Origin of the sequence: Aliivibrio finisterrensis, assembly GCF_008933155.1 — a bacterium.
In the GTDB taxonomy this organism is placed as follows: Bacteria; Pseudomonadota; Gammaproteobacteria; order Enterobacterales; family Vibrionaceae; genus Aliivibrio; species Aliivibrio finisterrensis.
Genome location: NZ_WBVP01000004.1, coordinates 1 through 57,671, shown reverse-complemented (window position 1 = coordinate 57,671; position 57,671 = coordinate 1). Strand labels below are relative to the sequence as shown.

At 39.0% G+C, this 57,671-nt stretch carries 53 protein-coding genes and 1 tRNA gene (1 of these 54 running past the window's edge); 23 read left to right on the top strand and 31 right to left on the bottom strand.

Going from position 1 to position 57,671, the window contains the following annotated elements:
* Nucleotides 1-2,103 carry the 3' portion of a LuxQ periplasmic sensor domain-containing protein gene (locus F8B77_RS04805; RefSeq protein ID WP_151654220.1) on the top strand. The gene continues 126 nt to the left of window position 1, outside the view, so the window shows 2,103 of its 2,229 coding nt (coding positions 127-2,229); its start codon lies off the left edge, out of view; it ends in the stop codon at nt 2,101-2,103.
* Here F8B77_RS04805 and F8B77_RS04800 read toward each other — a convergent pair.
* From F8B77_RS04800 to xseB, 4 genes are all read right to left on the bottom strand, one after another.
* Nucleotides 2,100-2,375: a hypothetical protein gene (locus F8B77_RS04800; protein WP_167512764.1), complete on the bottom strand. Its 276-nt coding sequence runs from the start codon at nt 2,373-2,375 to the stop codon at nt 2,100-2,102. The genes F8B77_RS04805 and F8B77_RS04800 overlap by 4 nt on opposite strands.
* Before the next feature lie 245 nt (nt 2,376-2,620).
* Nucleotides 2,621-4,504: a 1-deoxy-D-xylulose-5-phosphate synthase gene (gene dxs / locus F8B77_RS04790; protein ID WP_151654219.1), complete on the bottom strand. Its 1,884-nt coding sequence runs from the start codon at nt 4,502-4,504 to the stop codon at nt 2,621-2,623.
* Nucleotides 4,505-4,524: 20 nt separating this feature from the next.
* Nucleotides 4,525-5,421, bottom strand: a complete 897-nt coding sequence (gene ispA, locus F8B77_RS04785) for a (2E,6E)-farnesyl diphosphate synthase (RefSeq protein WP_167512763.1) — start codon at nt 5,419-5,421, stop codon at nt 4,525-4,527.
* Nucleotides 5,414-5,656 carry an exodeoxyribonuclease VII small subunit gene (gene xseB, locus F8B77_RS04780; RefSeq protein ID WP_151654217.1) on the bottom strand — a complete coding sequence of 81 codons (243 nt, stop codon included), beginning with the start codon at nt 5,654-5,656 and terminating at the stop codon, nt 5,414-5,416. The genes ispA and xseB overlap by 8 nt, the downstream gene beginning before the upstream one ends.
* Before the next feature lie 278 nt (nt 5,657-5,934).
* On the opposite strand from xseB, the gene pomA reads away from it, so the two are divergent.
* The 3 genes from pomA to thiI all read left to right on the top strand — a co-directional run bounded on the left by pomA (nt 5,935) and on the right by thiI (nt 9,235).
* Nucleotides 5,935-6,699, top strand: a complete 765-nt coding sequence (pomA, locus tag F8B77_RS04775) for a flagellar motor protein PomA (protein ID WP_151654215.1) — start codon at nt 5,935-5,937, stop codon at nt 6,697-6,699.
* 15 nt (nt 6,700-6,714) lie between these two features.
* Nucleotides 6,715-7,644 (top strand): flagellar motor protein MotB, encoded by a 930-nt coding sequence (locus F8B77_RS04770; RefSeq protein ID WP_151654213.1) that lies wholly within the window; start codon nt 6,715-6,717, stop codon nt 7,642-7,644.
* Nucleotides 7,645-7,786: 142 nt separating this feature from the next.
* Nucleotides 7,787-9,235 (top strand): tRNA uracil 4-sulfurtransferase ThiI, encoded by a 1,449-nt coding sequence (gene thiI / locus F8B77_RS04765; protein WP_151654211.1) that lies wholly within the window; start codon nt 7,787-7,789, stop codon nt 9,233-9,235.
* A 47-nt stretch (nt 9,236-9,282) separates the two neighbouring features.
* On the opposite strand, the gene F8B77_RS04760 is transcribed toward thiI, so the two are convergent.
* A complete protein-coding gene (locus tag F8B77_RS04760; RefSeq protein WP_151654209.1) occupies nt 9,283-10,215 on the bottom strand; it encodes a LysR family transcriptional regulator in 933 nt (310 codons plus the stop codon).
* 112 nt (nt 10,216-10,327) lie between these two features.
* Here F8B77_RS04760 and F8B77_RS04755 point away from each other — a divergent pair, with 112 nt between their 5' ends.
* The gene (locus F8B77_RS04755) at nt 10,328-11,233 is read left to right on the top strand and encodes a DMT family transporter (protein ID WP_151654207.1); all 906 of its coding nucleotides are present in this window, start codon (nt 10,328-10,330) and stop codon (nt 11,231-11,233) included.
* Nucleotides 11,234-11,294: 61 nt separating this feature from the next.
* Here the strand turns inward: F8B77_RS04755 and F8B77_RS04750 are convergent, their stop codons facing one another.
* The 7 genes from F8B77_RS04750 to F8B77_RS04720 form a co-directional block, all read right to left on the bottom strand.
* Nucleotides 11,295-11,885, bottom strand: a complete 591-nt coding sequence (locus F8B77_RS04750) for a DJ-1 family glyoxalase III (RefSeq protein WP_151654205.1) — start codon at nt 11,883-11,885, stop codon at nt 11,295-11,297.
* Complete coding sequence (panE, locus tag F8B77_RS04745; protein WP_244298205.1) at nt 11,882-12,775, bottom strand: 2-dehydropantoate 2-reductase; 894 nt, start codon at nt 12,773-12,775, stop codon at nt 11,882-11,884. Before panE ends, F8B77_RS04750 begins: the two co-directional genes overlap by 4 nt.
* A 107-nt stretch (nt 12,776-12,882) precedes the next feature.
* Nucleotides 12,883-13,638 (bottom strand): outer membrane protein OmpK, encoded by a 756-nt coding sequence (locus F8B77_RS04740; RefSeq protein ID WP_130044749.1) that lies wholly within the window; start codon nt 13,636-13,638, stop codon nt 12,883-12,885.
* Between the two features lie 283 nt (nt 13,639-13,921).
* The gene (locus F8B77_RS04735) at nt 13,922-15,265 is read right to left on the bottom strand and encodes an AmpG family muropeptide MFS transporter (protein WP_151654201.1); all 1,344 of its coding nucleotides are present in this window, start codon (nt 15,263-15,265) and stop codon (nt 13,922-13,924) included.
* Nucleotides 15,266-15,355: 90 nt separating this feature from the next.
* Nucleotides 15,356-15,916, bottom strand: coding sequence for a peptidylprolyl isomerase (locus F8B77_RS04730; RefSeq protein ID WP_151654199.1), 561 nt, complete (start codon nt 15,914-15,916; stop codon nt 15,356-15,358).
* Complete coding sequence (locus tag F8B77_RS04725) at nt 15,916-16,485, bottom strand: YajG family lipoprotein (protein WP_151654197.1); 570 nt, start codon at nt 16,483-16,485, stop codon at nt 15,916-15,918. Before F8B77_RS04725 ends, F8B77_RS04730 begins: the two co-directional genes overlap by 1 nt.
* 15 nt (nt 16,486-16,500) lie before the next feature.
* The gene (locus F8B77_RS04720) at nt 16,501-17,649 is read right to left on the bottom strand and encodes a methyltransferase (RefSeq protein ID WP_151654195.1); all 1,149 of its coding nucleotides are present in this window, start codon (nt 17,647-17,649) and stop codon (nt 16,501-16,503) included.
* A gap of 95 nt (nt 17,650-17,744) precedes the next feature.
* Here F8B77_RS04720 and bolA point away from each other — a divergent pair, with 95 nt between their 5' ends.
* From bolA to alr, 11 genes are all read left to right on the top strand, one after another.
* A complete protein-coding gene (gene bolA, locus F8B77_RS04715; protein ID WP_130048758.1) occupies nt 17,745-18,059 on the top strand; it encodes a transcriptional regulator BolA in 315 nt (104 codons plus the stop codon).
* A gap of 391 nt (nt 18,060-18,450) precedes the next feature.
* Nucleotides 18,451-19,791 (top strand): Na(+)-translocating NADH-quinone reductase subunit A, encoded by a 1,341-nt coding sequence (locus F8B77_RS17870; protein WP_208846078.1) that lies wholly within the window; start codon nt 18,451-18,453, stop codon nt 19,789-19,791.
* A 3-nt stretch (nt 19,792-19,794) separates the two neighbouring features.
* Entirely contained in the window at nt 19,795-21,039 is a 1,245-nt protein-coding gene (locus F8B77_RS17865) for an NADH:ubiquinone reductase (Na(+)-transporting) subunit B (protein WP_208846076.1), read from the top strand.
* Nucleotides 21,029-21,811 (top strand): Na(+)-translocating NADH-quinone reductase subunit C, encoded by a 783-nt coding sequence (locus F8B77_RS04705; protein WP_151654192.1) that lies wholly within the window; start codon nt 21,029-21,031, stop codon nt 21,809-21,811. The genes F8B77_RS17865 and F8B77_RS04705 overlap by 11 nt, the downstream gene beginning before the upstream one ends.
* Nucleotides 21,811-22,443, top strand: coding sequence for an NADH:ubiquinone reductase (Na(+)-transporting) subunit D (locus F8B77_RS04700; RefSeq protein WP_151654190.1), 633 nt, complete (start codon nt 21,811-21,813; stop codon nt 22,441-22,443). Before F8B77_RS04705 ends, F8B77_RS04700 begins: the two co-directional genes overlap by 1 nt.
* A 7-nt stretch (nt 22,444-22,450) precedes the next feature.
* The gene (gene nqrE / locus F8B77_RS04695; RefSeq protein ID WP_151654188.1) at nt 22,451-23,047 is read left to right on the top strand and encodes an NADH:ubiquinone reductase (Na(+)-transporting) subunit E; all 597 of its coding nucleotides are present in this window, start codon (nt 22,451-22,453) and stop codon (nt 23,045-23,047) included.
* A 29-nt stretch (nt 23,048-23,076) separates the two neighbouring features.
* Nucleotides 23,077-24,303 (top strand): NADH:ubiquinone reductase (Na(+)-transporting) subunit F, encoded by a 1,227-nt coding sequence (gene nqrF / locus F8B77_RS04690; protein WP_151654186.1) that lies wholly within the window; start codon nt 23,077-23,079, stop codon nt 24,301-24,303.
* A gap of 157 nt (nt 24,304-24,460) precedes the next feature.
* Nucleotides 24,461-25,495: an FAD:protein FMN transferase gene (locus F8B77_RS04685; RefSeq protein ID WP_151654184.1), complete on the top strand. Its 1,035-nt coding sequence runs from the start codon at nt 24,461-24,463 to the stop codon at nt 25,493-25,495.
* A gap of 11 nt (nt 25,496-25,506) precedes the next feature.
* Nucleotides 25,507-25,740: a (Na+)-NQR maturation NqrM gene (gene nqrM / locus F8B77_RS04680; RefSeq protein WP_130044761.1), complete on the top strand. Its 234-nt coding sequence runs from the start codon at nt 25,507-25,509 to the stop codon at nt 25,738-25,740.
* A 342-nt stretch (nt 25,741-26,082) separates the two neighbouring features.
* The gene (gene dinB / locus F8B77_RS04675) at nt 26,083-27,168 is read left to right on the top strand and encodes a DNA polymerase IV (RefSeq protein ID WP_151654182.1); all 1,086 of its coding nucleotides are present in this window, start codon (nt 26,083-26,085) and stop codon (nt 27,166-27,168) included.
* Between the two features lie 199 nt (nt 27,169-27,367).
* Nucleotides 27,368-28,579: an alanine racemase gene (gene alr, locus F8B77_RS04670; protein ID WP_151654180.1), complete on the top strand. Its 1,212-nt coding sequence runs from the start codon at nt 27,368-27,370 to the stop codon at nt 28,577-28,579.
* A 69-nt stretch (nt 28,580-28,648) separates the two neighbouring features.
* Here the strand turns inward: alr and F8B77_RS04665 are convergent, their stop codons facing one another.
* The gene (locus F8B77_RS04665; RefSeq protein WP_151654178.1) at nt 28,649-30,103 is read right to left on the bottom strand and encodes an aminoacyl-histidine dipeptidase; all 1,455 of its coding nucleotides are present in this window, start codon (nt 30,101-30,103) and stop codon (nt 28,649-28,651) included.
* A gap of 828 nt (nt 30,104-30,931) precedes the next feature.
* Here F8B77_RS04665 and F8B77_RS04660 point away from each other — a divergent pair.
* The 5 genes from F8B77_RS04660 to F8B77_RS04640 all read left to right on the top strand — a co-directional run bounded on the left by F8B77_RS04660 (nt 30,932) and on the right by F8B77_RS04640 (nt 36,652).
* Nucleotides 30,932-32,224, top strand: a complete 1,293-nt coding sequence (locus F8B77_RS04660; RefSeq protein ID WP_151654176.1) for an NCS2 family permease — start codon at nt 30,932-30,934, stop codon at nt 32,222-32,224.
* A 35-nt stretch (nt 32,225-32,259) separates the two neighbouring features.
* On the top strand, nt 32,260-32,718 hold the full coding sequence (gpt, locus tag F8B77_RS04655; RefSeq protein WP_130044766.1) for a xanthine phosphoribosyltransferase: 459 nt from the start codon (nt 32,260-32,262) through the stop codon (nt 32,716-32,718).
* Nucleotides 32,719-32,859: 141 nt separating this feature from the next.
* The gene (gene frsA, locus F8B77_RS04650) at nt 32,860-34,104 is read left to right on the top strand and encodes an esterase FrsA (protein ID WP_151654174.1); all 1,245 of its coding nucleotides are present in this window, start codon (nt 32,860-32,862) and stop codon (nt 34,102-34,104) included.
* Nucleotides 34,105-34,271: 167 nt separating this feature from the next.
* Nucleotides 34,272-35,381, top strand: coding sequence for a glutamate 5-kinase (gene proB, locus F8B77_RS04645; protein WP_151654172.1), 1,110 nt, complete (start codon nt 34,272-34,274; stop codon nt 35,379-35,381).
* 14 nt (nt 35,382-35,395) lie between these two features.
* Complete coding sequence (locus F8B77_RS04640) at nt 35,396-36,652, top strand: glutamate-5-semialdehyde dehydrogenase (RefSeq protein ID WP_167512762.1); 1,257 nt, start codon at nt 35,396-35,398, stop codon at nt 36,650-36,652.
* 262 nt (nt 36,653-36,914) lie between these two features.
* On the opposite strand, the gene lipA is transcribed toward F8B77_RS04640, so the two are convergent.
* From lipA to leuS, 12 genes are all read right to left on the bottom strand, one after another.
* Nucleotides 36,915-37,880, bottom strand: coding sequence for a lipoyl synthase (lipA, locus tag F8B77_RS04635; protein WP_151654170.1), 966 nt, complete (start codon nt 37,878-37,880; stop codon nt 36,915-36,917).
* Nucleotides 37,873-38,559 (bottom strand): lipoyl(octanoyl) transferase LipB, encoded by a 687-nt coding sequence (gene lipB, locus F8B77_RS04630; RefSeq protein WP_207215693.1) that lies wholly within the window; start codon nt 38,557-38,559, stop codon nt 37,873-37,875. Before lipB ends, lipA begins: the two co-directional genes overlap by 8 nt.
* A 128-nt stretch (nt 38,560-38,687) precedes the next feature.
* Nucleotides 38,688-38,957 carry a DUF493 family protein YbeD gene (ybeD, locus tag F8B77_RS04625; RefSeq protein WP_130048771.1) on the bottom strand — a complete coding sequence of 90 codons (270 nt, stop codon included), beginning with the start codon at nt 38,955-38,957 and terminating at the stop codon, nt 38,688-38,690.
* Between the two features lie 123 nt (nt 38,958-39,080).
* Nucleotides 39,081-40,256: a serine hydrolase gene (locus tag F8B77_RS04620; RefSeq protein ID WP_151654168.1), complete on the bottom strand. Its 1,176-nt coding sequence runs from the start codon at nt 40,254-40,256 to the stop codon at nt 39,081-39,083.
* 260 nt (nt 40,257-40,516) lie between these two features.
* A complete protein-coding gene (locus tag F8B77_RS04615) occupies nt 40,517-41,323 on the bottom strand; it encodes a septal ring lytic transglycosylase RlpA family protein (protein ID WP_151654166.1) in 807 nt (268 codons plus the stop codon).
* Nucleotides 41,323-42,444, bottom strand: a complete 1,122-nt coding sequence (rodA, locus tag F8B77_RS04610) for a rod shape-determining protein RodA (RefSeq protein ID WP_151654164.1) — start codon at nt 42,442-42,444, stop codon at nt 41,323-41,325. The genes F8B77_RS04615 and rodA overlap by 1 nt, the downstream gene beginning before the upstream one ends.
* Nucleotides 42,444-44,321 (bottom strand): penicillin-binding protein 2, encoded by a 1,878-nt coding sequence (gene mrdA, locus F8B77_RS04605; RefSeq protein WP_208846084.1) that lies wholly within the window; start codon nt 44,319-44,321, stop codon nt 42,444-42,446. Before mrdA ends, rodA begins: the two co-directional genes overlap by 1 nt.
* Before the next feature lie 6 nt (nt 44,322-44,327).
* Entirely contained in the window at nt 44,328-44,798 is a 471-nt protein-coding gene (gene rlmH / locus F8B77_RS04600; RefSeq protein WP_060993527.1) for a 23S rRNA (pseudouridine(1915)-N(3))-methyltransferase RlmH, read from the bottom strand.
* Between the two features lie 4 nt (nt 44,799-44,802).
* On the bottom strand, nt 44,803-45,120 hold the full coding sequence (rsfS, locus tag F8B77_RS04595) for a ribosome silencing factor (protein WP_165366864.1): 318 nt from the start codon (nt 45,118-45,120) through the stop codon (nt 44,803-44,805).
* A gap of 56 nt (nt 45,121-45,176) precedes the next feature.
* The gene (holA, locus tag F8B77_RS04590) at nt 45,177-46,211 is read right to left on the bottom strand and encodes a DNA polymerase III subunit delta (RefSeq protein ID WP_130044776.1); all 1,035 of its coding nucleotides are present in this window, start codon (nt 46,209-46,211) and stop codon (nt 45,177-45,179) included.
* 2 nt (nt 46,212-46,213) lie between these two features.
* Nucleotides 46,214-46,774: an LPS-assembly lipoprotein LptE gene (locus tag F8B77_RS04585; protein ID WP_165367197.1), complete on the bottom strand. Its 561-nt coding sequence runs from the start codon at nt 46,772-46,774 to the stop codon at nt 46,214-46,216.
* Between the two features lie 239 nt (nt 46,775-47,013).
* Nucleotides 47,014-49,590, bottom strand: coding sequence for a leucine--tRNA ligase (leuS, locus tag F8B77_RS04580; RefSeq protein WP_151654158.1), 2,577 nt, complete (start codon nt 49,588-49,590; stop codon nt 47,014-47,016).
* 166 nt (nt 49,591-49,756) lie between these two features.
* Here leuS and F8B77_RS04575 point away from each other — a divergent pair, with 166 nt between their 5' ends.
* Entirely contained in the window at nt 49,757-50,239 is a 483-nt protein-coding gene (locus F8B77_RS04575; RefSeq protein ID WP_151654156.1) for a zinc ribbon-containing protein, read from the top strand.
* A gap of 67 nt (nt 50,240-50,306) precedes the next feature.
* On the opposite strand, the gene lnt is transcribed toward F8B77_RS04575, so the two are convergent.
* The 5 genes from lnt to miaB all read right to left on the bottom strand — a co-directional run bounded on the left by lnt (nt 50,307) and on the right by miaB (nt 55,974).
* Nucleotides 50,307-51,812, bottom strand: a complete 1,506-nt coding sequence (gene lnt, locus F8B77_RS04570; RefSeq protein ID WP_151654154.1) for an apolipoprotein N-acyltransferase — start codon at nt 51,810-51,812, stop codon at nt 50,307-50,309.
* 95 nt (nt 51,813-51,907) lie between these two features.
* Nucleotides 51,908-52,786, bottom strand: coding sequence for a CNNM family magnesium/cobalt transport protein CorC (gene corC / locus F8B77_RS04565; protein WP_151654153.1), 879 nt, complete (start codon nt 52,784-52,786; stop codon nt 51,908-51,910).
* A 67-nt stretch (nt 52,787-52,853) separates the two neighbouring features.
* A complete protein-coding gene (gene ybeY, locus F8B77_RS04560; RefSeq protein WP_151654151.1) occupies nt 52,854-53,315 on the bottom strand; it encodes an rRNA maturation RNase YbeY in 462 nt (153 codons plus the stop codon).
* Nucleotides 53,316-53,331: 16 nt separating this feature from the next.
* A complete protein-coding gene (locus F8B77_RS04555) occupies nt 53,332-54,405 on the bottom strand; it encodes a PhoH family protein (RefSeq protein WP_151654149.1) in 1,074 nt (357 codons plus the stop codon).
* Nucleotides 54,406-54,549: 144 nt separating this feature from the next.
* Nucleotides 54,550-55,974, bottom strand: coding sequence for a tRNA (N6-isopentenyl adenosine(37)-C2)-methylthiotransferase MiaB (gene miaB, locus F8B77_RS04550; protein ID WP_151654147.1), 1,425 nt, complete (start codon nt 55,972-55,974; stop codon nt 54,550-54,552).
* 252 nt (nt 55,975-56,226) lie between these two features.
* On the opposite strand from miaB, the gene F8B77_RS04545 reads away from it, so the two are divergent.
* Nucleotides 56,227-57,381: a 2-octaprenyl-3-methyl-6-methoxy-1,4-benzoquinol hydroxylase gene (locus F8B77_RS04545; protein WP_151654145.1), complete on the top strand. Its 1,155-nt coding sequence runs from the start codon at nt 56,227-56,229 to the stop codon at nt 57,379-57,381.
* Nucleotides 57,382-57,564: 183 nt separating this feature from the next.
* Here F8B77_RS04545 and F8B77_RS04540 read toward each other — a convergent pair.
* Nucleotides 57,565-57,639: transfer RNA gene (locus F8B77_RS04540), tRNA-Gln, on the bottom strand.
* Between the last annotated feature and the right edge of the window lie 32 nt (nt 57,640-57,671).

The following is a 57,671-nucleotide window of genomic DNA, read 5'->3' as shown; positions in this document are numbered from 1 at the left end:
ATAAATGAAGAAGTTAAGCGAAACTTACAACAAACCTCTAGTTTAGTAACTAATTTTTTAAATCATCGTTTAGCCATATTGCAAATCAGGCAAGATACGGATGCGGGTAGTTTGGGGTTACAAGATGGTGAAAATACAGACCGTATTCGAAGCCTTGAGCATTATTTCTCAGATATAGAAGCTAAATCTCCGTACAATTCGCCAGACTTTCGTTTTATTGAGAACGATAATAAACTTTATTGGAATGATGGTAATAACTTGTTTCTTGGCTTATATGATAAAGATCTTCAAGGTATAATAGGGAAAAACATTCATATTAATATTTGGTATTATATGATGATTGATGAAAATTTATCTCAAAATCATATATTAATAAGAAAAACACCGATCGTAATTTCTTCTACTGGTAAGATAAGAGGATATTTATACAATGCGGAAATATTAAATAATAATATTTCTTTTGTTCATAATTTAAAAGAAATAAGTAATAGTCAAGATGTGTTAATTGTCAATAATAATAACATTATAGCCACAAGTATAAAAAAAGAAACAGAAGAATATGATGAAATTAAAAAAACAATTAATGATACTGATTTACTATCAAAAAATAAAAATATAAATTTGACAGATATAGATATTGAATCATTAAATGGAAAATTATCTATATTAACTTTGCAAAATACAAATAATATAGAAATGCTAGAGCAACGATTCATTTACAGTGTTGTTCTTTCATTTTTTGTTCTTATTGCTATGGCGATATTAATTAGAGGTCTATTTGAACATAAAATAGTATTAGCACTTAAATCATTGCTAAAATATGCAGATGATGTCTCGAAAAAAAATTCGGGTACTCAATATCAGGGTAGTGGTATTCTTGAATTTGATAATATAGGACATAAATTAGAAGAAACCTTTATTGAATTAATTGAAGCAAAAGAAGACAGTTATAAAGCTCAGGCAACTGCTGAAAAATCTACACAAGTAAAATCAGATTTCTTAGCGCGAATGAGTCATGAGATACGTACGCCTTTAAATGGTATTCTTGGCATTTCTAGTTTATTAAAACAAACCGATTTAACTGCCGAGCAAAGAAAACAAATAGCAATTCTTCACCAGGGAGGGGAGCATCTTCTTGCTGTTTTAAATGATGTACTTGACTTTTCTCAGATAGAACAGGACAAACTTAATATATTGTGCGAACCATTTAAACTGAGTGATGTGTTAGAAACAATTAATGCAATATATACTCCTCTTTGTGCAGGGAAGGAAGTCAATTTTATTATTTATAATAACATTGATGAAAATGCATTAATCAATTCTGATAAGGTTAGAATAACTCAAATATTGTTTAATTTATTAAGTAATGCCGTTAAGTTTACTGATTCTGGTAACGTTAAATTAACGCTTTCTTTAAAAACAAATAATGATCAAGTTATCCTTTATATTGATGTGGCAGATACCGGTATAGGTATGGACTTAAAGGAACAATCATTAATATTTGAACCCTTTATTCAAGCGGAATCAACAGAAATAAGAAAAGTTGGTGGTAGCGGGCTAGGGTTGGCTATTGTTAGGCAGTTGTTGGATTTATTGCATGGGAAAATTAGCGTTCAAAGTAAATTAGGTTATGGTTCTATATTCCAGGCTCAAGTCCCTGTTACTGTTATTGATACTGTAGATGAAAGTACTGCGAACCAAGATAGTACTTACGAATCTTTACTGCCAACCGGTTTAAATGTACTTTTGATTGAAGATAATAAGTCTAATGCTTATATCGCTAAGGCTTATTGTAAAAAATATGGCTTACGTGTGGATTGGCAAATTTCTGCTCAAAATGGTATTAATCAACTATTGGAGAGGTCGTTTGATCTTATTCTTATGGATAATCAGATGCCAGGGATGAGTGGTATTGAGGCAACAAAATATATTCGTGATGTATTAAAATTGAATACACCTATTTATGCTTATACGGCTGATGTATTGAAGGAGTCTAATGAGGAGTTTTTAATGGCTGGAGCTAATTATGTAATTACGAAGCCAATAAAAGAAAAGTCTATTTTAGATGCCTTAGTTTTTTATAAGCTTCAGTGTAGACATTAACTGCGTTTAATTCGAACTACTTTCATTATTTCTATTTCAAAACCCGCTAGGATTTCTATACTTGGGTAATAAGTAAGGTTTATTCTTGCCCCCTTGAGTGATTGGTAGGGTTTTGTTCGATTAAATTTAAATGGAACATTACAGTTTTCAATCATGATGGTATGCTGTATCCAACGTCCAATATCACGCTGAGTATGAGATGTTACTTTGACATCGGTACTGTGCGTAAGTTGTTGGTGTTTATTTAGCATCTTATCTACGTCTGACTTCATTATGTTGACCATACAATTTAGTGTATGGAGATAATGAAAGATAAACGGACTACAGTCAATAACACAAGGAAAGCTTATGTCTAAGAAAGTATATTGTATTGCTCATTTTTTACCAAAAGAGGGAAAATTAGACGCATTATTTACGGTATTGCAAAATTAGACTAAATTGTCGCTTAGGTAGATAGAAAAAATGCCACAGAGTTGTGGCATTTTTTATGTCTCACTGAAAATTAGATATGGACTATTTAGAGGTCCAGATAGTCTCTGATCTGTTTTTCAATACCTTGCGCATCTAATCCAAGTTCGGTGTGCATTTCTTCTTGCGTACCTTGAGCAATGAACTCATCAGGTAAACCTAATTGTAGAACTGGTTTAATCAAGCGGTTCTTCATCAAGAATTCAATCACACCCGAACCGGCACCACCTGAAATTGCATTTTCTTCAACAGTAATTAATACATCGTGATTCGTTACTAATTCGCACAGTAAGGCTTCATCGAGTGGTTTTGCAAAGCGCATGTCTGCAACAGTAGCATCCAAATTTTCAGCCGCCACAAGGCTATTTTCTAAGAACGTGCCAAAGTTTAAAATAGCAACACGCTCTCCTTTTTCCGTGATTTTAGTTTCACGAAGTAGACGGCCTTTACCAATTTCTAGCGCTCGCATTGTTTTATCAACATCGACACCAGTTGCGCTGCCTCTTGGGTAACGAACAGCACTTGGTCCAGTATGCTTATGGCCAGTGTATAGCATTTGACGGCATTCATTTTCATCGCTTGGCGTCATGATAACCATATTTGGAATACAGCGCATAAAGCTGATATCAAAAGCGCCTTGATGAGTCTGGCCGTCTGCGCCCACGAGACCTGCACGGTCAATAGCAAACATAACAGGTAAATCCATGATCGCAACGTCATGAATTAATTGATCATAACCACGTTGTAAAAACGTTGAGTAGATAGCAACAATCGGATTGTAACCGGCAATAGCCATGCCACTTGCAAGTGTCACTGCATGTTGTTCTGCAATAGCGGCATCAAAATATTGGCTTGGGTATTCTTTAGAGAAGCGAACCATGCCAGAGCCTTCGCGCATAGCAGGCGTGATGGCCATTAATTTATCGTCTTCTTTAGCCATATCGCAAAGGAAATCACCAAAGATGTTTGAAAATGTTGGTTTTCCGCCAGACGATTTAGGTAATGAGCTGTCTTTTGGATCAAATTTAGGAACACCATGGTAGCTGATAGGATCTTTTTCAGCAGGCTCGTAGCCTTTCCCTTTCTTGGTCATGATGTGTAAGAACTGCGGTCCTTTTAAATTACGCATATTGTTTAAGGTATGAACGAGCTCGTTGACATCATGCCCATCAACAGGACCGATGTAATTAAACCCTAGTTCTTCAAACATGGTTCCAGGTACAACCATGCCTTTTAAGTGTTCTTCCGTGCGCTTTAATAACTCTTTAATCGTTGGGGTACCAGAAAGTACTTTTTTGCCACCTTCACGAATCGATGTATACAGGCTGCCTGAAAGTACTCGTGCTAATTGGTTGTTTAATGCGCCTACGTTTTCAGAAATTGACATCTCATTGTCATTTAAGACAACTAACATATCTGGGTGAATATCACCTGCGTGGTTTAAGGCTTCAAATGCCATGCCTGCTGTGATTGCACCATCACCAATAACACTAACGACCTTACGGTTTTCATGTTCTTTTTCAGCACAAATAGCTAAACCTAAGGCGGCACTAATTGAGGTAGATGAATGTCCTACAGACAATACGTCGTATTCACTTTCACCGCGCCATGGAAATGGGTGTAATCCGTTTTTTTGGCGAATAGTAGATAACTGTTCACGGCGACCGGTTAAGATTTTATGAGGATAAGCTTGATGTCCAACATCCCAAATAAGCTGATCAAAAGGCGTGTTATACACGTAATGCAAAGCTACGGTCAGCTCGACAACACCAAGACCAGACGCTAAGTGTCCGCTTGTTTTACTTACTGAATTTAATAGGTAAGTACGTAGCTCATCACATAAAGCAGGCAGGCTTTCTCTAGGTAAAGAGCGTAATTCATCTGGGGTATTTGCCAAAGCCAGAATCGGGTATTTTGAAATATCTAGTGACATAATATTAGCGCTTATCTGTTTTAGTTTTTACGCTCAATGACGTATTGAGCGAACGCTTGCATTGCATCCGTGTTATAAGGGATATCATTCAATGCTTCAATTGCGGTTTGGTACAATTGCTCTGCTTTCTGTTGAGCGCCATCAAGGCCAAGTAAGGCAGGGTAAGTACTTTTCTTTAATTCTAGATCAGAACCTTGAGGTTTTCCGAGAGTTTCTGTATTGCTAGTAATATCTAGGATATCATCTTGAACTTGAAAAGCTAAACCGATAGCGTCGGCATAGGTTTCAAGTTGAGGGAGAATTGCTTTGCCCTTATCCCCAGCACATAATGCGCCAAGCTGAATGGCACTTTTTATTAATACACCCGTTTTATGGGCGTGAATCTGCTCTAAAGAATACAAGTTAACTTTCTTCCCTTCAGCCTGTAAATCAAGAGATTGCCCCATGCACATACCTGAAGCTCCAGAGGCTTTTGCTAACAAGCGGATCATATCAATTCGAGAAGATTCTGCATCCGCTGTCAGTGAACCGTTAGCTAGAATTTCAAACGCCAAGGTTTGTAAGGCATCACCGGCAAGGATAGCGGTAGCTTCATTAAACTTTATATGACAAGTAGCATGGCCTCGGCGTAAATCGTCATTATCCATTGCTGGTAAGTCATCATGAATTAAAGAGTATGAGTGTATGCATTCAACTGCTGCCGCTGCTGCATCAGTGTGTTCAGTCGGTACACCTAACATTTTTGCCGTGATATAGACTAGATAAGGGCGAGCGCGTTTACCTCCAAGAAGTAATGCGTATTTCATCGCTTCAGTCAAAGGCTGCTGTTGAATTTCAATTTTATCAAGCCATTGATGCAATTGTTCAATGTTACGTTGTTGATAAATAGGTAATTGTTGTTTTAGTGAATCAATCATTATTAGTATCAAAAGGGGTTAGTTCAGCATTATCATCAGCTTGAAGAAGAATATCGACACGTTGCTCAGCTTGAGTCAGCTTTTCTTGTCCCGCACGAGCTAGGGCAATACCACGCTCAAACTTCTTCAAAGCATCTTCAAGAGGCAGATCACCGCCCTCCAATTGATTAACGACAGAATCCAGTTCTTCAATTGCCGCTTCAAACGATAAATTTTCAGGTTTTTTTACAGCCATAATGATTCACTCTTAAAATGATCCAAGAAAGGTAACTCAGAGTGCGTAAAGGGTCAATTGAAGTGGTGAGAAAGTGATACATAAAATTAAAATTTACGCTTTAGGGGTTAAATTTCACACAATTCATCGATGGTATTGCTTTTTTGAATAAAAAAATTAAACCATTGATACGTTTGGTCGATAAGAGATAAGCGGCAAAAAAACGGATGCTTTTTATGGCTTGTTTTTTGCTTAGCACATTATAAATGAACACAAGCAGCAAGATAGGGGAGCGCTCTGTGGATTTAGCAACGTTAATAGGTTTAGTTGGTAGTTTTGCATTTATTATCATGGCAATGGCACTGGCTGGTGGCTTAGCCATTTTTATGGATACAACATCGGTACTGATTGTAGTAGGTGGTTCTGTCTTCGTTGTACTGATGAAGTTTACCGTAGGTCAATTTTTTGGCGCAGGGAAAATTGCGGCAAAAGCATTCATGTTTAAAACAGACGAACCGGTTGATTTAATTGTGACGATCGTTGAAATGGCCGATGCAGCTCGTAAAGGCGGTTTTTTAGCATTAGAAGAAAAAGAGATCAGTAATTCATTCATGCAAAAAGGCATCGACTTATTGGTTGATGGACACGATGCCGAAGTGGTTAAAGCAACATTACAAAAAGACATCGCGTTAACGAACGAACGCCATGAAAAAGGTGTTGGTGTATTTACCGCGTTTGGTGATGTAGCACCGGCAATGGGTATGATTGGTACGCTTATTGGTTTGGTGGGTATGCTATCAAACATGGACGATCCCAAATCGATTGGCCCAGCAATGGCCGTTGCACTTTTAACAACATTATATGGTTCTGTTATCTCAAATATGATCGCATTCCCTATTGCGCATAAATTAGAATTACGTAAAGAACAAGAGAAATTAAATCGACGTTTGATCCTTGATGGTATTTTAGCTATTCAAGATGGTCAGAACCCTCGTGTTATTGATAGTTACCTACGTAATTACTTAAACGAGAAGAAGCGTGTTGTTGATATTGGCGAAGAATAAAACTAGGAGCTAGCAATGGAAGATGAAGATAAGTGCAAATGTCCTCCTGGTGCCCCTTTATGGATGGCAACATTTGCGGACTTAGCAACGCTATTAATGTGTTTCTTCGTACTGTTACTTTCTTTTTCTGAAATGGATGTGTTGAAATTTAAGCAAATAGCAGGTTCGATGAAATTTGCATTTGGGGTTCAAAACGTACTTGAAGTAAAAGATATACCTAAAGGTACCAGTGTTATTGCACAAGAGTTTCGACCTGGTCGCCCTGAGCCAACACCGATTGAAGTGATCATGCAACAAACGATAGATATCCCTCAGAAAACATTAGATTTTCATGATGGAGAGTCTGATCGTGCTGGTGGTATAAAACGTGATGCAGGTAAGCAAACCGGAGGAGAGTCATCTTCTACCTCAACACAGACTAACTCTCAAAGTGAATCAGAGTCAGAAAGTCAAAGCCAAACACAGCAAGAGTTAGAGGAAACCATCAAAAAAGCGTTACAGCGTGAAATTGATGATGGTGCTCTGGAAGTTGAGAATTTGGGACAGCAATTAGTGATTCGAATTCGTGAAAAGGGTGCATTCCCTGCGGGATCTGCATTCTTACAACCTAAGTTTCGTCCTCTTATCCGTCAAATTGGTGAGTTAGTAAAAGATATTCCAGGTATTATTCGAGTTTCTGGTCATACAGATAATCAACCATTAGATTCGGAATTATACCGTTCTAATTGGGATTTATCTGCGCAGCGTGCGGTTTCTGTTGCTCATGAAATGGAGCGGGTGAAGGGCTTTGAAAGTGACCGTTTACGTGTTCGAGGAATGGCGTCAACAGAGCCTCTTGTACCAAATAAAACCGCGGCTCAGCGAGCTCGTAACCGTCGAGTTGAAATCAGTATCATGCAAGGTAAAGCGCATGAAAGTGATGAAGTGCCCAGTGCACAGAAATAAGAGATAGTTTAAGTAAATGATGAAAGGAGAGTTGAATTAGCAACTCTCCTTTTTTTTCGGTATAATCTTGCGCCTTAGATTAGGTCTTAAATCCATTTAGTCTAACCTTTTGATTGTTATTCCACACCAGTGAAGCCTATATATGAAGTTTATCGTTAAGCCACATCCAGAAGTTTTTGTTAAAAGTGATTCAGTACGTAAGCGTTTTATTCGTATTCTAGAAACGAATCTACGCAGTATCATTAAACGCGAAACAAAAGGCGTTGAAGTGATTAACCGTCGTGATTACATTGAAGTTTCAGGTCTTGATGGTACATACCGTAATGAAGTACTTACGGCTGTTACTCATACACCAGGCATTCACCATGTACTAGAAGTTACGCAGAGTGCTTTTGCGGATATGCATGATATCTTTGAACAATGTTTAGAGATGAATCGTGAAATCATTGAAGGAAAAACGTTCTGTGTGCGTGTTAAACGTCGTGGTACACATGAATTTACCTCTATTGAATTAGAGCGTTATGTTGGTGGCGGTTTAAATCAAGCGGTTGAATCAGCAAAAGTACGATTAAAGAATCCTGAAGTAACGGTTAAGTTTGAAGTAGAGAATGAAAAACTGAACTTGGTGATTGCTCGTCATAAAGGACTTGGTGGTTTTCCTCTAGGTACTCAAGAAGATGTATTAAGCTTAATCTCTGGTGGTTTTGACTCGGGCGTTTCAAGTTACTTGCATATCAAACGTGGTTCAAAAGTACATTACATGTTTTTTAATCTAGGTGGTCCAGCTCACGAAATTGGTGTTAAACAAGTTTCTCATTTCTTGTGGAAAAAATACGGTTCATCAGCAAAAGTAAAATTCATCTCTGTTGATTTTGAACCCGTTGTTGCTGAGATCCTTGAGAAAGTAGATGATGGCCAAATGGGTGTTATCTTAAAGCGTATGTTTATGCGTGTAGGTGGGATGGTTGCAGAGAAATTAGGTATCGAAGGTTTAGTTACTGGTGAAGCATTAGGGCAAGTATCTAGTCAAACACTAACGAACTTACGTCATATTGATAACGTAACAGATACATTGATTCTACGTCCTTTAATTAACTGGGATAAAGAAGATATCATTAATGTAGCCCGTGAAATTGGCACTGAAGATTTTGCTAAAACGATGCCTGAGTATTGTGGAGTGATTTCTAAAAAACCAACCATCAAAGCTGAAAAATTCAAGCTAGAGAAAGAAGAAGCTAAGTTTGATTTCTCTATTCTTGAGCAAGTGGTTTATGATGCTCGCGTAATGGATATTCGTGCGATTGAAACTGAAAGCCAAGAACAAGCACCTGAAGTTGAAATGGTATCTGAGTTAAGCTCAAATGTCGTTGTTTTAGATATTCGTAGTGCGGAAGAAGAAGACGAAAACCCATTAAAAATAGAGGGTGTAGAAGTTAAGCATTTGCCTTTCTTTAAGATTGCGACCCAATTTGGTGATTTAGACCAATCTAAAGAATACCTTTTATACTGTGAGCGTGGTGTGATGAGTCGTCTTCAAGCTTTATTGCTAATTGAAAATGGGTACAAGAACGTAAAAGTTTACCGCCCATAACCCATGTGATTTTAGCATTATAGAATGAGATGAAGAGAGCTGAATACTTAGCTCTCTTTTTTTATTTTTATCGTCTCAAATTGTTGAACCATAAAATCAATGAATACTCTTAATCGATTAGGCATATGCTTACTTCTTAAAAACTGCATCATAATATCACCGTGATAATTGCCTTGTACTTCCCAGTGAGATAGAACCTCGAGTAATCCCCCTTGTTTTAGTTTTTCTTGAACAACAAAGCTAGGAAAAACACCAATCCCAAGATTGTGCATGACCGCGTCCAATCGCATTTCAGTATGATTAACCACAAAGCGTCCATCAACTTTGATTTGATAATACTCTGAACCTTGTTTAAATCCCCACTCGTTATCGTGTTTCGTCTCTCCAAGGGGTAAACATTGATGTTTATCTAATTCTGAAGGGTGTTTAGGGGCACCATGTGTTTGTAAGTATGTAGGTGTTGCACAAAGAACAAGGTCTATCTTAGCTAATGGCTTAGCGATTAAATTTTCTTGTGGCTGATTGGTTAAATTAAATATCACATCCAAATTATCATTGATGGGATCACAAGATTGATCCGTCACTTTTATTTTCAGTTTTATGTTGGGATATAGCTCAATAAACTGTAGAAAAAGAGGTTGTAATACTTGGTTTCCAAGTGCTTTTGGTGTTGAAACCCTTAACAATCCCTCTATGTTACTACTGATTTTATCTGAAATGTTAACCACTTCTTGAGCATTATCAACGATGTTCTTACAGTAATGATACGTTTCTTGTCCTGCGATAGTTAAGGTCTGTTTTCTTGTTGTTCTTTCTAATAATGTGAGTTGTAGAGCGTTTTCAAGCCGAGAAACCTGGCGGCTTACTCCTGATGGGGTCATATCAAGAACTTGCGCAGCTTTACTAAAGCTTTCTGACTCAACCACGGTTACAAAGGCGGCCATGTCTGGTAATAGGGTTACGAGTTTATTTATGTCCATGAGTCACAGAAGATTTGATTTATGTAGGGATTATTTAACTTATCAGCTTGCGGTATCTTGGTGCAAATAAGGATGTGATTTATGTTATCTCACAGGGAAGAAGAGAAGAGCGATGGAAAGGCGTATAGAAAGAGGGCGAGAGCTGTCAGTTAATCAATATTTACCTTCAGTGATTCTACTGCTTGTAGCGTTTTTTTGGGGAACAAGCTATGGAGTGGCAAAAGAAGCATTACTATTTACTAGTGTATTGGTTTTTTTAGTCATTAGATTTGTTATTACAACACTTGTTTTATTACCGATTGTTATTTATAGAAAAAATATAACACATTGGAAATCAGTCATTCCAACAGGTTTTATTTTATTTTTAATCTTTGTTTGTGAAACCTATGGAATAAAAAACACTACCGCTTCTAATGCAGCCTTTCTTATTAGTTTATTTGTTGTATTTACGCCATTTGTTGAATGGGTAGTAAATAAAAATAAGCCGACGAATAAGTTATTATTTTTGTCTATTATCTCTGTTATTGGGGTGTTTTTATTAACAAACATGACTACCCACGAACTTACTATAAATATGGGCGATATTTTAATGTTAATGGCGGCTTTATTGAGGGGAGTTATGGTTGTGTTTACTAAAAAGGTTATGGTCGATAAAGACGTTGACCCGATTATGGTGACAAGTATTCAATCAAGTGTAGTATCGATTTTTTCTATAATATTGCTTTTATCCATTCATGGTTTTGAATGGGTTTACTTGATACCACTTGATTTATCTTTCTGGCTATTAGCTATCTATCTTGTTTTATTTTGTACTGTATTTGCTTTTTATGCTCAAAATTACAGTGTGAAAAAGATGTCGCCAACGAAAGTCTCGATCTTAATGGGCAGTGAACCGATATTTGGAGCTCTGTTTGCTTTTTTATGGTTAAGTGAAAGTTTCACTATCGTGCAAATTATTGGGGCTAGTCTGATTTTTATCGCAACCTTTATAGCGACGAGGCAAGAAGCAAAGGTATAGTTTTTAGTAGCGAAAATACCAATGCCAATGTGATTTGGCATTGGGGCTTAAGATAGCTCTACTAGATTTGATGATAATTTAAGTTTGGTAGTGTCACTAACTCTGCCGCTAGTTTTGCAGTGAGTTCTTTGCCACCCAGTAATGTGACGATCTCCATCGCAAATTCAAGTGCAGAGCCAGGACCTTGGCTAGTAATTAAGTGATTTAACACGTCAGTAAATACACGCTTAAGTCGCAAGTTATCTTTTGGGATGGAATTCATAAAACTTGGATAGCAAGTCATGCGTGCATCTGGATATAAATTATGATGTTGAAGCACGACAGCAGGAGCAGCACAAATAGCCGCAACCCATTTACCATCGTATTTTTGTTGTTTTAGCATTTCGATCAAAAGAGTGCTGTCTCTGAAATTTTCTGCACCTTTTAGGCCTCCGGGAAGCACGATACAATCAAATTCTTCATCCGCTACTTCAACCAATTTAACATCAGCAGTCAGAGTGACACGTTGAGCGGCTTTCATTGTTAATACACCATCAAAAGCGGTGCTAGCAATCGTTACATCAAATTTAGCGCGCTCTAGAATATCTATCACGGTAATCGCTTCTAGCTCTTCAGTTCCTGGAGCAAGGCATACGAGAATTTTTGCTGTCATAGTGTGTTCTCTTCTAATTGTTTTATTTGATTATATAACGTTTGATTGGTTGGTGTTGATATTCCATGTTGTTTTGCTTTTTGTAATAAGAACCCGGTAATAAAATCAATCTCGGTTTTTCGTTGGTAAAAGCAATCTCTGTTCATAGATGAGTAGTTTTCAGAGGTCGCTGATATTACTTGGTTTACTATTGAAACTAGCTCTGTTTCTGTCCACTCGACATTTTCTTGTTGTAATACTTGTTGTACTTCACTGCAAATACGAATGACATCTTGATTGATATCAGAGTGTGCTAAGTGCCCATTTTGACATTGATGAATTGCAGTTAGTGGATTAATCGCACAGTTAATGGCAAGCTTTTTCCATAATGCGACCTTAATTTCAGGGTTCCACTCGGCACTTGGTAAGCTATGAGTAAGCACTTCTTGGATAAATTGGCATTGATTACCCAATGAGTTGAATGGACCAATAACGGTATGACCCAAGCCTGTGTGTTTTACGGTGTAATTGTTCTCTTTTAATGCACCATGTGTTGTGGTGGCTTGCAATACTGGATGGTGATTAATATGCTCTTTTATTGCATCAATCGCCCCCATGCCATTATGCATAAAGAGTAATATGGTTTCTTGTGATAATAATGAAAGTAAAGGGAGTAGTGCGTTTTCTACCTGCCATGCTTTAACGGTAATAAAAAGCAGATCACAATGAATGAGTGAGTCTTTGTCGTTACAACAAAAAGAGTGTGATGAATTGTCTTTTGCATTTAAAGAAAGAGAACGTTCAGAAGGCGTTGAGCTTCTTGTCCATAATGAGACATTATGCCCTGCTTTTTGTAGGTAACACGCCCATAAAGAACCAACGGCTCCAGGGCCAAGAATGGTGATATTCACACGACTATCCATTAAGTATCAATAATGAAAGTAGTGTAATGGGTTTACTAGAAAAAACAAAGGCGCTCATGGTGAGCGCCTTAGTAAAATTAATAATCTAAATTAGATTAGAAGTTGTATTGTAAGCGGTAAATTACAAGATCTTGATAATCTTTACGAGCTAGTTTATTTACAGTGAAACGGTAAAGAACGCCTGTTGACCAGTTTTTATGGAAGTTCCACATAGCATTCGCACTACCGTTTAGACCCCAATCACCGCCTTGCTGCTCTGCATATGCATCCATACGGCCAAACTCATATTCACCCCAAGTAGAGAAGGTAAAGTTTTGACCCATTAAGTCAGTATTATAGAAACCAACCCAACCAGCCATACCACCATTATTGCCTCGGATCTCTGCATCAGCATTAATTTGATGAGTACCGATGAATGGCGTGAATGCCCAACCATCACCTTTTAAGCCAGTATAGCCTAGACCTAGAACTCGGTTTTGCTCATGAGCTCCAAATTCATCAAAATCAGTATTATATACTTGAGCATATAAGCTTATACCTGACTCTGTAAGGTTGTAGTGAATAGTACCCTTTGCAGAAGCACCGCGCTTATCTTGAGCACGGTCAACACCTTCGTAGTCATAGAAACCGTAGATTTGTCCCCAATCAAATGCCGCACCGCCTTCAATACCAATTACAGCTTGGTTACGTCCTGAAATATCGTTACCGTTGTTATCAGCATCGTTACCAAAACCATGGTCCCAAACTTGATAGTCAGTATACATACTACCGAAACCATATAGATATTCAGCTTGAGCAGGGATAGCAACAGTGGTAGCAAGAACAGATAGAGCTAAAAGGGATTTACGCATAATGGCATCTCTATAGTTAGTATTACTAAAAGAATAGGCCAGCAGGTTGAGTACTGGTTTTAAGATGTGCACATAATATCGATAAAGTTCACCTTTTTAAATGCAACTAATGTAAGGGTTATGTTATATGTAGATCTTGATCGCATTTATAAAGTTAACCATAAAGGTAAGGTGATCTATATCACTTACTTGACATTGCTCTAACAGTAAATTGTGAACACAAACAAAAAAGCCCCCGACATACGGAGGCTTTAGTTGCATAATTGTTATTTACATAGAGCGTTTAAGAACCTTGTGCCTTATCAAGTAGGGCTTTGAAATGCCCTTTAAGCATAAGCAGCATAACTAAGCTTGGGATCACCATTACTGCTGTCAATATAAAGAATAATGGCCAACTATTTAAGTAGTCAGCTAATTCTCCACTGAATGACGCTAAGGTAGTTCGACCTAGATTACCTAATGAAGCAAGTAGAGCGTATTGGGTTGCAGAGAACGCTTCACCAGTTAATATCGTTAAGAAAGAGACAAAGGCAACCGTAGAGAATGCCGTTGTAAAGTTATCAACGATAATTGTAGCCAAGAATAGATGTTCATTAGGGCCCACATTAGCAATGAGAGCAAACATTAGGTTACTTGCAGCCATAGCAATACCGCCGATCATTAATCCTTTAATTACGCCGAATCGAACGTTGATCAAACTTCCTAATAGGGTAAAGAAGACGGTAGCCCCCCAACCAATTAATTTTGAGTAATAACCAATTTGTTCATTACTGAATCCAATTTCTTTATAGAAGGTAATCGACATTCTGCCTAAGAAGGCCTCTCCAATTTTAAAAAGAAAAACAAACAGTAATAGAGTACAAGCTGTTTTTACGCCATTACGATTAAAGAAGTCATAGAAAGGTTCAATAACGGTTACTGTAAACCAAGCTAAGACTTTAGATCCCACAACTTTATTATGGCGTTCTTCTGCTTCATGTTGCAGTTCATCTCGTTTGGTTTTTGGTTCGCCAACAAGTAAGGTGAAGACCATGAGTAAGCCTACAATACCAGCCATGCCATAATAAACACCATTCCAACCTATGCTATCCGCATTGACAAAAGCTAAATAACCAGGAAGAGAATAACCTGTCCACCAACCAATGACGGCCATGGCAGAGGCTTGTGGCATCTTAGTCGATTCTGATTTAGGGAAAGTATCGATACGGAAAGCATCAATGGCAACATCTTGAGTAGCAGAAGCGGTTGCAATCGCCAAAGCAAACATTGAGGCCAGCATTAAATTATTTGATGGTTCTAGGCCTGCAATTTGTAAGGTAAAAAATAGTACGATAGCTTGGCAAAGAAAAATCCAACTACGGCGTTGTCCTAGTTTATTACCGATAAAAGGAAGTTTTACACGGTCAACTAAAGGTGCCCACATAAAGTTGATTGCATATACCGCGAATACAGAACCAAAATAACCAATAGCGGCACGAGTAAGCCCTGCGTCTTTTAACCAACCAGACATGTTTGAGCCAATTAACACCCAAGGAAAACCGCTAGAGCAGCCAAGCATGAAGACCCAAAGTAGACGTTTATCCATGTAGCTTTTAATCGCTGATTTCCATTGCATGGATTGAGACATGAAACGCTCCTTGTTTTTATATTTATATGAGAAAAAACAAAGCAGCTCGTAAGCTGCTTTGATAATGAAACAGAATCAATAATAACTAAATTACTTAATTAATGTTGCTTTAGTTATGATAATTGGCTCTACAGGGATATCACGCATCCCATTAGGTAATGCTTTTGTTGGTCTTGTCGCCATTTCTTGAATTACTTCAAAACCTTGCGTAACTTTACCAAAAACCGCATAACCTGGTGGACGTTGGTTTGCGTTTAAAAACCCGTTGTTATTTAGATTAATATAGAATTGGCGAGTTGCAGAGTCTGGGTTATTGGTACGAGCCATTGCAATAGTTGCAGTATCGTTACTTAACCCGTTATTGCCTTCATTCTTAATTGGACCGTAACTTGCTTTTTTTAGCATGTCTTTATCAAAACCACCGCCTTGAGCCATAAACCCTGGGATCACGCGGTGAAATTGAGTACCGACATAGCTGCCGTCCTCAACATAACGAAGAAAGTTAGCCACAGAAACAGGGGCTTTTTCTGAATTCAGCTCTACAGTGAAACTGCCTAACGTAGTATCAAACTTCACTGATTCAGCAAGTGCAGCTTGACTCGTCATAAGAGCAGCGACAATGACAGTTGCTTTTGAAATCATTTTAACCATTAAAAGTTACCTTTGATGTAAGTTTGTAGTTCTTCGTCAACGGCAATTTTGTCTAATACTGCATTCAGAAGATCATTTAATACTTGCTCGATATCTTGGTTATCTGCACTCATAGAGCCTGATTTTTCAGAAACGCCGTTGTAGGTTTTTACAAACTTTCCTCTTGGTGTTTCTGCTGTGATTTGAAGTTTTACTTGTGTCTTCATTTCATTGCTCATTAATGAGTGTTGAACACTAACTAATGCTTCAATGATGTCTAGACGTAACGTGTTATCGCTATCAACAGTAACGATAAATCCCTGATTTTTTAATTGAGTAGAGAGAGCATCTTCAAGCGTAACTCGTAGGTTTTGTTTTGCATGAATTGGCTGAACATTTTGGCGTCCATTATCAATCACTGCAACGTATTGCGCAGTACGTAAATCACTACTATCCAGAGTTAATTTTATATTTTCAACGATCTGGTGTGCATTGCTTGATGCAACTGGTTTTATATCCAATTGAGGATCTGAAGGAGTAGAACATGCAGCTAAAAATAGAGCAGAAAGGGCAATAATGGCCTTTTTCATTGGAATATCCTTTTTTTATTTTGATTTTTCAGCTTTAACGGCTTCTAAAATAACGAATTTTGAATTACTAGCAATAGTGGTGACGTTGTCTTCACCGAATAATCGACATAATTTATCATCATAATCAAGATGACGGTTTCCAATAACTAATAATTTTCCTTCTTTGCATAAGATGTGCTTAGCATCACAGAACATTTGCCATGCAATATGATCAGTAATCGCTTGGCCTTGATGGAATGGAGGGTTACATAAAACTAGGTAGCTACTATGTTTTTTAAATCCATCCAAACAGTTATTAGCAATAAATTGAAATTGGCGCTCTTTACCTAAGTTTACTTCTAAGTTGCGACGAGCAGATTCAACGGCCATAAAGCTCTCATCAACACAGGTAATACGAGCTTCTGGGTTTAGTTGAGCGGCTTTAACACTAAGAACGCCATTACCACAACCCAAATCAATAATATGACGTAACTCAGGATCAACCGGAATATGCTCAAGCATAAACCGAGCACCTTGATCTAAACGCTCTCCAGAATACACATTTGGGTAGTTTAATAGATCAATATCTTCATTATCTACACTCCAGCATACCGCTTCTGCAATGGTTGCAGGGTTAGTTGCATTTGCATTTGAAAATACTAGACGGTGCTTCTTCCAAGCTAAAGAGGTTTTTGTTTCACCCAAGAAATCTTCAAATAACTCAAGAGTCGAATTGTGGATTTCCTTTGCTTTATTTACAGCGATAATAGGGCAGTCAGCACTCATAGATTGACGAAGTTGCTGAAGTTGCCAAGTTAACATGCGATTATTTTTTGGAATTTGCATGAGAACAAGATCAAAGCCTTGAGGCATTTCTTCAGTTGAAGTGATTAACTGAACACGGTTACATTGATTACGTTGAAGGTTTTTTAATGTACCACGCTGAGAGACAAAAGAGTCAGTCATCATGGTTACGTTGTGTTTCTCAGAGAACCAACAAGATAAAGCACCAAAGTTATCGTTTAAGATGAGAATATTTTTTCCCTCTTCTAACTTTAATTCTCCCTCAACATGCTTAATTAGGTATTCATCACCAGCATCCCATGCTTGCAGTAGTTCTTGAGCACGTTTAGGGTAACGTTGTAAATTTAGGCTTCGGTCAAGTAGACACAGTTCTGTTTTCATAATGATTCAATCTTCAAATAGGGAAGGCTTCTAGCTATTGTCGCAAATGGTGTATAAAGTGGAAACAGAAGAATTCAAATAAAGAAAGGAATTATATGATTCAGCATCAAATTGAACAAAAATTACGCTCAGAACTCTCCCCTTCTTATCTAAAAGTCTTAAATGAGAGCTTTATGCACAATGTTCCAGAGGGATCTGAAAGCCATTTTAAAGTCATTGCAGTAAGTGATGAATTCGATGGTAAGCGATTATTAGCACGCCATCGTATGATTAATACCATTTTGGCTGATGAGCTTGCAAACCATATCCATGCATTAGCAATACACACTTATACAGAAGCTGAGTGGGAAGTGCTAGATAATGAGCGAGTGCCAACATCTCCTGATTGCATGGGTGGTGGAAAAGGTTAAAGTTGAAAATGAAATGTTTATTTTTAACATAAAATAAATACACCATGATGCAGCATGTTGAAAATTGGTTATCTGTAGGTTTGAGGACCACTTAAGTGGTATTTTTTGATTTTGAACAAGAATTGTGCACTTGGTCCAAAATTCTCAACATATTTCTATGACTTTTAATAATGAATAGCAAAAAATAGTAGGAATATGGAGATTGCACATGGCATTTTCACTATAAAAAATGATAGAATCTTCGGCCTTAAAACAGCTTTTTCGTATTTATGTAAAAAGCATATTACTAAAATGTTATGTACTGCGGTTTTCGAATTAACAGTATTAAACCTATTAGTAATGTCGTGTCTTATATAGAATCTTTTTTCCCATAAAATTAGTGCAAGTGCGTATGATTACAATAAAAAAGGGTTTGGACCTTCCTATTGCAGGAGCTCCAACTCAGGTGATTAATGATGGTAAATCCATCACTAAAGTCGCCTTGCTTGGCGAAGAGTACGTTGGTATGCGTCCTACGATGCATGTCCGCGTGGAAGATGTAGTAAAAAAAGGTCAGGTTCTTTTTGCTGATAAAAAGAATCCAGGCGTTATTTTTACTGCTCCTGTAAGTGGTAAGGTTATTGAAATTAACCGTGGTGCGAAGCGTGTACTTCAATCTGTAGTAATTGCAGTTGAAGGCGAAGAGCAGGTTACTTTTAATAGCTATGCAGCAAATGAACTAGTGTCTCTTGATCGTGAAACGATTAAAACACAACTGGTTGATTCTGGTGCATGGACTGCATTACGTACTCGTCCGTTCAGCAAGGTTCCAGCGATCGACTCTAAAACAAAGGCTATCTTTGTTACAGCTATGGATACTAATCCTTTAGCAGCTGATACAGAAGTGATCATTAACCAACAAAAAGAGGCTTTTGTTGCAGGCTTAGACTTATTATCTGTATTAACAGATGAGAAAGTGTATGTATGTAAAAAAGGCGGTAGCTTACCTCGCTCTTCTCAGAATAATGTTGAAGAACATGTATTCGATGGCCCGCATCCAGCTGGTCTAGCTGGTACACACATGCACTTCTTGTATCCTGTAGATACAAAGAATGTAGCATGGAGCATTGGCTACCAAGATGTGATCGCATTTGGTCAACTTTTCTTAACGGGTGAAATTTACTCAGACAGAATCGTATCTTTAGCTGGTCCTGCAGTAAATAATCCTCGTTTAGTTCGTACTATTACGGGTGCTAGCTTACAGGAATTGACTGACAGTGAAGTGATGCCTGGTGAAGTACGTGTTATCTCTGGTTCAGTACTTAACGGTACTCAAGCAGCAGGTCCTCACGCTTATCTTGGTCGTTACCATCAACAAGTTTCAGTTCTTCGTGAAGGACGTGAAAAAGAGTTGTTTGGTTGGGCTGTTCCTGGCAAAAACAAGTTCTCAGTAACTCGTTCTTTCCTAAGCCATGTATTCTCGGGTCAAGTATTTAACATGACGACTACTACTAATGGTAGTGATCGTGCAATGGTGCCAATCGGTAATTACGAACGTGTAATGCCATTAGATATGGAACCAACGATGTTATTACGTGATCTTTGTGCTGGCGATGTTGACAGTGCAGCACGTTTAGGTGCATTAGAATTAGATGAAGATGATCTAGGCCTATGTACATATGTGTGCCCTGGTAAATATGAGTATGGTCCAATGCTTCGTGAGATCTTGGATACCATCGAGAAGGAAGGGTAATCGATGAGCCTATTAAAGTTTATTGAAAAAATTGAACCTAATTTCGAACCTGGTGGAAAGCATGAAAAATGGTTTGCTCTGTATGAAGCAGCAGCAACGCTTTTCTATACACCAGGTTTAGTTACTAAAGGTGGTTCTCATGTTCGTGATAGCGTTGATTTAAAACGTATCATGATCATGGTGTGGTTTGCGGTATTCCCCGCTACATTCTGGGGTATGTACAACGCAGGTCACCAAGCAATCGTTGCTCTTGAGCATATGTATTCTGGTGTTGAGCTAGCTGCAGTTATCTCTGGAAACTGGCATTACTGGCTAACTGAAATGTTAGGCGGTACCATAAGTTCCGATGCTGGCTGGGGCAGTAGCATGCTTCTGGGTGCTACTTACTTCTTACCTATCTACGCAACGGTATTTATCGTTGGTGGTTTCTGGGAAGTATTGTTCTGTATGGTGCGTAAGCATGAAGTAAATGAAGGTTTCTTCGTTACTTCTATTCTGTTCGCATTGATCCTTCCAGCAACACTTCCTTTATGGCAAGCAGCGTTAGGTATTACCTTTGGTGTTGTTGTTGCAAAAGAGATCTTTGGCGGTACAGGTCGTAACTTCCTTAACCCAGCACTTGCGGGTCGTGCATTCTTATTCTTTGCATACCCAGCGCAAATTTCAGGTGACACGGTTTGGACTGCTGCTGATGGTTTCTCTGGTGCAACTGCACTTAGCCAATGGGCACAAAGCGGTCAAGGTGGACTAGTAAATACAGTAACTGGCAACATTATCTCTTGGATGGATGCGTTTATTGGTAATATCCCAGGTTCAATTGGTGAGGTTTCGACTCTTGCTTTGATCCTTGGTGGCCTAATGATTGTTTATATGCGTATTGCATCTTGGCGTATTATTACGGGTGTTATGATCGGTATGGTTGCAGTGTCAACACTGTTTAACTTGATCGGCTCTGATACAAACGCAATGTTTAGTATGCCTTGGTATTGGCACCTAGTTTTAGGTGGCTTTGCGTTTGGTATGATCTTTATGGCTACCGACCCTGTATCGGCATCGTTTACAAATAAAGCTAAGTGGTGGTACGGTATTTTAATTGGTGCTATGGCTGTAATGATCCGTGTAGTTAACCCTGCATATCCAGAAGGTATGATGTTAGCTATTCTGTTTGCAAACCTATTTGCTCCACTGTTTGATAACCTTGTAGTTGAAGGTAACGTGAAACGGAGACTAAAACGCTATGGCAAGTAATAACGATAGCATTAAAAGAACACTCGGTGTTGTTATTGGTTTGAGCTTAGTGTGTTCAATCATCGTATCAACTGCTGCTGTTGTTCTTAAACCTAAACAGCAAGCTAATGCCGTGCTAGATAAGCAAAGCAAAATCATTCAAGTTGCTGGTGTTACTGGTGAAGGCTCAATTCCTGAGTTGTTCGCGGCAAACATTGAGCCACGTCTTGTTGATTTCAAAACGGGTGATTTTGTAGAGACAGCTAAAGATGGTTCTACAGCAGCTAATTATGACCAACGTAAAGCGGCTAAAAATCCAGATGAGTCTGTAAAACTAACTGCTGAGCAAGATAAAGCAAACATTATTCGTCGTGCTAACGTAGGTGTTGTTTACCTAGTTAAAGATGGTGATAAAGTATCTAAAGTTATTATCCCTGTTCACGGCACTGGCTTATGGTCAATGATGTATGCATTTGTTGCTGTTGAGACTGATGGTAATACCATCGCTGGTATTACTTATTACGACCAAGGGGAGACTCCGGGCCTTGGTGGTGAAGTGGAAAACCCAACATGGCGTGCACAATTTGTAGGTAAAAAATTGTTTGATGCAAATCATAACCCTGCAATTAAGATTGTTAAAGGCGGCGCTCCAGCTGACTCTGAGCACGGCGTAGATGGTCTTTCTGGTGCAACGCTAACAGGTAATGGTGTTCAACACACGTTTGACTTCTGGTTAGGCAATGATGGCTTCGGTCCATTCCTTACTAAAGTTCGTAATGGAGGTCTGAACTAATGGCTAGCACAAAAGAAATGAAAAAGAGCATTTTAGCGCCGGTGTTGGATAACAACCCAATCGCGCTTCAAGTTCTTGGTGTATGTTCGGCTCTAGCTGTAACTACCAAATTGGAAACGGCTTTTGTAATGACAATTGCAGTAATGTTTGTTACTGCATTATCTAACTTATTCGTTTCGCTAATTCGTAACTATATGCCAAACAGTGTTCGTATCATCGTTCAGATGACGATCATTGCTTCTTTGGTAATTGTTGTTGACCAAGTATTGAAAGCATATCTTTATGATATATCTAAGCAGCTTTCAGTATTTGTAAGTTTGATTATTACAAACTGTATTGTAATGGGTCGTGCAGAAGCATTTGCAATGAAATCAGCACCTCTTCCATCGTTTATTGATGGTCTTGGCAATGGTCTTGGTTATGGTTTTGTATTGATGACAGTTGCATTTTTCCGTGAGCTTTTAGGTTCTGGTAAATTGTTTGGTGTTGAGGTTCTTCCACTTGTTTCGAACGGTGGCTGGTACCAACCAAATGGCTTAATGCTTCTAGCACCATCTGCATTCTTCTTAATTGGTTTTATGATTTGGGCTATCCGCATTATGAAACCTGAACAAGTAGAAGCAAAGGAGTAGGGTCAGAATGGAACATTATATTAGTTTATTTGTTAAATCGATTTTCATCGAAAACATGGCACTTTCTTTCTTCCTCGGTATGTGTACTTTCTTAGCTGTGTCCAAGAAAGTAAAAACATCGTTTGGCCTTGGTGTTGCAGTAGTTGTGGTTCTTACTATTGCGGTACCTGTGAACAACCTTGTTTATACTTACTTGCTGAAAGAAAATGCGATTGTAGCGGGTGTTGATTTAACATTCCTTAGCTTTATTACCTTTATCGGTGTTATTGCAGCACTCGTACAAATCTTAGAAATGATCTTAGATCGCTTCTTTCCACCTTTGTACAATGCGCTAGGTATCTTCCTTCCGTTAATCACAGTTAACTGTGCAATTTTCGGTGGTGTATCTTTCATGGTACAGCGTGACTATAACTTTGCTGAATCTGTAGTATATGGTCTTGGTTCTGGTATAGGTTGGATGCTAGCTATCGTTGCACTTGCTGGTATTCGTGAAAAGATGAAGTATTCAGATGTACCTCCTGGTCTTCGTGGTCTAGGTATTACTTTCATTACAGTAGGTTTAATGGCGTTAGGCTTTATGTCTTTCTCTGGTGTTCAACTGTAGGGTAAGCACCCAATAATAAGGAATAACAAATGCAAAGCATTATTCTTGGTGTAGCGATGTTTACCATTATTGTATTGGCTTTAGTATTAGTGATTTTATTTGCTAAATCTAAGCTAGTACCATCAGGTGACATTACTATCTCTGTAAACGGCGATGCTGATAAAGCGATCATTACACAGCCTGGTAGCAAACTACTTAATGCTCTTGGTAGCGCGGGTATTTTTGTATCATCTGCATGTGGTGGTGGTGGCTCTTGTGGTCAGTGTCGTGTGAAAGTGAAATCTGGCGGTGGTGATATTCTACCTACAGAACTTGATCACATTTCAAAAGGTGAGGCTCGTGAAGGTGAGCGTCTAGCATGTCAAGTTGCAATGAAAACTGACATGGAAATTGAACTTCCAGAAGAAATCTTTGGTGTTAAAAAGTGGGAATGTACCGTTATCTCTAATGATAACGAAGCGACTTTCATCAAAGAATTGGCTCTTGCTATCCCTGATGGTGAAGAAGTTCCATTCCGTGCTGGTGGTTATATTCAAATTGAAGCTGAACCACACCACATTAAATACTCAGATTTCGATATTCCTGAAGAATATCGTGGCGATTGGGATAAGTTTAACCTATTCCGTTATGAGTCAATCGTAAATGAGCATTCGATCCGTGCTTACTCTATGGCGTCATACCCAGAAGAGAAAGGCATTATCAAGCTTAACGTTCGTATTGCAACTCCGCCGCCAAATAACCCTGATGTAGCTCCTGGTGTGATGTCTTCATACATCTGGTCTCTTAAAGAAGGCGACAAATGTACTATTTCTGGTCCATTTGGTGAGTTTTTTGCTAAAGACACAGATAATGAAATGGTATTCATCGGTGGTGGTGCAGGTATGGCGCCAATGCGTTCTCATATCTTTGACCAACTTTTACGTCTTAAATCTAAGCGTAAGATGTCTTACTGGTATGGTGCTCGTTCTAAGCGTGAAATGTTCTATGTTGAAGATTTCGATGGCCTAGCCGCTGATAACGAAAACTTCGTATGGCATTGTGCTCTTTCTGATCCAATGCCAGAAGATAACTGGGATGGTTACACAGGCTTCATTCACAATGTACTTTATGAAAACTACTTGAAAGATCATGAAGCACCTGAAGATTGTGAATACTACATGTGTGGTCCACCAATGATGAATGCTGCTGTTATAGGTATGCTGAAAGATCTTGGTGTTGAAGATGAAAACATCTTGCTAGATGACTTTGGTGGTTAACCCATTAAAGTAAAAAATATTGGCTGACTCATCACTGAGTCAGCCTTTTTTCGTATTAATGTCTCTATATAACCTGACAAAGTACAGGGATATAGGTTTTGTAAATCTATATTCCTGTGCCTTGTTGCATTATCTATATTTAATTAAGGAGTTGGCAGTGACTGTCAGTTTTACTCATTTAGTAAATAAAGTAAAAACAGCTATTTTGGTATCCTTTGCTCTAGTACTACTTTCTGGATGCGGTGATCAACGTGAACAGGTATACCTGAATGGACCAACCATGGGTACAAGCTATAATATCAAGTTTATAGACCAAGAGGGCTTACCTACCGCTGAGGAAATTCAAACAGAAGTAGATAAAAAGTTAGAATTAGTTAATGATCAAATGTCGACTTATCGTAAAGACTCAGAGCTAAGTCGTTTTAATCAAAGTACTGCTTCTACACCATTTACTGTATCAAAAGATACGGCAACAGTGATTAAAGAGGCGATGCGTCTTAATCAATTAACGATGGGAGCATTGGACGTTACTGTTGGACCTCTTGTTAATTTATGGGGGTTTGGACCAGAAGCTCGCCCAGAAGTTGTTCCTACAGATGAAGAATTAAGTGCTCGTCGTGCGATTGTTGGGATTCAACATCTTAATGTGACAGAAACAACGGTAACTAAAGACATCCCTGAATTATATGTAGACTTATCAACGATTGCGAAAGGTTGGGGAGTTGACGTTGTTGCTAATTACTTAGAAGAGTTAGGCATCACAAATTACATGGTTGAAGTCGGCGGTGAAATGCGTGTTAAAGGCAATAACAAAGAAAATGTTGCTTGGCGTATTGCAATAGAGAAGCCATCCGTTGATGAACGAGCAATTCAAGAAATTATAGAGCCTGGTCACCACGCAGTCGCGACTTCAGGTGATTATCGTATATACTTTGAAAAAGAGGGCGTTCGTTACTCTCATATTATCAACCCAATTACGGGTAAACCAATAGCGAATAAAGTTGTCTCAGTAACAGTGCTTGATAAATCGTCGATGACAGCTGATGGATTGGCAACTGGCCTAATGGTGTTAGGTGAAGAAAAAGGCATGGAAGTCGCAAAACAACATAATATCCCTGTTTTCATGATAGTGAAGACACAAGATGGCTTTAAAGAAATCGCATCTGAAGCCTTTAAGCCTTTTTTGAAATAAGTGAGTAGATAATGAATACTTTTCTAATTACCTTTTTTGTATTCTTAGCGGTTATTGGTGCAATGGCTATTGGCTATATTGTACAACGTAAAGTCGTTAAAGGTAGCTGTGGCGGTCTTGGTGCTGTTGGTATCGATAAAGTATGTAACTGTCCTGAACCGTGTGATGCACGTAAAAAACGTGAAGCCAAAGAAGCCATCCGAGCTGAAAAATTAGCGGCGTGGGAAAAAGATCGTATCGCATAATTTTTTCTTGATGACGAATAATCTTTAAATGAAAACAGCACCTTTGAGTGCTGTTTTTTTTGTTTGGCGATCACTCATCATAATAATACCAATCTACATAAGTATTTGATCATTCTTGCTTGTTAAAATCGATTATATCAGCGTTATAAATTTTGTAATTAGGTCCACTAGTTACTGTAATTTATACCTTGCTCTAATCGATTTTTCCTACGCAATTATCTGAACAACTACTTATCCAGAATGGTATAAGTCGTGATGTAGGTATTAATTATTTGAATCTGAAATGATTCAGCGCTATCATTTAACTGTTTATTTATACAGTTGTGTTGTGTGAGCATAAATATGAAAAACTCGCAGTTAAATACTGAGAAAAAAGGTCGGAAAATAATTCATATAGATATGGATTGCTTTTACGCAGCGGTAGAAATGCGAGATAACCCATTATTACGAAATGTGCCACTGGCTGTCGGCGGGCACGAAAGGCAACGTGGTGTTCTAAGCACTTGTAATTATGAAGCAAGAAAGTTTGGGATACGCTCAGCAATGCCAACGGGAAAAGCATTAAAACTGTGCCCTAATTTAGTCGTTGTACCCGGTCGAATGCAGGTATACAAAGAGGTCTCTCTTCATATTCACCGTATCTTTAAGCGCTATACAGATAAAATTGAACCCCTTTCATTAGATGAAGCCTATTTGGATGTAAGTGATTGCTCACTATTATACGGCTCAGCCACACTTATAGCTGAACAAATCAGAAAAGATATTTTAAATGAGTTGCAACTGACTGCTTCTGCAGGGATTGCACCACTTAAGTTTTTAGCTAAAATTGCTTCCGATCTTAATAAACCCAACGGGCAATATGTTATTACCCCAGAGAAGGTAATGAGTGAAATAAAGGGATTACCGTTAGAGAAAATTCCCGGTGTTGGTAAGGTGAGTTTAGAGCGGCTACACCAATTTGGTTTATATACGTGCAATGATGTGCAACGATGCGAACAGCGAGAGTTATTGTTAAGGTTTGGAAAAATGGGGGCTTCACTTTGGAAGCGTTCGCATGGGATTGATGAGAGAGAAGTTATTACTGAACGGAATCGAAAATCAGTAGGAGTAGAGAGAACGTTTACTCATAATATTCATTCTTTTGAAGAGTGTTGGTCGGTGATTCAGACTAAATTATACCCAGAGCTAGAAAAACGTTTACTTAAAGCGAATGGTTCTTTAGGTATTGCTAAGCAGGGGATTAAAATTAAATTTGCTGATTTTCAACAAACAACAATTGAGCATGTTCATTCCAGTCTTACCTTACCATTTTTTGAAGAGTTACTTATCGAAGTGTTAGAAAGGCAAAAGAATCGAGAAATTAGACTGATAGGAGTAAGTGTTATGCTTAAAGATAGAGAGGTTTTTCAGCAATTAAGTTTGATTTAATAATTTATTGTAGCAATGTTGTTACTTGTGTTTGTAAGGTGAGATATATTGTGTGCTGCGGGTTTTTGTTTTCGACGTCTTTGTTATTAATTGTTTAGATGTTTGTAATGTAAGGTTTTTTTGTAGAGCTTATAAAATAAGCAATATATAATCTCGTTTCAAAATTTGTAAGATAATTATTATATAGAAACGGTTGTTTATGAAGTTTACAAAATATGCGTTGGCGTTAAGCTTGGCTTTCCCAGCAGTAGCGAATTCAGCTCCTTTACTTTCTTTAGATACGTTAACCAATCAAGAGAAAATTCAACAAACCAATGCATGGTTAGAGATTGATACTAAGGCTTTTCAACATAATATTGATACGCTAAAACATACCTTATCAGAAGGGACTAAAGTGTGTGCAATTATGAAAGCAGATGCTTATGGTAATGGTATTGAAGGCCTAATGGCATCTGTGATTGATCGCAATGTTGAATGTATCGGTATTACTAGTAATGAAGAAGCACGTATTGTTCGAGCTAAAGGCTTCGAAGGCGAAATCATGCGTGTACGCGCTGCAACACCAAATGAAATTCAATCAGGTCTAGAATACCAAATTGAAGAGTTAATTGGTTCAAGTGAGCAAGCTAATACCATTGCTAAATTAGCAAAAAAAAATAATACTATTATTCCAGTACACTTAGCTCTAAATGCTGGTGGTATGGGACGTAATGGTTTAGATCTGACTCAGTTACAAGGTAAAAAAGAAGCGTTAAATATTGCCTTTAATGGTCATGTTAATATCGTCGGCATTATGACTCACTTCCCAAATGAGTCAGTTGAAGAGATCCGTACAAAGCTGAACTTATTCAAACAAGAAAGCCAATGGTTGATTGATGAAGCTCAGTTAAATCGTGAAAATATCACTCTACACGTAGCAAACTCTTACACTACAATTAACCTACCAGAAGCACATTTAGATATGGTTCGTCCTGGTGGCCTACTTTATGGTGATATGCCAAGTAATCCAGAGTACAAGCGCATTGTTCGCTTTAAAACCTCTGTGGCATCTTTAAATTACTTACCAAAAGGCAGCACTATTGGCTACAGCAGTACTTATGTATTGGGACGTGATTCTATTCTAGCTAACCTACCATTAGGCTATTCTGATGGCTACGTACGCTCTATTGGTAATAATGGCTACGTATTAATTAATGGCCAGAAAGCAAATGTAGTGGGTGTGACGTCTATGAATACCACTATGGTAGATGTTAGCGATATTGCTGATGTTCAACCAGGTGATGAAGTGGTTCTTTTTGGCTCTCAAAATGAAGAGACGATTGAAACTAAAGAAATGGAAGCATTTAGCAGTCGTAGTATGCCTGAGCTATACGTTATCTGGGGTTCTACCAACCCGAAAGTATATTTATAATATCTGTTCTATTGGTATAAACAAAAACGGTCAGCATGTGCTGACCGTTTTTTATTAACAAGTAATAAATTATTTCTTAGGGATATTTTCTAAGATAGCTACCATTTGCTCCCAATAAAGAGCAACGGTGTCAATTTTCACTTTCTCATCTGGGGAGTGAGGGAACTTGATTGTTGGACCAAATGAAATCATATCCATTTCTGGGTAAGGCTTTTTAAATAGACCACATTCAAGACCTGCGTGAATAACCATAATATTTGGTTTGTTTCCGTAAATACCTTCATAAACATCACGGAAAACATGCATGATTTCAGAGTCAGCATCAGGTTTCCAACCAGGGTAAGTCCCTGAGAAAGTAACTTGTGCGCTAGCCAGTTCTGCAACAGATGAAAGCATACCTTCAACCATGCTACGCCCTGAATCCATCAGAGAACGGATAAGGCATAGAATAGTAATAGAACTTTCGTCAGTGGTAATAACGCCAACATTTAAAGACGTTTCTACAACACCTTCAATATCATCGCTCATACGGATGACGCCGTTTGGACAGGCATTAAGAGTAGCAATAAAGCGTGCTTGAGTTACTGACGTTAATGTATTTTCAGTAGATGCTGCTTCATTGAATGTAACAATATCTGTTTCAACACGGCCTAATTCTTCTTTTAATAACTCAGTATAAAAAGTGAATAATTCAGCTAGTTTCGCTTCGTTTTCAGCGGGTACGGCTACTGTTGCAAATGCTTCGCGAGGAATAGCATTACGTAAGCTACCACCACGGAATTCTACAAGACGTAAATCAAGCTCAGCAGCGTGTCCAGCAAGGAAGCGACCTAATAATTTGTTTGCATTACCACGGCCAGTGTGAATATCACAACCTGAATGACCGCCTTTTAAGCCTTTTAGTGTAATTTGACGAGTTACATAACCACTAGGTAATGCTTCACGCTCGATATTCAATTTGATTGAACCATCAGCGCCGCCAGCACAGCCCATGTAGATCTCGCCTTCTTGCTCTGAGTCGGTATTTAAAAGGACATCGCCTTCTAACCAACCACCTTCTAGACCGAAAGCGCCAGTCATTCCCGCTTCTTCATCAATAGTAAGTAAGACTTCTAATGGACCATGTTTAAGCTCTTTTGAAGCAAGCACAGCCAAGCAAGAAGCCATCCCCATACCATTATCAGCACCAAGAGTAGTTCCTTTAGCGGTTACCCACTCACCATCAATGTAAGGTTGAATCGGATCTTTTGTAAAGTCATGGTCGGTATCTTCATTCTTCTGTGGAACCATGTCGATATGCGCTTGAAGTACAACCCCTTTACGATCTTCCATACCCGCGGTCGCTGGTTTTTTGATAAATACATTACCCGTAGGATCACGACGTACATCTAAACCTTCACCTGTTGCCCATTCAATAATGTATTGAGCGAGCGCTTCTTCATGCTTAGACGGGTGAGGGATAGAGCAAATTTTATCGAAAAACTGCCAAAGTGGTTGAGGGGTTAGTTGACTGATCTCAGACACAAGGATCTCCTTTTGAAAGCATTATTTATTTAGAAATGCTCTATTCATTTGAGTTATTGGTTGTTAATTAAAACAAGTATACCTATGAATTTAGCTAATTACTCTGTTTGATATTGCAAATACATTATCAGAAGTCATGAAGAAAGTACGAGAAATAGAGTGTTTTTTTAATAGCAAAAATTAAAGTAATAAAATTACATAACGTTCGATACTAAAGAGAGGGTTAATTTAATAAGTGTGAGCTGCGTCATGTTTTTGTTGTAATTAAATTTCATGGTGGTATAGTTAACTCATCTGCTGTTACAGCAAGAAAGAAATGCTCAAAGGATGAGTCCGATTTATCGCCTCCAAGGAACCGAGATCAATTTTAATGTTAAAAACTATCAATTGATAAGGTGATGTTATGTTTTGTTTAAGTTCTTCAAGTTTCTGGAATCAACGCTCTGTTTATACAAGTCAATTCGTATACCCAGCTTGCTTTGGTTACTAATAAAACTTCGGTTTTATACAGTAAAGTAATACCCCTATAATTGGAATTCAATTAACCCCATTAAGGGTGACTTAATTCTCCGCCAGCCAAATCATTTGGGTGGCGTTTTTTTTATCTAAATTTTCTGCTTAAATCTCTTCAAAACCCTCATCTCTATTTTAAGATACTGACTTTAAATAAAAAAAATTAATTATTAGAACAAGGCATTCACTTTATTTACTATTTACATAGTAAAAGGGTAACTATCGCTAGAAATTCCTATAATTCCTCTTTATAATCCTCAGCCAATCGATTACGCAAACGTTTAGATTGCAATAAAAACTTTAGGGATTACTCAAATGCTTGAGAAACTATTTAAACTGAAAGAAAACGGTACGAATGTTCGTACTGAGATTATTGCAGGGTTAACCACCTTCCTAACTATGGCTTATGTTATTTTTGTTAATCCAGCTATTTTAGCTGATGCCGGTATGGATAAAGGTGCAGTATTTGTTGCAACTTGTATTGCTGCTGCAATCGGTTGTTTTATTATGGGATTTGTTGCTAATTTCCCAATTGCGCAAGCTCCAGGAATGGGACTAAACGCTTTCTTCACTTATACCGTTGTTTTAGGTATGGGGCATACATGGCAGGTTGCATTAGCGGCTGTATTTATATCTGGTGTTCTATTTATATTGTTAAGCTTGTTTAAAATTAGAGAATTGATTATTAATTCAATTCCTCTTTCTTTACGAACGGGCATCTCTGCGGGTATTGGTTTATTCCTGGCTTTTATTGCATTAAAAAATTCAGGTATCGTTGTTGATAATCCAGCAACTTTAATTTCAATGGGAGCTATTAACGGTTTTCCTGCTGCAATGGGGGCATTGGCTTTCTTTTTAACGATTGCATTGGTTCATCGTGGTTATAAAGCTGCTGTAATGATCGCTATTTTAGCGGTTACTGCTCTTTCATTACTTTTCGGTGATGTTCAATACGCAGGCATTATGTCAATGCCACCAAGTATCGCACCAACATTTTTACAATTAGACTTTTCTAGTGCGTTTGAATTGAGCATGTTGACTGTTGTTTTTGCTTTCTTGTTTGTTGATTTATTTGATACAGCAGGGACTTTAGTTGGCGTGTCTCAGAAAGCGGGCATCATGGATAAAGATGGAAATATCCCTCGTTTAAATAAAGCATTATTAGCTGACTCAACAGCGACTTCTGTTGGTGCTTTATTAGGTACATCAAATACAACATCTTATATTGAAAGTGTTTCTGGTGTTGCTGCTGGCGGGCGTACTGGCTTAACTGCTGTTGTTGTTGGTGTATTATTTCTTCTTGCATTATTTTTCTCACCTTTAGCAGGTATGGTTCCAGCTTATGCAACTGCTGGAGCATTGTTTTATGTAGCAATTTTAATGATGTCAGGTCTTGTGAGCATTGATTGGCGAGATCTTACTGAAGCAGCCCCTGTTGTTGTGGTATGCTTACTGATGCCTTTAACCTTCTCTATTGCTGATGGCATTTCTTTAGGCTTTATCTCTTATGCGGCAATTAAATTGCTAAGTGGTAAAGGTCGTGATGTTCACATCAGTGTTTGGGTTCTTGCGGCACTATTCACGCTGAAATTTATTTTTACGGCATAGTCTTCTGTCTATGCTTTTTAGAGGTTTTGTCTATTATGGCTAACAAATTTGTAATCACTTGGGACAACATGCAGATGTATACTCGCCAGCTTGCTGAGCAGTTACTTCCTGCGGAACAATGGAAAGGTATTTTGGCGGTGAGCCGTGGTGGTTTAGTTCCTGCTGCTATCTTAGCTCGTGAGTTAAATATCCGTTATGTTGATACAGTATGTATCTCAAGCTATGACCATGATCATCAGCGTGACATGACAGTGGTTAAAGCAATGGAAGGTGACGGTGAAGGCTTTATCATCATTGATGATCTTGTTGACAGCGGTGATACAGCGGTTAAATTACGTGAAATGTATCCTAAAGGTAAGCTAGTAACTGTATGTGCTAAGCCTGCAGGAATTCACTTAGTGGATACTTACATTGTAGATATCCCACAAGATACGTGGATTGAACAACCATGGGATATGGCGGTAACATACGTTGATCCTATTGCGAAAAAATAATCGCAAGTTAATTGATTAATGGTCCTTAAATAGGGCCATTTTTTTGCCTTGAATTTGATTTTATTACACTCTACGTATTTCTTATTTCTCTTTCAGTATATAGTAATGGCTATGAACCTTTGTATTAGTGGTAGTTGATATATGACTCAGCCTGAAAGTGAAAACCTCTCCGTTACATTATTTAAAAATAATAAACAAGCCTTAGAAACCTCAGGCCTTGTTCCTTATCTTCCAAGCAGTGCAGAGCAGATATCTTCTAATATTCATGATCGTCGTTGGTATAGAGAGCTGCGTCGACCTCAATGGATTTGGCAAGGTGTAGAGCCGGTAGAGTTAGAATTACTGCTTGCTCGAATTGCGAATAGTGATAAACATAGAACTCGTGATGAATGGTTAGATACAGTCAGTGGCTATCACTCTGGTAATTGGGCTTATGAGTGGATTCATGCAGGAATGGATCACCAAAAAAGAGCAGCCGATCTGAAAGGAGATGAAGCTGCTGAGGAACTCTTTAAAGCCAGTCTTTATTTTAGCATTGCCGGATATCCGCATATAAAAGGGGATAATCTTGCAACTCAGGCTCAGGTTCTTGCCAATCAAGCGTATGAGATGGCAGCAAAAGAATCGTCTCATCGAGTAGAGAAAATATTGGTTCCTTATCAGGGACGAAAAATCACCTGTTATTTGCATCTGCCAAGTACAGAAAAACCTTTACCTGTTGTTATTGTTAGCGGGGGGATGGATTCATTACAAACGGATATGTGGCGTTTGTATCGAGATTTTCTAGCACCAAACAATATCGCAATGTTAACGCTAGACATGCCATCGATTGGTCATAGCTCCCATTGGCCTTTGACTGAAGATTCTAGTTGTTTACACCAAGCTGTACTTAATCATTTGCCAAATATCCCATGGGTAGACCGTTTTCATGCTGCGGTTATGGGTTTTCGATTTGGAGGTAATGCAGCATTACGTCTCTCCTTTTTGGAACCAAGCAGATTAAAGGCTTGTGTAGCCTTAGGTGCTCCAATTCATAGTATATTATCTGATTCCGCTTCCTTGAAAAAAATGCCTAAGATGTATTTGGATGTATTGGCTTCTCGACTAGTAAAGCAAGTTGTTGATATCAATAGTCTCACAAGTCAAATGCAGGCTTGGTCATTAAAGAATCAAGGTTTTTTATCTGGAGGAAGAAAAACACCAGTATCGATCCTTTCGATTGGATTACAAGGTGATCCTGTTTCACCAAAGTCGGATAATAAATTGGCATCTTTATTTAGCCAGTATGGCAAAGGGATTGAATTAAAAAGTAAGACCTTGCATAGTGGCTACGAAGAGGCACTAAATCAGATGATTGAGTGGATAAAAGAAGAGATGAAGCAATAATCTGACTTTTTATCCATTTTATTAAAGTGAAATGTTATTAAATGCTATTTTAGGCTTGTGCTGTTCTGATTTGCTTGCTAAAAGTAGTTACAGTTATTCCAATTATATTACGATGATTATCGTCGTAATAATTACATCATTTATTAAGTAAAATAGGTAGTAGGGAATTGAATACACAATCTCAAACCATAGTCGTTAAACTTGGTACAAGTGTACTCACAGGTGGCACATTAAAATTAGACAGAGCACACATGGTTGAGTTAGTTCGCCAATGTGTTCAGCTAAAAAAAGCGGGTCATCAGGTTATCGTTGTTACGTCTGGGGCTATTGCCGCTGGCCGTGAGCATCTTAACTACCCCGAGCTACCCAAAACCATGGCCAATAAGCAGTTACTGGCTGCTGTTGGTCAAAGTTGCTTAATTCAAGCATGGCAGAGTTTATTTGGTATTTATGGTGTTGATGTCGGTCAAATGCTACTTACCCGCGCAGATTTAGATGACCGTGAGCGTTATTTAAATGCGCGAGATATGCTAACTGCGCTACTTAAAAATAACATTGTGCCTATTGTTAACGAAAACGACGCAGTAGCAACCAATGAAATTAAAGTGGGTGATAACGATAACCTTTCTGCGTTAGTGGGTATTTTGGCTGGTGCAGATAAATTACTATTATTAACAGATCAATCAGGTTTGTTTACTGCTGACCCACGTAAAGATCCAAAAGCAGAACTGATTAAAGAAGTTCATACTATCGATGAAACACTGCGCAAGATTGCTGGTGGCAGTGGTACCACGTTAGGTACTGGTGGTATGGCAACTAAGCTACAAGCCGCGGATGTGGCACGTCGAGCAGGCATTGAAGTAATTATCGCAGCTGGCAGTGCAGAAAATGTAATTACCGATGTTGTGAACTCTAAGCCTCAAGGTACGAAATTCTTACCGGTAGAGTGTGCTTTAGAAAGCCGTAAACGTTGGATCTTGGCTGGGCCTCTATCAAAAGGCAGTATTGTTATTGATGATGGCGCGGTAAATGCGGTTCAGCAAAAAGGCAGTAGTTTATTAAGCAAAGGTATTACTGAGGTTTCTGGTCACTTTATTCGTGGTGGCGTAGCCAAAATTGTTAATACAAAAGGCGAATTGATTGCTCGTGGTATTTCACGTTATTCGAGTGATGATTTGACTAAGATTTTAGGAAAACACAGTCAGGATATTTACGCAGTATTAGGCTACGAATATGGCCCTGTAGCTATCCATCGTGATGATTTAGTACTGATTTAGTAAAAGGATATATTGTGAATTTAACCACTATGGGTCAAGCAGCAAAAGCCGCTGCATTTGATTTGGCTGTTGCTCCAACAGCACAAAAGAACAAGGCGCTAGCCATTATTGCTGATGAGCTAGAAGCAAATAAAGACGCTATATTAGCTGCTAATGCAAAAGACATTAAAGCTGCTGTTGAAGCAGGCATTTCAGATGCAATGCAAGATCGTCTATTACTCACTGAAGAGCGTTTAGTTGGTATTGCTAATGACGTACGTAATGTTATTAGTTTAAACGATCCTGTTGGTAGTGAAATTGACAGTAAAGTCCTTGAAAATGGGATGTCATTATCTCGTCGTCGTGTGCCAATTGGGGTTATTGGTGTTATCTATGAAGCACGCCCAAATGTAACGATTGATATCGCTTCTTTGTGTTTAAAAACAGGTAATGCCAGTATTTTACGTGGTGGTAAAGAGACGTTCTTCTCCAATATGGAGTTAGTTAAGGTTATTCAAGTTGCTTTAGAAAAAGCAGGGTTACCAGCTGCATCTGTTCAATACATTGAAAAACCAGACCGAGAGTTAGTATCACAGCTTCTAACCATGGATGATTATGTTGATATGATTATTCCACGTGGTGGTGCTGGTTTACACAAAATGTGTAAAGAAAACAGCTCTATTCCTGTGATCATCGGTGGATTTGGTATTAGCCATGCGTTTGTTGATGAAAGCGCGGATTTAGAAAGAGCCTTAGTCGTTGTTGATAATTCAAAAGCTCAACGTCCATCTGCGTGTAATGCGTTAGATACGCTATTGGTTCATGAGGCGGTAGCACCACAGTTTTTAGCACTACTTGCCGATAATATGGCAGGCCGTGTTGAGTTAGTTGCAGGACCTAAAGCGTATGCATTATTAAAAGATTTTGAAGGCGTATCATTACGTGAAGCGCAAGAAGGTGATTTCGATACAGAATGGCTTAGCTACACATTAGGCGTTAAAGTGGTTGCTGATGTTAATGAAGCAGCAGCACATATGCAAAAGCATAACGCGAGCCATTCAGATACCATCTTAACTAACAACATTGAATCCGCTGAGAAGTTTATTAATACGGCGGGATCAGCTGCGGTATACGTAAATGCATCAACACGCTTTACTGATGGCGCTCAGTTTGGTTTAGGTGCAGAAGTTGCGGTATCAACTCAGAAGCTTCACGCACGTGGTCCAATGGGCTTAGAAGAGCTAACAAGCTATAAGTGGGTTGGTAAAGCAGATTATCTAATTCGTAGTTAATCACTCTTCAATTAGCATCTACTAATACCAATCTACATAAGTATTTGATCATTCTTGCTTGTGAAAATCGATTATATCTGCGTTATAAATTTTGTAATTAGATCCACTAGTTACTGTAATTTATGCCTTGCTCTAATCGATTTTTCCTACGCAATTATCTGAACAACTACTTATCCAGAATGGTATAAATAAAAAGGTTGACGCCAAAACGTCAACCTTTTTTCGTTTCCTGAATCCTGAATCCTGAATCCTGAATCCTGAATTACTTAACTTCTTCGCCTTTAGCTTGAAGATCAGCATGGTAAGAAGAGCGAACAAAAGGTCCACAAGCTGCGTGAGTAAATCCAAGCTCTAGTGCGATTTCTTTTAACTCATCAAACTCAGCGGGTGGAACGTAGCGCTCAACAGGTAAGTGGTGGCGACTTGGTGCTAAGTATTGACCTAATGTCAGCATTGTTACACCATGAGCTCGTAAATCTTTTAAGACTTCAATGATTTCTTCTTTGGTTTCGCCTAATCCCATCATCACACCAGATTTTGTCGGAACTTCAGGGTGCTGCTCTTTGAATTTCTTTAATAAGTCCAGAGACCATTGGTAGTTCGCGCCTGGGCGAACTTTACGATAAAGGCGAGGAGCCGTTTCTAAGTTATGGTTGAAAACATCTGGTGGGTTATCGATCATTGCTTCTAATGCACGATCCATACGACCACGGAAATCAGGTACTAAGGTTTCAATTCGGATGTCAGGATTTAGCTCACGGATTTCACGGTTACAATCTGCAAAGTGTTGTGCTCCACCATCACGTAAATCATCACGGTCAACTGAAGTAATAACCACATACTTCAACTTCATATCTTGTATTGTTTTTGCTAATTTTTTTGGTTCTTCAGCTTCAGGAGCCACAGGGCGACCATGGGCAACATCACAGAAAGGACAACGGCGAGTACAAATAGCACCTAAGATCATAAAGGTCGCAGTACCGTGGTTAAAACATTCTGCTAAGTTAGGGCAAGACGCTTCTTCACAAACAGAATGAAGATTGTTTTTACGCATTGCAGATTTAATCTCATCAATACGTTTACTGCTTGATGGCAGTTTGATCTTCATCCAATCTGGTTTACGTAATACTTCTGTTTTTTCTGTTGGCATATTTTTAACTGGAATTAGAGCCATTTTATCGGCATCGCGGTATTTCACGCCTTTTTCCATTTGAATTGGCTTACTCATGATCGCTGCTTTCCGTTAAGTACTCGATATCTGTGTAATCAAGTAATGTTGTTAATTCTTTAATCAGTAGAGGATGAACATCTTCAACGTGTTCTGCTTTATTCTCTACCTTATCATCTTCTTTTAATAAGTCGTGCAGTTGTGCCATTTCCATTCCAGCATAACCACAAGGGTTAATACGAAGGAAAGGAGAAAGATCCATATTTACATTTAGTGCTAATCCATGGAATGAACACCCTTTTCGAATGCGTAATCCAAGTGAGCATATCTTTTTATTATCAACATACACGCCCGGAGCATCAGGTCGTGCTGCAGACACTACACCAAATTGTTGCAGCGTATTTATTACCGTATTTTCAATATGCGTTACTAATTCACGAACGCCTGTGTTTTTACGGCGTAAGTTGATAAGAACATAAGCAACTAGTTGACCTGGTCCATGATAGGTGACTTGTCCACCACGATCACTTTTTACTATTGGAATATCTCCAGCAGCAAGTACGTGCTCTTCTTTACCAGCTTGTCCTTGAGTAAATACAGGGTTATGTTCTACCAACCACACTTCATCGCATGTATTTTCATCACGCTCATCAGTAAAAGTATGCATTGCTTTCCATACCGGTTCATAATCTTGTCGGCCAAGGTTTTTAACAACGAGACGCTTGTTCAATAGGATCACACTTGATTTGAAAATTTGCGCTAATGATAGCAAGGATAGAAAGGAAGGAATAGATAAGAAATGTAGGGGTATATCAAAAATAGCAGAAGTCGGGCACTATTTATCTCTAAAAAATGCCCTGTATCTGATTATAAAACCATACGAACGATTTCAATCTCAGCTAACTCTTTGTATAGCGTTTCTACTTGCTCAATAGATGTAGCAGTAATGCTTACTGATACAGAGTGGTAGTTACCTTTGCCACTTGGTTTTACTGCTGGAGTATAATCGCCAGGTGCATGACGTTGAATTACCTCAAGAACAAGTTCAGGCAGTTGTTCATGAGCAAGGCCAACGGCTTTATAAGTAAATTTACATGGGAATTCTAGAAGATCTTTTAGCTTTGATTGCTCTTGCATAACCGTCTCCAATCGAGAGTGGATAAATAGTAAGAAGGGAATTTTACTGTGACCTAAGTCAGATAACAAGAGAAATAAAAAAAGGTGACCGAAGCCACCTTTTATTCATTGATTACTCTGTTATTAGCTTAACCAACCCTTGAACATTAATACAATGTAATCGATAAGACGGCTGAAGATACCACCTTCTTCAACATCATTTAACGCAAGCAGTGGGTATTCAGCAATGTCTTGACCATCTACTTGGTAGAAAAGCTTACCAACAACATCACCTTTGTAAATAGGAGCTTCAAGCGTTTTTTCTAATACAAAGCTTGCTGTCATTTTCTTTGCTTGACCGCGAGGAAGTGTTACATAAGTATCTTCAGCAACACCTAGAGCGACTTCGTCAGTGCTACCCATCCACACTTTTTCAGTTACGAATGTTTCGTTTGCTTTATGTGGAGACACTGTTTCGAAGAATCGGAAGCCGTAATTAAGCAGTTTTTTACTTTCTGCTTTACGTGCATTGCTTGATTTAGTGCCCATAACTACAGCAATTAAACGCATTTTTCCTTCAGTAGCAGAGCTTACTAAGTTATAGCCAGCACCGTCAGTATGACCGGTTTTGATACCATCAACATTCATGCTCTTATCCCATAACAGACCATTACGGTTGTATTGGGTAATGCCATTGTAAGTGAATGACTTTTCAGAATATACACGATATTCTTCTGGTACATCACGGATTAATGCTTGTCCGATTAATGCCATATCATAAGGCGTAGAGTATAGATCATCGCTATCTAGACCGTGCACATTACCAAAATGGGTATTTTCAAGTTTTAATGTACGTCCCCAAGCGTTCATTAGATCCACAAAAGCATCTTCAGAACCCGCTACGTGTTCAGCCATAGCAACACAAGCATCATTACCTGATTGAACGATGATACCCATGTTTAGATCTCGAACTTTAACTGTGCTGCCTACTTCAATGAACATTTTTGAAGAACCAGGGAAGTTTTTAGCCCACGCATTTTTACTGATAACAACATCGTCATCCATCGAAATATTGCCACTTTCGATTTCTTGGCCTATAACATAACTTGTCATCATTTTAGTTAAACTTGCTGGGTTCATTCGCTCATTCATGTTCTTTTCAGCAAGAACTTTGCCTGAGTGATAATCCATCAGTACATAACCCTTCGCAGCAATTTGCGGAGCGTTCGGGATGACGGCTGGTGCAGCAACTGCAACACTAGAGGCAAGAATAAAGCTGGATAAAATAATTCGTTTTAACTGTTTCGCTGATTTTTTCATAATAATAACTTTGCACTGTGAGGTAGTGAAACTGCATACATAATAGCAGATTTGAATATCATGACCAGATGTGTAATTAAATAACTGATTTTATATGAAAAGATAGCTAATAAAACACATGGGATATGAAATTATATTAAAGGCTATCTTATTGTTATATAAAGACAATGGTGCATTTGATTAGTTCAATTAATATTTGCATTATAAATGAGGGTGGATATCTGGTTACAATATTCACGTAATACTGACATTTAAGCTCATTATTTTTTTGCTTCTTGAAGAATAAACGCAGATGAATAGCGACTGTTTTTTGCTTTTAACAGGGTAGCATCGGCAAGATCACGATCAATAAATGGCCCTAAACGAACCCGGAATACGGAATCCGATTTTACTATGTTGGTTGGAGCATCAAATTGCTTTTGTAATTGTAAAGCTGCTTTTTTTGCGCTGTCTTCATTTTTTACAGCAACCATTTGAATATGATATTGGTTTGGATCGATGGCATGCCAATCTTGAGGGTTGGCTGGTTTTTCAACAGAAATATATTCAATTTTCACATTTGCTGTGCCTGTTTTAATCACATCAAGTTTTGTGGCTGCGGTAAAACTTAAATCAATAATACGCCCGTCATGAAATGGCCCTCTATCATTGACTCTGACAATCGCCGCCTTGCCGTTATCTTTGTTCGTAACTTTGACATAACTTGGGATAGGCAGTGTTTTATGGGCTGCACTCATTGAGTACATATCATATACCTCTCCATTAGAGGTTTTGTGGCCGTGGAATTTCTTACCATACCAAGAACTTATGCCCTCTTGAGTAAAGCCTTTTGGTTTTTTTACAATCGGATAATCTTTACCTAGTAACGTATAGTCTTTATTTCCTGAAAGGCTTTTAGGCTCATAGCGAGGGTGAGCATCTTCAATGTGCTTAACTGATATTGGTGAGTTAGGGGCGATATCACTGTCTATTTGATAACGACCGGCATTAGACTCTTCTTGATTTACTGGTGGCTCAGAAGCACAACCTACTAATATAAGCGAGATAGTAAGTAACAGAATACGCATTAATTAACCTTAGAGTGAACATTTCTATGAGTATGGATTGACATTAATATACCGAAACCGGCCATTAGGGTAACCATGGAAGTACCACCATAACTTACTAAAGGAAGTGGAACGCCAACGACAGGTAAAATACCACTTACCATACCAATATTTACAAAGATATAGACGAAGAAACTTAAGACAACGCTGCCCCCCATCATTCGACCAAAGGCTGTTTGAGCTTTACTTGCTAAAAAGAGTCCGCGACCAATGATGAATAAATAAATGGATAAAAGGGCGATAACACCAATCAAACCCCATTCTTCAGCGATTACAGCAAAAATAAAGTCGGTGTGACGTTCAGGAATAAATTCCAATTGAGACTGCGTTCCGTGTAACCATCCTTTACCACCTAGCCCACCAGAGCCAATTGCGATTTTTGATTGAATAATATGGTAGCCAGCACCAAGTGGGTCTGATTCTGGATTAAATAAGGTTTGTACCCTTACTTTTTGATAGGGGCGCATTAAGAAGAACCATAAAATGGGGATAAAACCACCAACGGCTACCGCTGCCGCGCAGATTATTTTCCAACTGATCCCTGCTAGAAAAATCACAAAGATACCAGAAGCTGCAATTAAGATTGAGGTGCCTAAATCGGGCTGTTTGGCGATCATGATTGTTGGGATAAACACCATTAACAATGCGCAAAATAGTGTTTTAATTGTGGGTGGAAGAGGTTGATTACCGATATAGCGAGCAACCATTAAAGGGACGGCTAGCTTAATAAGTTCTGAAGGCTGAAAGCGAATAAACCCGAAATTAAGCCATCGCTGTGCCCCTTTAGAAGCTTCACCAAAAAAAAGCACGCCAAGCAATAAAATAATGCCAAGGCTGAATAAATAGGGCGCTGCTGCTTCATAAGCTCTTGGCGATATTTGAGCTAAAAGCAGCATGACTCCAAGTGACAATAGCATTCGCATTGCTTGCTTATCCATCATTAATAGACTTTGACCACTGGCGCTATACATTATAATTAATGCAGCAGCCATAAGGGTTAATATCCCCAGAAGTAGGGGTAAATCTAAATGGAAACGGTGGAAAAAATCACGATTCTTTCCTGAAGCAATATCAACTCTCATTACTTTTTAGTCACCTCTTCTGATTTTGGCAGTAATACATAATCAAATACATTTCTTGCAATTGGTCCACCCTGACTGGAACCACCCCCGCCATTTTCAAGAACAAGAGACACAATGACTTTTGGATCTTTTGCTGGAGCAAAGCCAGTGAATAGGGCGTGATCCCTTAAGTGTTCAGCAATTTCGTCGGCGTTATACTCTTGGTCTTCTTTTAATCCAAAGACCTGAGATGTACCTGATTTACCCGCGCTTACATAAGGAGTACCAGCAAAAGCACGCCTTGCTGTCCCCATTCGACCATGATTAACTAGAATCATGCCATCAATGGCTAATTGCCAATAGCTATCTTTTACCCCAGATATTGGTGGATAGGGCTCAGGTTCAAAAGGCATTTCATGCTGGTCATCAATAATGGCTTTTAGCAAATGAGGTGCTCGTACTTTACCGTGATTGGTAAGTACAGCTGTAGCTTTAGCTATTTGCATTGGCGTTGCTGTCCAATATCCTTGCCCGATGCCTACCGGAATGGTATCGCCCTGATACCAAGGCGTTCTAAAGCGTGCCACTTTCCAATCGCGAGTGGGCATGTTGGCTTTACTTTCTTCATGAATATCGATGCCAGTGTAATCACCAAAGCCAAACTTCATCATCCACGTTGAAAGTTTATCGATCCCCATATCAAAAGAGATTTGATAGAAAAAAGTATCTACAGATTCTTCAATTGATTGTTTTAAGTTAACCGTTCCATGCCCCCAGCGTTTCCAGTCTCTAAATGGTTTGGTTTTAGAATTAGGAATACGCCAATAGCCAGGATCATTACGAGTCGTTTCGGTGGTGACTATTTTTTCTTGTAATGCTGAAACGGCAATAAATGGTTTTACTGTAGAAGCGGGTGGATAAATACCTAAAGTGCTTCGGTTGACTAGTGGGCGATCTGGGTTATTTAATAATGAATTATAATTTTTACTAGAAATACCATGCACAAATAAGTTTGGATCATAACTAGGGCTTGAGACCATCGCTAATACAGCACTGGTTTTCGGCTCTAGTACAATGGCTGAACCGCGTCGGCCATCAAGTTGTTTTTCAACAAATTGTTGTAGCTCTACGTCTAGATTTAAGACGATATCTTTTCCTGGAATTGGTGGTACATATTTTAGTGTACGAACAATACGACCACGACTGTTGACTTCAACTTCTTGATAACCTGCGGTTCCATGAAGGATATCTTCGTAATAACGTTCAATACCAAGTTTACCTATATCACGCGTAGCTTGATAATTTGCGTCTTTTTCTTCACGAGCTAAACGGGCTAGATCTCGATCATTAATTTTAGCAACATAGCCAAGGACGTGGGTAAAGGTTTTGCCATAAGGATAGAAGCGTTTTAAATACGCCTTAACTTCAACACCAGAGAATTTGTGTTGATTAACCGCAAAAACGGACACTTGCTCCTGAGTTAACTGGGATAAAATTGGTACAGATCTGAAACGACGAGTACGACGACGTTCTTTTTGAAAGTGATCAATATTATCCTGAGTAATCGGTAAAATACCTTGGAGCTCAGTAAGCAATAAAGGTAAATCTTTTACTTTATCAGGGGTGATTTCTAAATTAAAAACAGGGCGATTTTCCGCAAGAGGTAAATGATTACGGTCGTAAATTAACCCTCGATTCGGAGCGATAGGAACGATTTTAATGCGGTTGTCGTTCGAACGTGTTTTATAATCTTGAAACTCATTAATCTGAATATTGTACAAATTGCTCAATAGCAGACCAATAAGCACAATGATCCCCGCAAACGAGACGATTGCTCGAGAAGCAAATAGTCTCGTTTCAGCGTGGTAATCACGAATTTGTGTGCGTTTGCGCTTAATCAACTCTTATTCTCTGTGGTAAGGGTGATTGGCTGTAATACTCCATGCTCGGTATAGGCTTTCTGCCATAACAACTCGAACAAGAGGGTGTGGAAGAGTGAGTGGAGATAAAGACCAGCTTTGCTCTGCTGCTGCTTTACAGGCAGGGGAAAGTCCCTCTGGGCCACCAATAAGAATGGATACGTCACGAGCGTCTAATTTCCAAACTTCAAGTTGCTCTGCTAATTGTTCAGTATCCCAACGCTTGCCAGGAATATCAAGAGTTACAATACGATTACCTTTAGGAACTGCTGCAAGCATGGCTTCGCCTTCTTTTTGAAGAATACGAGCGATATCGGCATTTTTACCACGTTTTCCAGCGGTAATTTCAACAAGCTCAAGTGGCATGTCTTTCGGGAAGCGACGGCTGTATTCTTTATAGCCTTCTTCTACCCATTTCGGCATTTTTGTACCAACAGCAATTAATTGAAGCTTCATTAAATTAGCTCCACAACTTTTCTAGTTGATATAGCTCACGGTGCTCTTGTTGCAGAATGTGGATCATGACATTTCCCATATCAACAACCACCCATTCACCTTCCGCTTCACCGTCAATACCATAAGGCATTAAACCAATTTCTTTTGATTTATCTGATACGTTCAGAGCAATAGAACTAACGTGGCGTTTAGAAGTACCCGTACAGACAATCATAAAATCAGTAATGCTTGATTTATCGCGAACATCAAGAGTAATGATGTTTTCGGCTTTCATATCGTCAACATGGTTGAATAGAAAATCATGAAGTTCTTTATCTTGCAAAGTAATCACCTAGATGAAATGGAGTATTTATGGAAGAGTATATCAGTGATACTCAATCAATGAGATAAGTTGGGTGTCACTGAAATGTGAATATTACACATATCTAACGTCAATTGGCTAAGTTGTGGCCAACAGTTGGTATCAAAGTCAGTTTTGGTTGCTACTTCCATTAATGCCAGTGAACGAATCAGTAGTTGTATCTGTGGCATGGGCAGTCGTTGCAATGCGGATTGATACAGTGAACGACGATTTTGCCAGACTTTATATCGGTCGAAAACCGTAAACATAGCTTCGCCTTGAGTTATTGCCTGCTGAAAATTTTGTAGCAGGAAGAGCTCTTTTTGTAACGTTCTTAGTAAAATCACCACTTCCATCCCTTCACTTTCTAATTGGCGCAAGATACGTTGTGCACGTTTAGCTTGGCCTGACAATAATGTATCTACCAATTGGAATGGAGTGAAATGGTTATTTCTATTTAACGCTTCCTCAATACGAATTAAGGTTAATAAGCCGTCTGGGTATAGCAGCGCCAGTTTATCTAAGCTTTGAGCAAGGGCTAATAAGTTACCTTCATGCCATTGGGCAAGCATTTGTACTGCTTCAGCATCAGGTTTTAATTTCAACGTTTTACAGCGTTGTTGAATAAAGCGTGGTAACTGTTGATTATCAGGTGTATTACACGGAACAAATAATCCAAGTTGAGTTAGTGCTTTAAACCATTGCGTATTTTCTTGTGCTTTGTTGACTCTTGGCCCTTGAAAAATCAGCAGAATATCATCGTGAAGTGCTGGAACCAATTCTTTTATTTTATTGGTATGTGCAGTCGTCAAGCCGGTATCAGGAATAGTGAGTTCCAATATTTGTCGAGATGAAAATAGGCTTAATGCTTGGGTGCAATCAAAGATTAATTCCCAATCAAGTTGCTTATCTAGCGTAAATTGGTGCTTCTCTTCAAACCCTTGTTTTATTGCAGCTTGACGAATGGCATCGAGACTTTCTTGTTTTAAAAGCGGTTCATTGCCAAATAATAAGTAGCTCTGACGTAAACCTCTTTCAAGATTTTGAACAAGTTGTTCGGGAAATACTCTCATGACTATTGAATATTTCCTGTCGATGTATCCATCGTTTCAATAACTTCTTTGGTTGTCACTTTACTTTCAGTATCATCATCAAGCGTTGCTGTTTCAACACTTGTGCCTACTGGTGTGTCGTCTGCTTTTAAACGTGCCATTTGACGTAAAATTTGCTCAGCAGCCTGCGTTCGCATTTCATCTTCGATCATGTCACGTTCTACCGATTTCGCTAAGGCAGTTAATGGGTTATCAAGGTAGTTACGGTTTACTGATGTCGTATACGTTTTAATGTCATGTTCAGGGATAAGTACGCTATAAGTAACGGTATAGGTCAGCGCTTTTTCTGCTGCTCTGCTATTTTGATAAAGAGATAGAGTACGCTCACCAAGACTTTCACTGATTAAATTTAAGCTAGGCGTTACGGTTGTTGGTGCAACCTGACGGATCCCATTCATTCTTAATTGTTTTTGCACATTACGGGTCAAATCACTGTATTGGTCAAAACTGGTCAGAGAAACTTCATGCAGTTCTTCTGGTAATAAATAATTACCGCGCAAGTGGAATCCACAGGCTGAAACCATAAGTGAAAGAGTCAGAACAATAATGGTTCGAAGAGAAAATAGAGATAAAAGACGTTTCACCGAGTAACTCCCTCAAGTGGTGTAAGAATGCTTATTTAACTGTTCTAATTAATTTGTCGTTTCAAAATAAAGCAGTTAAATAAGCATAAGCGGCTATCCGCTTATGCTTTAAATAGAAAAGTAATCTGATAAAAGGTTCAAATTACTTTTTACGTTTAAATAGTACTAACTGGTTAATATTAGTTAGCTACGATATTTAACAGTTTACCAGGTACATAGATTACTTTACGAATCGTTAAACCATCTAGGAACTTGATTGCGTTTTCATCTTTTAGACCAAGCTCTTTAACTTGCTCTTCAGTTGCATCTGCAGCAACGATCAGTTTTGCACGTAACTTACCGTTGATCATAACAACGATAGTTTTTTCATCTTCAACAAGTGCTTTTTCGTCAAATGTTGGCCATGCTGCTGTATCGATGTTCGATTCACCTAATGCGTCCCACATTGCAAAGCTTGCATGTGGTGTCATAGGGTAAAGCATAACAACAACCGCTTTTAGAGCCTCATCAAGAAGGGCACGATCTTGTGCTGATCCTTGAGGTGCTTTATTAAGCTTGTTCATCAATTCCATGATTGCAGCAATCGCAGTGTTGAATGTTTGGCGGCGGCCAATATCATCACTTACTTTTGCAATCGTTTTATGAACATCACGACGTAGTGCTTTTTGGTCACCAGAAAGAGCGGCAACATCTAACGCGTCAGTTGCGCCTTTTGTTGTGTGCTCGTGAACTAATTTCCATACACGCTTAAGGAAACGACTTGCGCCTTCAACGCCTGATTCTTGCCATTCTAGAGTCATATCAGCAGGTGCTGCAAACATCATGAATAGACGCACTGTATCAGCACCAAACTTATCAACCATCTCTTGAGGGTCAATACCGTTGTTTTTAGACTTAGACATTTTGATCATGCCTGAGTGGTCAACGTTACGGCCTTGGTTGTCGATTGCTTTCTCTATACGACCTTTTGCGTCACGCTCAATCGTTACATCTGTTGGTGCGATCCACTCTTTTGTGCCTTTTTCATTAGTGTGGCTAAATGCATCTGCAAGTACCATACCTTGACATAAAAGCTGCTTGAATGGTTCGTCAGAATTTACATAACCCGCATCACGTAGAAGCTTATGGAAGAAGCGAGAGTAAAGAAGGTGCATACATGCATGTTCAATACCACCAACGTACTGGTCTACTGGTAACCAGTAGTTTGCTTTTTCTGGGTCTAGAATATCGTCAGCTTGTGGTGAACAGTAACGTGCATAGTACCAAGATGATTCCATGAAGGTATCAAAGGTATCTGTTTCACGAAGTGCTGGCTCGCCATTAAATGTGGTTTTCGCCCATTCTTTATCGGCTTTGATAGGGCTAGTTACGCCATCCATTACTACATCTTCAGGAAGAATAACTGGTAATTGATCTGCAGGCACTGGGTGAACTTCACCATCTTCAGTTGTTACCATTGGGATTGGAGCACCCCAGTAACGTTGGCGTGAAACACCCCAGTCACGTAGACGGAAGTTGACTGTTTTCTTGCCTTTACCTTCTGCTTCTAGTTTCGCAGCGATTGCATCAAATGCCTCTTGGAAAGCAAGACCGTCGAATTCACCAGAATCAAACAGAACGCCTTTTTCTGTGTAAGCCGCTTCAGAAACGTCTACATCAGAACCATCTTCAGGCTTGATTACTGGAATAATATCCAAATTGTATTTAGTTGCGAATTCGAAGTCACGTTGATCGTGAGCTGGAACGGCCATTACTGCACCTGTGCCGTAATCCATTAATACGAAGTTTGCTACATAGATTGGAACTTCACGACCATTAAGAGGGTGGATAGCACGTAGGCCAGTATCCATACCTTTCTTTTCCATCGTTGCTAATTCAGCTTCGGCAACTTTAGTATTGCGACACTCTTCAGTGAAAGCGAATAGCTCTGGGTTAGTTGCCGCCGCTTTTTCAGCAAGAGGATGACCTGCTGCGATGCCAACGTAAGTAACACCCATTAGCGTATCTGGACGTGTGGTATATACTTCTAAAGGTGCTTCTTCGCCGTTAACAGCAAAAGATAACTCTACGCCTTCAGAGCGGCCGATCCAGTTACGTTGCATGGTTTTAACCATTTCAGGCCAACCATCAAGATTATCTAGATCATCAAGAAGCTCTTGTGCGTATTCTGTAATTTTAATGAACCACTGTGGGATTTTCTTTTGCTCAACAGGGGTATCACAACGCCAACAACAACCGTCTTCAACTTGTTCGTTTGCAAGAACTGTTTGATCATTTGGACACCAGTTCACAGAAGACGTTTTTTTGTAAACTAAACCTTTGTTGTACAGTTTAGTGAAGAACTCTTGTTCCCAACGGTAGTACTCAGGCGTACAGGTTGCAAATTCACGGTTCCAATCGTAACCAAAGCCTAATAGTTTAAGCTGGTTTTTCATGTATTCGATGTTTTCGTAAGTCCACGGCGCAGGCGCTGTTTTATTTTTTACCGCTGCATTTTCAGCAGGAAGACCAAACGCATCCCAACCGATAGGTTGCATTACGTTTTTGCCTTGTAGACGCTGGTAGCGAGAAACCACATCACCGATGGTGTAGTTACGAACGTGACCCATGTGTAGACGACCACTTGGGTATGGGAACATTGAGAGGCAATAGAATTTTTCTTTGCTTGCGTCTTCAGTCACAACAAACGTTTTGTTGTCGTCCCAATGTTTTTGGATCTTTTGTTCAAGATCCTGTGGATTATATTGTTCTTGCATCGATTTACCCAGTTATGTCAGTGGATCACAAAAAATGTGAGATCGGTTTGATCAGATAATACTTGATCGGCATAGAATAACTAATGGAGCGCTTATACTCAAGCGACCTGATAACCTTTAACTCACTCTTCGCTATATAAATCTAGCGAATTCTTGGAGGTGACTTATGTCTAAGCAAAAAACAGGTTATAACGCCGTCTTAGAGCGCGTAATGAATGTGTTAGAAAGAAGCCCTGAAGAATTTGAACTCTGGGCGAAATCATCCGAAGAAGTGGTGGACGCAGCTTCTGATATGACCAAAGATGAATTGGCGTTAATTTCAAGTTATGTAAAACGAGACATGAAGGAGTTTGCTCAGAATTACGAAAAGAGCAAAACAACGTTCCCTGATTCGCCTTTTTATCGATTAATCTCTGATTCTATTTGGCACGGTTTGCTTGAAATAACCGATAAAACACAAATTGAATGGCATGAGATGTTTGATGACTTAGCACATCAAGGCGTTTATCAGGCTGGTGAAGTCGTAGGGCTTGGTATTTTGGTGTGTGAGAAATGTGGCCATCGTGAGCAATTTAATCACGCACAAATTATTCAGCCTTGTACGCATTGCGAGAATGAGGAGTTTACCCGAGTATCTCTTAAGCCATAGTTGAACTTATTTTCTAAAGTAGAAAGGTCTGTATATCAATTAGGAGATACAGACCGATAGTATTTAATTAGACTCTTTTCCGCCAAGCAAGAAGTAAAGATAAAAAGACTAATAGGTATAAAGGCCATGAACCCCAGTAACGATATGGCGTTGTACCTATGGTTGGTATCACTTCGCCTCGCAATACAGCGGTAGTGAACTGAGGAATTTGTTTCGTTATATTGCCTTTGTGATCTGTGATTGCCGTTACGCCGTTATTTGTTGAACGAATAACAGGCTTTCCTAGCTCTAAAGCACGCATTTGTGCCATTTCCATATGTTGTAGTGGGCCAATCGAAGTACCAAACCAAGCATCATTAGATAGGGTTAAAATATAATCAGTTTGTGGTGTGATATTTTCTCTGACCTGTTCGCCATAAACGATTTCGTAGCATAATGCAGGGGCTAATTGTGTGCCGCTGGCTTCCATGTTGGGTTGAATATAATCACCACGACTGAATGATGACATTGGCAGGTTAAAGATTGGTGCGATAGGGCGTAATAAGTTTTCAAAAGGAACAAATTCACCAAATGGAAGTAAGTGGTGTTTGCTGTATCTCGGTTGATCTTGATAGTTGTACCCTTTGGTACCATTTACACCAAGTGAAATAATATTGTTATAGAAGTTCCCGGTTGGACTTTGGCCAACAATACCAGTAATAACTGTGCTGTTATTCATGGTGGCTGCGCTATCAAGGTTGCGTAAAAAGCTTGGAATTTCAATCTCTAACGCAGGGATTGCCGCTTCTGGCCACACAATTAAATCTGCATCCCAATTCTTGCGTGTCAAATCCATGTATTTCATGATGGTTGGCCAACGCTCTCTTGGCAGCCATTTAATTGCTTGATTAACATTTCCTTGGATTAGCGCTACTTTTGTTGCTTTGTCTGATTGAGGTGTAACCCAATCAAATGGTTTGATTGCAAAAGAACTGGCAATGATGACTGCTGGGAGTAAAAGCAAAGTCCATTTTTTTTCCAGAAGGCTGTATACCATTGCCCCTGCAGAAATCAGGATCATTAGGGTTATGCCTTCTACACCAAATATTGGGCCCCAAGCAGACAGTGGGCTATCTATTTGACTGTAACCTAGCCACAACCATGGGAATCCGGTAAATACCCAACCACGCAGCCAATCGGTGACAAGCCAAAGCGCCGGAGCGGCTAATAAGTATTTCGTTAGCTTATGGTTACTAAAAATTCGTTGTAAAAGAAACGAGAATAGCATGGGATATAACGCAAGGTAGCTGATTAACCCTATCATTAAAAATAGGCTGGCAGCGACTGGCATGCCACCAAAGTTGTCGATACTGACGTGGACCCAACTCACACCGGCACCAAAGTAACCTAAGCCCCAAAAAAAACCCAACCACGTTGCTTTTTTTGTTGTTTGTTTATGCAATAGCAATAAAAGAAGTAAAGGGGCAATAAAAGCAAAAGGCCATAAAGAGTAGGGAGCAAAAGCAAGGGTAGCGCTTGCGCCTGAAAGCAGAGCAATAAGAAGACGGATGGCGTAGTGAGAAAGTAAAGGCATTGGCTATAACTCAAATAGATGTAGGTAGCGAAAGAGAGTTAGTCTGTATAAGTTAGATAAAGTTCAGCCACTGAGGATGTCAGTGGCTGATTGCATTATTCTGCTTCAGGTTCTTTATGTTCCGATTCTTTATCAGGAATCGTTACTTGAAGTTGAATAATTCGACGGTTGTCAGCAGCAGTGACTTTGAATGTAAAACCTGAAATTTCAATCGTTTCACCACTTTCTGGTAAATGACCGAAACCAGTTAATACTAGTCCGCCAACAGTATCTATTTCTTCGTCGCTGAAGTTAGTTGAAAACGCGTCATTAAAGTCTTCAATTTCAGTTAAGGCTTTTACCGCAAAGGTATGTTTACTTAACTGACGAATGTCTTTTTCTTCTTCGTCATCAAATTCATCTTCAATGTCACCAACGATTTCTTCAAGAATATCTTCGATAGTAACAAGACCAGAAACCCCACCAAACTCATCAACTACAATGGCCATGTGGTAACGTTCTTCTCTAAACTCTTTTAAAAGCTTATCAACACGTTTGCTTTCTGGTACTACAACAGCAGGTCTAATAACTTGCTCTATTTCAAAGGCTTCACAGTCAGAGCCTAAGTATCTTAGTAAGTCCTTCGCAAGGAGTATACCTTCAACATGGTCTTTGTCTTCACTGATCACAGGGTAGCGTGAGTGAGACGCTTCAATGATGGTTGCTATCAGTGATTCAAGGTCTTGAGTTTTCTCGACCGTAACCATTTGAGAGCGAGGTAACATAATGTCTCTTACTCTCATTTCCGCTATTTCCATTACACCCTCAAGCATGTCTCGGGTATCATGGTCGATAACTTCATTTTCTTCAGAGTCTCTAAATGCATCAACTAGGTCTTGGCGATCTTTAGGCTCTCCTTGGAAAAATTGTGAAAGGCGTCCTAAGAAGGACTTTCTACTCGGACCTTCTGTACTCTGTGAATTTTCGTCGTTCATGGCTTCTTTTAAAGTAAATGCTATCAATGTGGATAGCGCACATTAGTAACTACGGATTATCCCGTGGTTATTTCTCAGTAATGTATGGGTCTTCAAATCCCATACCTTGCATTAATTCGGTTTCGAGTGATTCCATCTCTTCAGCTTCATCATCTTCGACATGGTCATAACCTAGCAGATGCAGACTACCGTGTACAACCATATGAGCCCAATGTGCTAATAATGGCTTATTTTGTTCAATAGCTTCGCTCTCAACAACTTGGCGACAAATAATTAAATCACCAAGTAGGTCAATTTCAATACCAGGAGGCGCTTCAAACGGAAATGAAAGTACATTAGTTGGCTTATCTTTACCACGATATTCGTGATTTAATTCATGACTTTCTTTTTCATCTACAATACGGATAGTTAATTCAGCTTGTGGTTGAAACTGTGGAATAACGGCATTTAACCACGTCATCAGTTCTTTTCCTGATGGTAAGCCGCTTTCATCTTCACATGCAATTTGTAGATCGAGTTCAATACTCATTGTTCACCTGATTGTGTTACTTATTATTTTCTGCGTCAGCAATACGAGCATCACGCTCTTGCTTTCTGCGTATTTCTTCTAGTTTACGCTCTTTTTGATCTTTTGCTTCCCATTTTTCATAAGCATTTACAATTCGAGCAACAACTGGGTGGCGAACAACATCATCTGCAATAAAGAAATTAAAGCTGATTTCATCGACTTCAGAAAGAACTTCAACGGCATGACGAAGACCAGATTTAGCCCCACGAGGTAAATCAATCTGGGTTACATCCCCTGTGATAACCGCTCGTGAATTAAAGCCAATACGGGTTAAGAACATTTTCATTTGTTCTACGGTGGTGTTTTGACTTTCATCAAGGATGATAAAGGCATCGTTAAGGGTTCTACCACGCATATAAGCAAGTGGTGCTACTTCAATAACGTTGCGTTCAATAAGTTTCTCAACACGCTCAAAGCCAAACATTTCAAATAGCGCATCATAAAGAGGGCGTAAATACGGGTCAACCTTTTGGCTAAGATCACCTGGTAAAAATCCTAATTTTTCACCCGCTTCAACCGCTGGTCGAGTTAACAGGATACGACGAACTTCTTGGCGTTCTAAAGCATCAACGGCAGCAGCAACGGCAAGGTAGGTTTTCCCTGTGCCTGCAGGGCCAATACCAAAGGTAATATCGTGAGTTACCATGTTGGTTACGTACTGGGCTTGATTTTCAGTTCTTGGCTTAATTAGGCCTTTCTTGGTTTTTATGAAGATCTCTTTTCCGTAAGGAATGGTTGAGACTTCTTCTTTAGCTTGTTCTAAAATCCCCGACTCTTTCACCGCTAAATGAATTTGTTCTGGTTCAATATCAGGGTATTGATTTTTTATAGGAGCAGTATCGACGTATAGATCTTTGAGGATGTCGATAGTGGCTGAAACAGTATGAGGTTTACCAACGACGGTAAATTCGTTGCCTCGATAATTGATTTCGACACCTAAGCGGCGTTCAAGGTGTTTGATATTGTCATCAAATGGACCACAAAGGCTAGATAAACGGTGATTGTCTGCTGGCTCTAAGGTCAACTCTAATTTGGTTGTTTTAATGCTCAAGATTGCCTCTCAGAATGCTAATTACAAATGCTTATCTATTATTTATTGGGTAAAGTATAAATTATCTCAAGGTTAAATAAGAAAAAAGATGATCAAGAAACCTTAATCATCTTTTTAGTTTTTGATTTTATTGAGGATGTCACATTATGGCGTAAAAGTACCTACACCAAGATCATCTTCACGGCGTGTTTTTTCCATCATCTCTGTTGGAGATACCGCAACGCGTAAACCCATTTCTTTTTCTGTACGCACGAGGTTACCGCGTAGAGAGTTAGTGAATGATTCAGTAATGTGAATATCAACAAATTGACCAATTAAATCAGGGCTACCGATAAAGTTAACTACACGGTTGTTTTCAGTACGAGCACGTAATTCCATTGGGTTACGTTTTGACGGACCTTCTACAAGTGCACGTTGTACAGTGTCTAGCATTAGGCGAGAGTAACGCGACGATTGGAAGTTAATTTGTTGTTGTAGCTCAGCTAAACGATCTTTCTTTGTTTGCTCAGGAATATCGCATGGATAATCAGCTGCAGGAGTCCCAGGACGAGCAGAGAAAACAAAGCTGTAGCTCATATCGAAATCAACGTCTTTAATTAGCTTCATTGTGTCTTGGAAGTCTTTATCTGTTTCGCCAGGGAAAGCGACGATAAAGTCAGAGCTAATTAAAATATCCGGACGAGCTTTGCGTAATTTACGAATAATTGATTTATATTCAATTGCAGTATGAGGACGCTTCATCATCGTTAGGATGCGATCAGAACCACTTTGAACAGGTAAGTGTAAGAAACTTACTAATTCCGGTGTATCTTCATATACCGCGACAATATCATCACCAAACTCTAATGGGTGACTTGTTGTAAAGCGAATACGGTCGATACCATCGATAGAAGCAACCATACGTAGCAATTCAGCAAAGGTACAGATATCACCGTCATACGTTGGACCACGGTAAGCATTTACGTTTTGACCTAATAGGTTTACTTCACGTACGCCTTGTTCAGCCAGTTGTGCAATTTCAAATAATACGTCATCTAATGGACGGCTAACTTCTTCACCACGAGTATAAGGAACTACGCAGTAAGTACAGTATTTTGAACAGCCTTCCATGATAGAAACAAACGCTGATGCACCTTCTGCTTTTGGCTCAGGAAGGTTATCGAATTTTTCAATCTCAGGGAATGAAATATCCATTACTGGTTTTTCATTTGATTGAGACTGTTTGATCATTTCTGGTAAGCGGTGAAGCGTTTGAGGACCAAAAATGACATCAACATAAGGAGCGCGTTGACGAATATGGTCGCCTTCTTGAGTTGCTACACAGCCACCAACACCAATCACTAAGTCTGGTTTTTTATCTTTTAAATGTTTCCAACGGCCTAATTGGTGAAAAACTTTTTCTTGAGCTTTTTCACGAATTGAGCAGGTATTTAATAACAGAACATCCGCTTCTTTTGGATCTTCTGTTAATTCATAACCATTTGCGGCACCTAAAAGATCGGCCATTTTAGATGAATCGTATTCGTTCATCTGGCAGCCCCAGGTCTTGATTAGCAGTTTTTTAGTCATGTAACTTTTTCACTCGTATTTTATTACTAGAATTCGGTACAGTTTTGAGAGACAAGCTCGATCAAAACGGATAGGGCGCGTATTGTACTGCTTTCCGCGCTTAATGACTAGATGCAGACACCCTTGAATATTTTATGGGTATTAGGCCGTATTGAGCTAGAAAGGTTAATTCGCACAACCTGATTGATTTAGATTAAGTGAAAATCACGGTAGAATGAAGGAAATAATTGACTCATATAAGGTCTATGGACGATGAAAAAATATGATTACACCATCGTTGGTGGTGGAATGGTAGGAGCGGCGACTGCTATTGGTTTATCAAAATTAGGGTATCAAGTTGCTATCATTGAGCATAAAGCTCCAGATTCTTTTGATAATAGCCAACCAATGGATGTACGTGTATCTGCTATTTCTCAATCATCCGTTGATTTACTTAATGAGTTAGGTGCATGGGAGCGCATTAAGAAAACAAGAGTTTGCCCTTATAAGCGTTTAGAAACTTGGGAGCATCCTGAATGCCGAACTCGTTTTCATTCTGAAAGCCTTAATATGGAACAGCTGGGGTTCATCGTTGAAAATCGTTTGATTCAATTAGGTTTATGGCAAGAGTTTTCTTCTTATGAGAATTTAACGGTTGTTACACCGGCTAAAATTATCGAGCTTGAATTTTTTAGTGAGCACAATGAACTAACACTGGATAATCGCAATAAAATTAAAACAAAATGGGTTATTGGTGCAGATGGTGCTAATTCTTATGTTCGTCAGAAAGCAAAGATCGGTATTACCGCTTGGGATTATCGTCAACATTGTATGTTAATCAATATAGAGACAGCTGAAGCTCAACAAGACATTACTTGGCAGTGGTTTACCCCTTCTGGTCCTCGTTCATTCCTACCTTTACATGGAAATAAAGGTTCTTTAGTTTGGTATGACTCCCCTCAGCGCATTAAACAACTCTCTTCTATGACATCTCTTCAGTTAGAAAAAGAAATTAAAGCGCATTTTCCACAAGAGTTGGGGGAGTTTACTGTAGAGCAACATGGTTCTTTTCCTTTAACGCGTCGACATGCTCAAAAATACGTTGAACATCGCTGTGTTTTACTAGGAGATGCAGCCCATACTATTAATCCTTTAGCGGGTCAGGGTGTAAATTTGGGCTTTAAAGACGTAAAAGTATTATTGGAAGAAATAGAATCTAAAGGTACAGAGACAGATAAAGCGTTACGTATTTACGAATCAAGACGAAAAATAGACAATTTAGCGATGCAATCCAGTATGGATCTATTTTATACCTTATTCAGTAATTCTTTACCTCCAGTTAAATTTTTACGAAATGCGGGTTTAAAGTTAGCAGATTCATCTGGGGTGTTTAAAACACAAGCATTGAAATATGCGTTAGGTTTATAGAAATAATATCAGGGGCTAGAGCTTAGGATAAGTAAAGCGAATCTGTACAAGATAGGGTGATCATTTGATCACCCTTTTTTATATCACGTAATAAAAAGAACATGGATATGTGCGCAGAGATGTGAAGAGGAATAGTACAGACGAAAAAAAGCCCATCAAATTAATGATGGGCTTTCTTAAAAATGGTTGGGATACCTGGATTTGAACCAGGGAATGCCGGCATCAAAAGCCGGTGCCTTACCGCTTGGCGATATCCCAACAGAGAAGATTAAATCGGTAGTTAAACCAAG

Excerpts from the sequence above, each read along its gene's own strand:
- dinB (WP_151654182.1), top strand. The coding sequence starts at position 26,083 with ATGAAAAACTCGCAGTTAAATACTGAGAAAAAAGGTCGGAAAATAATT.
- lnt (WP_151654154.1), bottom strand. The coding sequence starts at position 51,812 with ATGCCTTTACTTTCTCACTACGCCATCCGTCTTCTTATTGCTCTGCTT.
- rlmH (WP_060993527.1), bottom strand. The coding sequence starts at position 44,798 with ATGAAGCTTCAATTAATTGCTGTTGGTACAAAAATGCCGAAATGGGTA.
- holA (WP_130044776.1), bottom strand. The coding sequence starts at position 46,211 with ATGAGAGTATTTCCCGAACAACTTGTTCAAAATCTTGAAAGAGGTTTA.
- ybeD (WP_130048771.1), bottom strand. The coding sequence starts at position 38,957 with ATGCAAGAGCAATCAAAGCTAAAAGATCTTCTAGAATTCCCATGTAAA.
- F8B77_RS04740 (WP_130044749.1), bottom strand. The coding sequence starts at position 13,638 with ATGCGTAAATCCCTTTTAGCTCTATCTGTTCTTGCTACCACTGTTGCT.
- F8B77_RS04615 (WP_151654166.1), bottom strand. The coding sequence starts at position 41,323 with ATGCGTATTCTGTTACTTACTATCTCGCTTATATTAGTAGGTTGTGCT.
- F8B77_RS04700 (WP_151654190.1), top strand. The coding sequence starts at position 21,811 with ATGGCTAGCACAAAAGAAATGAAAAAGAGCATTTTAGCGCCGGTGTTG.
- F8B77_RS04800 (WP_167512764.1), bottom strand. The coding sequence starts at position 2,375 with ATGAAGTCAGACGTAGATAAGATGCTAAATAAACACCAACAACTTACG.
- F8B77_RS04735 (WP_151654201.1), bottom strand. The coding sequence starts at position 15,265 with ATGTCTCAATCCATGCAATGGAAATCAGCGATTAAAAGCTACATGGAT.
- F8B77_RS04620 (WP_151654168.1), bottom strand. The coding sequence starts at position 40,256 with ATGAAAAAATCAGCGAAACAGTTAAAACGAATTATTTTATCCAGCTTT.
- F8B77_RS17865 (WP_208846076.1), top strand. The coding sequence starts at position 19,795 with ATGAGCCTATTAAAGTTTATTGAAAAAATTGAACCTAATTTCGAACCT.
- F8B77_RS04760 (WP_151654209.1), bottom strand. The coding sequence starts at position 10,215 with ATGGACATAAATAAACTCGTAACCCTATTACCAGACATGGCCGCCTTT.
- alr (WP_151654180.1), top strand. The coding sequence starts at position 27,368 with ATGAAGTTTACAAAATATGCGTTGGCGTTAAGCTTGGCTTTCCCAGCA.
- lipA (WP_151654170.1), bottom strand. The coding sequence starts at position 37,880 with ATGAGTAAGCCAATTCAAATGGAAAAAGGCGTGAAATACCGCGATGCC.
- frsA (WP_151654174.1), top strand. The coding sequence starts at position 32,860 with ATGACTCAGCCTGAAAGTGAAAACCTCTCCGTTACATTATTTAAAAAT.
- corC (WP_151654153.1), bottom strand. The coding sequence starts at position 52,786 with ATGAACGACGAAAATTCACAGAGTACAGAAGGTCCGAGTAGAAAGTCC.
- dxs (WP_151654219.1), bottom strand. The coding sequence starts at position 4,504 with ATGTCACTAGATATTTCAAAATACCCGATTCTGGCTTTGGCAAATACC.
- bolA (WP_130048758.1), top strand. The coding sequence starts at position 17,745 with ATGATTCAGCATCAAATTGAACAAAAATTACGCTCAGAACTCTCCCCT.
- F8B77_RS04705 (WP_151654192.1), top strand. The coding sequence starts at position 21,029 with ATGGCAAGTAATAACGATAGCATTAAAAGAACACTCGGTGTTGTTATT.
- ybeY (WP_151654151.1), bottom strand. The coding sequence starts at position 53,315 with ATGAGTATTGAACTCGATCTACAAATTGCATGTGAAGATGAAAGCGGC.
- nqrE (WP_151654188.1), top strand. The coding sequence starts at position 22,451 with ATGGAACATTATATTAGTTTATTTGTTAAATCGATTTTCATCGAAAAC.
- rodA (WP_151654164.1), bottom strand. The coding sequence starts at position 42,444 with ATGAGAGTTGATATTGCTTCAGGAAAGAATCGTGATTTTTTCCACCGT.
- gpt (WP_130044766.1), top strand. The coding sequence starts at position 32,260 with ATGGCTAACAAATTTGTAATCACTTGGGACAACATGCAGATGTATACT.
- F8B77_RS04725 (WP_151654197.1), bottom strand. The coding sequence starts at position 16,485 with ATGAAAAAGGCCATTATTGCCCTTTCTGCTCTATTTTTAGCTGCATGT.
- F8B77_RS04755 (WP_151654207.1), top strand. The coding sequence starts at position 10,328 with ATGGAAAGGCGTATAGAAAGAGGGCGAGAGCTGTCAGTTAATCAATAT.
- nqrF (WP_151654186.1), top strand. The coding sequence starts at position 23,077 with ATGCAAAGCATTATTCTTGGTGTAGCGATGTTTACCATTATTGTATTG.
- F8B77_RS04720 (WP_151654195.1), bottom strand. The coding sequence starts at position 17,649 with ATGAAAACAGAACTGTGTCTACTTGACCGAAGCCTAAATTTACAACGT.
- thiI (WP_151654211.1), top strand. The coding sequence starts at position 7,787 with ATGAAGTTTATCGTTAAGCCACATCCAGAAGTTTTTGTTAAAAGTGAT.
- F8B77_RS04730 (WP_151654199.1), bottom strand. The coding sequence starts at position 15,916 with ATGGTTAAAATGATTTCAAAAGCAACTGTCATTGTCGCTGCTCTTATG.
- xseB (WP_151654217.1), bottom strand. The coding sequence starts at position 5,656 with ATGGCTGTAAAAAAACCTGAAAATTTATCGTTTGAAGCGGCAATTGAA.
- F8B77_RS04660 (WP_151654176.1), top strand. The coding sequence starts at position 30,932 with ATGCTTGAGAAACTATTTAAACTGAAAGAAAACGGTACGAATGTTCGT.
- F8B77_RS04545 (WP_151654145.1), top strand. The coding sequence starts at position 56,227 with ATGAAAAAATATGATTACACCATCGTTGGTGGTGGAATGGTAGGAGCG.
- miaB (WP_151654147.1), bottom strand. The coding sequence starts at position 55,974 with ATGACTAAAAAACTGCTAATCAAGACCTGGGGCTGCCAGATGAACGAA.
- F8B77_RS04585 (WP_165367197.1), bottom strand. The coding sequence starts at position 46,774 with ATGGTTTCAGCCTGTGGATTCCACTTGCGCGGTAATTATTTATTACCA.
- F8B77_RS04575 (WP_151654156.1), top strand. The coding sequence starts at position 49,757 with ATGTCTAAGCAAAAAACAGGTTATAACGCCGTCTTAGAGCGCGTAATG.
- F8B77_RS17870 (WP_208846078.1), top strand. The coding sequence starts at position 18,451 with ATGATTACAATAAAAAAGGGTTTGGACCTTCCTATTGCAGGAGCTCCA.
- nqrM (WP_130044761.1), top strand. The coding sequence starts at position 25,507 with ATGAATACTTTTCTAATTACCTTTTTTGTATTCTTAGCGGTTATTGGT.
- F8B77_RS04770 (WP_151654213.1), top strand. The coding sequence starts at position 6,715 with ATGGAAGATGAAGATAAGTGCAAATGTCCTCCTGGTGCCCCTTTATGG.
- ispA (WP_167512763.1), bottom strand. The coding sequence starts at position 5,421 with ATGATTGATTCACTAAAACAACAATTACCTATTTATCAACAACGTAAC.
- leuS (WP_151654158.1), bottom strand. The coding sequence starts at position 49,590 with ATGCAAGAACAATATAATCCACAGGATCTTGAACAAAAGATCCAAAAA.
- F8B77_RS04750 (WP_151654205.1), bottom strand. The coding sequence starts at position 11,885 with ATGACAGCAAAAATTCTCGTATGCCTTGCTCCAGGAACTGAAGAGCTA.